The 56299-nt window shown below is 71.0% G+C and carries 53 protein-coding genes and 1 pseudogene (2 of these 54 only partly in view); 21 read left to right on the top strand and 33 right to left on the bottom strand.

The genetic code is table 11. The annotated features are described in order from the left end of the window. A protein-coding gene (locus AS594_RS20960; RefSeq protein WP_069928500.1) for an LCP family protein crosses the window boundary here: on the top strand, positions 1 to 362 show its final stretch. The gene continues 1342 nt to the left of window position 1, outside the view; only the last 362 of its 1704 coding nucleotides appear in the window; its start codon lies off the left edge, out of view; it ends in the stop codon at positions 360 to 362. A gap of 69 nt (positions 363 to 431) precedes the next feature. On the opposite strand, the gene AS594_RS20955 is transcribed toward AS594_RS20960, so the two are convergent. Continuing rightward, positions 432 to 1469 carry a glycosyltransferase family 2 protein gene (locus AS594_RS20955; RefSeq protein WP_069928499.1) on the bottom strand — a complete coding sequence of 346 codons (1038 nt, stop codon included), beginning with the start codon at positions 1467 to 1469 and terminating at the stop codon, positions 432 to 434. A gap of 126 nt (positions 1470 to 1595) precedes the next feature. Here AS594_RS20955 and AS594_RS20950 point away from each other — a divergent pair, with 126 nt between their 5' ends. Continuing rightward, positions 1596 to 3023, top strand: coding sequence for an LCP family protein (locus tag AS594_RS20950; RefSeq protein ID WP_240509062.1), 1428 nt, complete (start codon positions 1596 to 1598; stop codon positions 3021 to 3023). A gap of 65 nt (positions 3024 to 3088) precedes the next feature. Here AS594_RS20950 and AS594_RS20945 read toward each other — a convergent pair whose 3' ends face one another. Then, positions 3089 to 3643: an acyl-CoA thioesterase gene (locus AS594_RS20945; protein WP_069928497.1), complete on the bottom strand. Its 555-nt coding sequence runs from the start codon at positions 3641 to 3643 to the stop codon at positions 3089 to 3091. 108 nt (positions 3644 to 3751) lie between these two features. On the opposite strand from AS594_RS20945, the gene AS594_RS20940 reads away from it, so the two are divergent. Beyond that, positions 3752 to 5008, top strand: coding sequence for an LCP family protein (locus AS594_RS20940; RefSeq protein WP_069928496.1), 1257 nt, complete (start codon positions 3752 to 3754; stop codon positions 5006 to 5008). A 129-nt stretch (positions 5009 to 5137) separates the two neighbouring features. Here the strand turns inward: AS594_RS20940 and AS594_RS20935 are convergent, their stop codons facing one another. The 5 genes from AS594_RS20935 to AS594_RS20915 are packed head-to-tail and all read right to left on the bottom strand — an operon-like array spanning position 5138 to position 9679. Then, complete coding sequence (locus AS594_RS20935; RefSeq protein WP_069928495.1) at positions 5138 to 6091, bottom strand: hypothetical protein; 954 nt, start codon at positions 6089 to 6091, stop codon at positions 5138 to 5140. Next, the gene (locus AS594_RS20930; protein WP_069935214.1) at positions 6088 to 7227 is read right to left on the bottom strand and encodes a protein phosphatase 2C domain-containing protein; all 1140 of its coding nucleotides are present in this window, start codon (positions 7225 to 7227) and stop codon (positions 6088 to 6090) included. The genes AS594_RS20935 and AS594_RS20930 overlap by 4 nt, the downstream gene beginning before the upstream one ends. An 8-nt stretch (positions 7228 to 7235) precedes the next feature. Continuing rightward, positions 7236 to 7901, bottom strand: a complete 666-nt coding sequence (locus AS594_RS20925) for a vWA domain-containing protein (RefSeq protein ID WP_069928493.1) — start codon at positions 7899 to 7901, stop codon at positions 7236 to 7238. 24 nt (positions 7902 to 7925) lie between these two features. Next, positions 7926 to 8414 carry a hypothetical protein gene (locus AS594_RS20920; protein ID WP_069928492.1) on the bottom strand — a complete coding sequence of 163 codons (489 nt, stop codon included), beginning with the start codon at positions 8412 to 8414 and terminating at the stop codon, positions 7926 to 7928. Continuing rightward, positions 8411 to 9679 carry a methyl-accepting chemotaxis protein gene (locus tag AS594_RS20915; RefSeq protein ID WP_240509061.1) on the bottom strand — a complete coding sequence of 423 codons (1269 nt, stop codon included), beginning with the start codon at positions 9677 to 9679 and terminating at the stop codon, positions 8411 to 8413. The genes AS594_RS20920 and AS594_RS20915 overlap by 4 nt, the downstream gene beginning before the upstream one ends. A 200-nt stretch (positions 9680 to 9879) precedes the next feature. Between AS594_RS20915 and AS594_RS20910 the strand changes: the two genes are divergently transcribed. After that, entirely contained in the window at positions 9880 to 10533 is a 654-nt protein-coding gene (locus AS594_RS20910) for a tellurium resistance protein (RefSeq protein WP_176733105.1), read from the top strand. 63 nt (positions 10534 to 10596) lie between these two features. Here AS594_RS20910 and AS594_RS20905 read toward each other — a convergent pair whose 3' ends face one another. Continuing rightward, positions 10597 to 11754: an acyl-CoA dehydrogenase family protein gene (locus tag AS594_RS20905; RefSeq protein ID WP_069928490.1), complete on the bottom strand. Its 1158-nt coding sequence runs from the start codon at positions 11752 to 11754 to the stop codon at positions 10597 to 10599. 176 nt (positions 11755 to 11930) lie between these two features. Here AS594_RS20905 and AS594_RS20900 point away from each other — a divergent pair, with 176 nt between their 5' ends. Continuing rightward, the gene (locus AS594_RS20900; RefSeq protein WP_069928489.1) at positions 11931 to 13277 is read left to right on the top strand and encodes a UDP-glucose dehydrogenase family protein; all 1347 of its coding nucleotides are present in this window, start codon (positions 11931 to 11933) and stop codon (positions 13275 to 13277) included. 115 nt (positions 13278 to 13392) lie between these two features. Here the strand turns inward: AS594_RS20900 and AS594_RS20895 are convergent, their stop codons facing one another. Continuing rightward, entirely contained in the window at positions 13393 to 13899 is a 507-nt protein-coding gene (locus AS594_RS20895) for a CGNR zinc finger domain-containing protein (protein WP_069928488.1), read from the bottom strand. 104 nt (positions 13900 to 14003) lie between these two features. On the opposite strand from AS594_RS20895, the gene AS594_RS20890 reads away from it, so the two are divergent. Continuing rightward, positions 14004 to 14375 (top strand): VOC family protein, encoded by a 372-nt coding sequence (locus AS594_RS20890; RefSeq protein WP_069928487.1) that lies wholly within the window; start codon positions 14004 to 14006, stop codon positions 14373 to 14375. 13 nt (positions 14376 to 14388) lie between these two features. Here AS594_RS20890 and AS594_RS20885 read toward each other — a convergent pair whose 3' ends face one another. The 4 genes and pseudogenes from AS594_RS20885 to AS594_RS20870 all read right to left on the bottom strand — a co-directional run bounded on the left by AS594_RS20885 (position 14389) and on the right by AS594_RS20870 (position 18642). After that, on the bottom strand, positions 14389 to 15657 hold the full coding sequence (locus AS594_RS20885) for a dipeptidase (protein ID WP_079144489.1): 1269 nt from the start codon (positions 15655 to 15657) through the stop codon (positions 14389 to 14391). 136 nt (positions 15658 to 15793) lie between these two features. Further along, positions 15794 to 16982: pseudogene (locus AS594_RS20880) on the bottom strand (dipeptidase). A gap of 5 nt (positions 16983 to 16987) precedes the next feature. Further along, entirely contained in the window at positions 16988 to 17527 is a 540-nt protein-coding gene (gene purE, locus AS594_RS20875) for a 5-(carboxyamino)imidazole ribonucleotide mutase (protein ID WP_069928485.1), read from the bottom strand. Further along, positions 17524 to 18642: a 5-(carboxyamino)imidazole ribonucleotide synthase gene (locus AS594_RS20870; protein ID WP_069935213.1), complete on the bottom strand. Its 1119-nt coding sequence runs from the start codon at positions 18640 to 18642 to the stop codon at positions 17524 to 17526. The genes purE and AS594_RS20870 overlap by 4 nt, the downstream gene beginning before the upstream one ends. Positions 18643 to 18824: 182 nt before the next feature. On the opposite strand from AS594_RS20870, the gene AS594_RS20865 reads away from it, so the two are divergent. Continuing rightward, a complete protein-coding gene (locus tag AS594_RS20865) occupies positions 18825 to 19349 on the top strand; it encodes a GtrA family protein (RefSeq protein WP_069928483.1) in 525 nt (174 codons plus the stop codon). A gap of 27 nt (positions 19350 to 19376) precedes the next feature. Here AS594_RS20865 and AS594_RS20860 read toward each other — a convergent pair whose 3' ends face one another. Together AS594_RS20860 and AS594_RS20855 are read right to left on the bottom strand one after the other, a co-directional pair. Continuing rightward, positions 19377 to 20648 (bottom strand): ATP-binding protein, encoded by a 1272-nt coding sequence (locus AS594_RS20860; RefSeq protein ID WP_069928482.1) that lies wholly within the window; start codon positions 20646 to 20648, stop codon positions 19377 to 19379. A gap of 15 nt (positions 20649 to 20663) precedes the next feature. Further along, entirely contained in the window at positions 20664 to 21341 is a 678-nt protein-coding gene (locus AS594_RS20855; protein WP_069928481.1) for a response regulator transcription factor, read from the bottom strand. Between the two features lie 420 nt (positions 21342 to 21761). Here AS594_RS20855 and AS594_RS20850 point away from each other — a divergent pair, with 420 nt between their 5' ends. Further along, positions 21762 to 23261 (top strand): peptide MFS transporter, encoded by a 1500-nt coding sequence (locus AS594_RS20850; protein WP_069928480.1) that lies wholly within the window; start codon positions 21762 to 21764, stop codon positions 23259 to 23261. A gap of 74 nt (positions 23262 to 23335) precedes the next feature. Here AS594_RS20850 and AS594_RS20845 read toward each other — a convergent pair whose 3' ends face one another. The 7 genes from AS594_RS20845 to AS594_RS20815 form a co-directional block, all read right to left on the bottom strand. Next, positions 23336 to 24718, bottom strand: a complete 1383-nt coding sequence (locus AS594_RS20845) for a hypothetical protein (RefSeq protein ID WP_069928479.1) — start codon at positions 24716 to 24718, stop codon at positions 23336 to 23338. A gap of 14 nt (positions 24719 to 24732) precedes the next feature. Then, positions 24733 to 25905 (bottom strand): hypothetical protein, encoded by a 1173-nt coding sequence (locus AS594_RS20840; protein WP_069932372.1) that lies wholly within the window; start codon positions 25903 to 25905, stop codon positions 24733 to 24735. Further along, the gene (locus tag AS594_RS20835; RefSeq protein WP_079148138.1) at positions 25902 to 26834 is read right to left on the bottom strand and encodes a COG1470 family protein; all 933 of its coding nucleotides are present in this window, start codon (positions 26832 to 26834) and stop codon (positions 25902 to 25904) included. The genes AS594_RS20840 and AS594_RS20835 overlap by 4 nt, the downstream gene beginning before the upstream one ends. Positions 26835 to 26843: 9 nt before the next feature. Further along, positions 26844 to 27554, bottom strand: a complete 711-nt coding sequence (locus AS594_RS20830) for a peptidase (RefSeq protein WP_069928477.1) — start codon at positions 27552 to 27554, stop codon at positions 26844 to 26846. A 156-nt stretch (positions 27555 to 27710) separates the two neighbouring features. Further along, complete coding sequence (locus AS594_RS20825) at positions 27711 to 28832, bottom strand: IS630 family transposase (protein WP_069774651.1); 1122 nt, start codon at positions 28830 to 28832, stop codon at positions 27711 to 27713. 34 nt (positions 28833 to 28866) lie between these two features. Then, the gene (locus AS594_RS20820; protein WP_069928476.1) at positions 28867 to 29358 is read right to left on the bottom strand and encodes an ATP-binding protein; all 492 of its coding nucleotides are present in this window, start codon (positions 29356 to 29358) and stop codon (positions 28867 to 28869) included. Between the two features lie 196 nt (positions 29359 to 29554). Next, positions 29555 to 29923 (bottom strand): STAS domain-containing protein, encoded by a 369-nt coding sequence (locus AS594_RS20815; RefSeq protein ID WP_069928475.1) that lies wholly within the window; start codon positions 29921 to 29923, stop codon positions 29555 to 29557. Positions 29924 to 30162: 239 nt separating this feature from the next. Between AS594_RS20815 and AS594_RS20810 the strand changes: the two genes are divergently transcribed. Next, positions 30163 to 31110 (top strand): RNA polymerase sigma factor SigF, encoded by a 948-nt coding sequence (locus AS594_RS20810; RefSeq protein ID WP_420877811.1) that lies wholly within the window; start codon positions 30163 to 30165, stop codon positions 31108 to 31110. 91 nt (positions 31111 to 31201) lie between these two features. On the opposite strand, the gene hutI is transcribed toward AS594_RS20810, so the two are convergent. From hutI to hutU, 4 genes are all read right to left on the bottom strand, one after another. Then, positions 31202 to 32395, bottom strand: coding sequence for an imidazolonepropionase (gene hutI / locus AS594_RS20805; RefSeq protein ID WP_069928474.1), 1194 nt, complete (start codon positions 32393 to 32395; stop codon positions 31202 to 31204). Positions 32396 to 32475: 80 nt separating this feature from the next. Next, on the bottom strand, positions 32476 to 33810 hold the full coding sequence (locus AS594_RS20800) for a formimidoylglutamate deiminase (protein ID WP_069932374.1): 1335 nt from the start codon (positions 33808 to 33810) through the stop codon (positions 32476 to 32478). Continuing rightward, complete coding sequence (locus AS594_RS20795) at positions 33801 to 35000, bottom strand: allantoate amidohydrolase (protein ID WP_079148869.1); 1200 nt, start codon at positions 34998 to 35000, stop codon at positions 33801 to 33803. The genes AS594_RS20800 and AS594_RS20795 overlap by 10 nt, the downstream gene beginning before the upstream one ends. 116 nt (positions 35001 to 35116) lie before the next feature. Further along, on the bottom strand, positions 35117 to 36790 hold the full coding sequence (gene hutU / locus AS594_RS20790) for a urocanate hydratase (protein WP_069928472.1): 1674 nt from the start codon (positions 36788 to 36790) through the stop codon (positions 35117 to 35119). A 287-nt stretch (positions 36791 to 37077) separates the two neighbouring features. Between hutU and AS594_RS20785 the strand changes: the two genes are divergently transcribed. The 7 genes from AS594_RS20785 (at position 37078) to AS594_RS20755 (ending at position 43031) form a co-directional block, all read left to right on the top strand. Then, positions 37078 to 38415, top strand: a complete 1338-nt coding sequence (locus tag AS594_RS20785; RefSeq protein ID WP_069930653.1) for a type III PLP-dependent enzyme domain-containing protein — start codon at positions 37078 to 37080, stop codon at positions 38413 to 38415. A gap of 114 nt (positions 38416 to 38529) precedes the next feature. Beyond that, a complete protein-coding gene (locus AS594_RS20780; protein WP_069928471.1) occupies positions 38530 to 39003 on the top strand; it encodes an SRPBCC family protein in 474 nt (157 codons plus the stop codon). 270 nt (positions 39004 to 39273) lie between these two features. Next, positions 39274 to 40680, top strand: a complete 1407-nt coding sequence (locus tag AS594_RS20775) for an APC family permease (protein ID WP_069932375.1) — start codon at positions 39274 to 39276, stop codon at positions 40678 to 40680. 138 nt (positions 40681 to 40818) lie between these two features. Further along, entirely contained in the window at positions 40819 to 41193 is a 375-nt protein-coding gene (locus tag AS594_RS20770; protein WP_069928469.1) for a hypothetical protein, read from the top strand. 89 nt (positions 41194 to 41282) lie between these two features. Next, complete coding sequence (locus tag AS594_RS20765; protein ID WP_069928468.1) at positions 41283 to 42023, top strand: hypothetical protein; 741 nt, start codon at positions 41283 to 41285, stop codon at positions 42021 to 42023. Positions 42024 to 42060: 37 nt separating this feature from the next. Beyond that, on the top strand, positions 42061 to 42486 hold the full coding sequence (locus AS594_RS20760) for a roadblock/LC7 domain-containing protein (protein ID WP_079144492.1): 426 nt from the start codon (positions 42061 to 42063) through the stop codon (positions 42484 to 42486). Positions 42487 to 42656: 170 nt separating this feature from the next. After that, positions 42657 to 43031 (top strand): hypothetical protein, encoded by a 375-nt coding sequence (locus tag AS594_RS20755; protein WP_069928466.1) that lies wholly within the window; start codon positions 42657 to 42659, stop codon positions 43029 to 43031. Here the strand turns inward: AS594_RS20755 and AS594_RS20750 are convergent. The 4 genes from AS594_RS20750 to AS594_RS20735 all read right to left on the bottom strand — a co-directional run bounded on the left by AS594_RS20750 (position 43000) and on the right by AS594_RS20735 (position 48979). After that, positions 43000 to 43653, bottom strand: a complete 654-nt coding sequence (locus AS594_RS20750; RefSeq protein WP_420877810.1) for a hypothetical protein — start codon at positions 43651 to 43653, stop codon at positions 43000 to 43002. The two genes, AS594_RS20755 and AS594_RS20750, sit on opposite strands and share 32 nt — an antisense overlap. Positions 43654 to 43901: 248 nt before the next feature. Next, the gene (locus tag AS594_RS20745; RefSeq protein WP_069928464.1) at positions 43902 to 44738 is read right to left on the bottom strand and encodes a MurR/RpiR family transcriptional regulator; all 837 of its coding nucleotides are present in this window, start codon (positions 44736 to 44738) and stop codon (positions 43902 to 43904) included. A gap of 130 nt (positions 44739 to 44868) precedes the next feature. Continuing rightward, on the bottom strand, positions 44869 to 47511 hold the full coding sequence (locus AS594_RS41185; protein WP_079148718.1) for a glycoside hydrolase family 95 protein: 2643 nt from the start codon (positions 47509 to 47511) through the stop codon (positions 44869 to 44871). Positions 47512 to 48340: 829 nt separating this feature from the next. Next, the gene (locus AS594_RS20735) at positions 48341 to 48979 is read right to left on the bottom strand and encodes a LysE family translocator (RefSeq protein ID WP_069928462.1); all 639 of its coding nucleotides are present in this window, start codon (positions 48977 to 48979) and stop codon (positions 48341 to 48343) included. 187 nt (positions 48980 to 49166) lie between these two features. Between AS594_RS20735 and AS594_RS20730 the strand changes: the two genes are divergently transcribed. Next, positions 49167 to 49583: a hypothetical protein gene (locus AS594_RS20730; RefSeq protein ID WP_069928461.1), complete on the top strand. Its 417-nt coding sequence runs from the start codon at positions 49167 to 49169 to the stop codon at positions 49581 to 49583. Positions 49584 to 49908: 325 nt separating this feature from the next. On the opposite strand, the gene AS594_RS20725 is transcribed toward AS594_RS20730, so the two are convergent. Beyond that, positions 49909 to 51303, bottom strand: coding sequence for a cystathionine beta-synthase (locus AS594_RS20725; RefSeq protein ID WP_069928460.1), 1395 nt, complete (start codon positions 51301 to 51303; stop codon positions 49909 to 49911). A 167-nt stretch (positions 51304 to 51470) separates the two neighbouring features. On the opposite strand from AS594_RS20725, the gene AS594_RS20720 reads away from it, so the two are divergent. The 3 genes from AS594_RS20720 to AS594_RS20710 all read left to right on the top strand — a co-directional run bounded on the left by AS594_RS20720 (position 51471) and on the right by AS594_RS20710 (position 55125). Further along, complete coding sequence (locus AS594_RS20720; protein ID WP_069932378.1) at positions 51471 to 52469, top strand: SGNH/GDSL hydrolase family protein; 999 nt, start codon at positions 51471 to 51473, stop codon at positions 52467 to 52469. 302 nt (positions 52470 to 52771) lie between these two features. Then, on the top strand, positions 52772 to 53992 hold the full coding sequence (locus AS594_RS20715; protein WP_069928458.1) for an acetyl-CoA C-acetyltransferase: 1221 nt from the start codon (positions 52772 to 52774) through the stop codon (positions 53990 to 53992). A gap of 287 nt (positions 53993 to 54279) precedes the next feature. Further along, positions 54280 to 55125, top strand: coding sequence for a hypothetical protein (locus AS594_RS20710; RefSeq protein WP_206281749.1), 846 nt, complete (start codon positions 54280 to 54282; stop codon positions 55123 to 55125). A gap of 5 nt (positions 55126 to 55130) precedes the next feature. On the opposite strand, the gene AS594_RS20705 is transcribed toward AS594_RS20710, so the two are convergent. Continuing rightward, a complete protein-coding gene (locus AS594_RS20705) occupies positions 55131 to 55514 on the bottom strand; it encodes a hypothetical protein (RefSeq protein ID WP_069935211.1) in 384 nt (127 codons plus the stop codon). A gap of 100 nt (positions 55515 to 55614) precedes the next feature. Here AS594_RS20705 and AS594_RS20700 point away from each other — a divergent pair, with 100 nt between their 5' ends. Next, complete coding sequence (locus AS594_RS20700) at positions 55615 to 55845, top strand: DUF4287 domain-containing protein (protein ID WP_069928456.1); 231 nt, start codon at positions 55615 to 55617, stop codon at positions 55843 to 55845. A 94-nt stretch (positions 55846 to 55939) separates the two neighbouring features. Here the strand turns inward: AS594_RS20700 and AS594_RS20695 are convergent, their stop codons facing one another. After that, on the bottom strand, positions 55940 to 56299 hold the 3' end of the coding sequence (locus AS594_RS20695; protein WP_069928455.1) for a Bax inhibitor-1/YccA family protein. Its footprint extends 513 nt past the window's final position; the window shows 360 of its 873 coding nt (coding positions 514-873); the start codon falls outside the window, past its right edge — the gene reads right to left on this strand; the stop codon is at positions 55940 to 55942.

The following is a 56299-nucleotide window of genomic DNA, read 5'->3' as shown; positions in this document are numbered from 1 at the left end:
CGACAGGGCGGGCCCGTGAAGTCGCGGGCGTGCTGGTGGAGAAGGGCTTCACCGAGGCCAAGGCGGACATTCAGCGCAGCCCGCAGGAGCGGACGACGGTCTACTACCCGAGCGTCGACCTGGAGGGTGACGCGCAGGCGGTCGCCAAGTCGCTCGGGCTGCCGCTGAGTTCGGCGAAGAAGTCCACCGAGGTCTCGGGCGTCACGCTGGTCGTCGGGGCGGACTGGCGTACGGGCAGTACGTACCCCAAGTCGGCGAAGGACGACGGCAAGGCGAAGGAAGACGCCCTCAAGTCGGCCCGCGCCCTCAAGGGCGACAACGACGAGGCATGCATGGACGTGCAGCCGGGCTTCACCTGGTAGCCGGTGCGGTGACGACGAAGCCCCGGGCGGCGCGGACACCGCGTGGCCCGGGGCTTCGTCTCGTACGTACTACGCCTGGGTCCGCGCCTCTTCGGCCCCGGCCGTCCGCACCGCCGGGCGGCGGCTCGCGATGACCTTCTTCGCGAGCGAGCGCGGGCTGGTCAGGAAGCCGAAGCCCCACGACATGTGCATGGTCCCCAGGGCGACGGGGATCTGCGCCCGCGCCTTCAGCGAAAGGCCCTTGCCCGCCGGGACCGAGCCCGCCACGATCGCGGCCAGGTAGCCGGCCGGGACGACGAAGCCCCACGGTGTGAGCGCGGCGCCGACGACGATGCCCGCGGCGATCGCGCAGACGGCGGTCGGCGGCGCGAGATAGCGCAGGTTGATGGAACCGGCGTGGTAGCGGGCGACGACGTGCCGCCAGCGGCCGTAGTCCTTGTACTGCTTGGCGAGGGCCTTGACGGAGGGCCTCGGGCGGTACTGGACGCGGAGTTCGGGCGAGAACCAGATGAGGCCGCCCGCCTCGCGGATCCGGAAGTTCAGCTCCCAGTCCTGGGCGCGGATGAACTCCTCGTTGTAGCCGCCCTGTTGTTCGAGGGCCTCGCGGCGGAAGACGCCCAGGTACACGGTTTCGGCGGGCGCGGCCTCGCCGCCCGTGTGGAACGCCGCGTTGCCGACGCCGATCTTCGACGTCATGGCGGCCGCGACCGCTTCCTCCCAGGCGTTCTCGCCCTCGGCGTGCATGATGCCGCCGACATTCTGCGCGCCGGTCTCCTCCAGGAGGCGGACGGCGGTCGCGATGTAGTTCGGCGAGAGCATCCCGTGGCCGTCGACCCGCACCACGACGGGGTGCCGGGACGCCTTGATGGCGGCGTTCAGCGCGGCCGGGGTGCGCCCGGTGGGGTTCGGGACGGTGCGGACGCGGGGATCCTCGCGTACCAGCTCGGCGGCGATCTCCTCGGTCCGGTCCGAGGACGGGCCGATCGCGATCACCACCTCCATCTCGCCGTCGTAATCCTGCTCCAGGATGTGGCGGACCGAGTTGCGCAGATGCCGCTCCTCGTTGAGGACCGGCATGATCACGGAGACTGCGGGTGTGGCGTTCATATCAGGGGTCACGTTACCGCGAACGGGGGACACGGTCGCGCGGCGGCCGCGTCGCTGCGCGGGGTCGTTGATCGTATGGGCTTACGTTGCTGCTGATCCCCCCTTGCCTTCGCGGAGGTTTCCCACGTGCCCAAGTCGCCCCGTCCGCAGAAGGGCCGCAGTCGGAGGCAGGACGAGCGCCCGCGGTGGTCGATGCGCCTGTTCACCACGATCTCCGTGCTGGTGCTGTGCGCGGGTGGCATCGGTCACGCGGTCGTCTCGGGGATGGACACCGGCATTGAGCGGGTCGATCCGTTCAAGGACATGAAGAACCGCCCGGCGGCCGGTCACGGCACGAACATCCTGCTCGTCGGCACCGACGGCCGCGACAGGATCACGCGGGAGGAGAAGCGGAAGTACCGGCTGGGCGGCGAACCGTGCCACTGCACCGACACGATCATGGTGGTGCACATCTCCGCCGACAGGAAGCGCGCCAGCATCGTGAGCCTGCCGCGCGACAGCTACGCGGAGGTGCCCGAGCACACCGACCAGGTCACGGGCAAGCACCACAACAAGCACCCCGCGAAGATCAACGCGGCGTACGCGGAGGGCGGTCCCGGCCTCACCGTACGGACCGTCGAGCACATGACGAAGGTGAAGATCGACCATTACGTGGAGGTCGACTTCACCAGCTTCATGCGGACGGTGGACGTGATCGGCGGCGTGGAGGTCTGCACCGTCCGCCCGCTCAAGGACGGCTACACCGGCCTCGACCTGCCCGCCGGCACCCACCGGCTCAACGGTGGCCAGGCCCTTCAGTACGTACGCTCGCGGCACATCGACGGCGCCTCCGACTTCGGCCGCATGCAGCGCCAGCAGCGCTTCCTCGCCGCCTTCATCGCCAAGGCCGGTACCCGCGGCGTCCTGCTGAACCCGGTGAAGTTCCGGGAGCTGACGTCCACGCTGCTCGGCTCGGTCCGGGCGGACAAGGGGTTCGGTACGGAGGAGATGCTCACCCTCGGTCAGGCGATGCGGGGCTTCACTCCCGCGTCCTCCGAGTTCACGTCCGTACCGGTCGCCGGAGCCGGTCCGGCCGTCGCGAGCATCGGCTCGACCGTGAAGTGGGACGAGGCGAAGGCCGGGAAGCTCTTCGAGTACCTGCGCGAGGACAAGCCGCTCGCCCCGCTGCGGCGGAAGAAGACGGCGACGCTCGTCGACGTCCCGCCGCAGCAGATCGCCGTACAGGTCTACAACGGGACGCTCACCCGGGGCCTGGGCAAGCGGGTGGACGACGGGCTGCGCTCCACCGGCTTCCGGACCACCCGCCTTCCCGAGGACGCCGACCGGCACGACGTGAGGCGCACGCTCGTCACGTACGACCCGCGCTGGGACCGCTCGGCGAAGTCGCTCCGGGCGGCGCTGCCCGGGTGCGAGCTGCGGGCGGTGGACGGGCAGGGGGCGCTCATGAAGGTGATGGCGGGCACGGACTTCAAGGGGGTGCGGGCGGTGCGGGCGGACGATCCGTACCAGGGCCGGTTCGGCACGGTCACCGGCGACCAGGTGGTCTGCCCGTGACGGGCACGGTCACCGCCACCGGCCACCGGGCCCCTAGGTCGATCGTCTGCCTGTGACAGGCCGTATCAGCTCTCCATGTCCAGTCCCTCGGCCGCGCGCTTGTCCCTCAGCTCCTTGATCGCGCGGCGCCGCGCGAGGCGGTGCGTGCGCCGGATCTGCGCCTCCTGGTAGCGGCGGCGGTCGCGCTCCGTCTCGGGTACGACGGGCGGGACGCGGCGGGGCTTGCCGTCGGCGTCGACGGCGGCGAACACGAGGTAGGCGCTGCCGACCTGGGTGGCGGGCGTCGACTCGTTCCACCGCTCGGCCAGGACGCGTACGCCGACCTCCATCGACGACCGGCCGGTCCAGTTGACCTGGGCCTTCACATGGACCAGGTCCCCGACCCTGACCGGCTCCAGGAAGACCATCTCGTCCATGGAGGCGGTGACGGCGGGTCCGCCGGAGTGGCGGCCCGCGACGGCGCCCGCGGCGTCGTCCACCAGCTTCATGATCACGCCGCCGTGCACCGTGCCGAGGAGGTTGGTGTCGCTGCCCGTCATGATGTGGCTGAGCGTGGTGCGGGAAGCCGCGGTGGGCTTGCCCGGAATGTGTTCTTCCGGGTGCTGGGGCTGATCTGTCATGCCCTCCACCTTATGCGCGGGGCGCATTGCATCAGCTCTGCAACAGCCCTGCCCCGTTTTCCCACCCACCCTGTAAGCGGCCCACCCCCAGCCTGCACACTGGTCCGCATGAGCGACTGGCCGGACGGATGGAACGACCGCAACGACCCGCACGGACGCGGCAGCGGCGGCACGCAGCCCGAGGGCGCGCGGGTGATGAGGCATGTCCAGCGCGGCCAGGTGCCGCCGCCTGCCGCCCCGGTGCCTCCGGTGCACCGCCCGGTGCCGTCGCAGCCGCAGGGTTACGACGACGGCTACGGCCAGGGCTCCCACGGTGACGGATACAACACCGGCCAGGTCTACGGCGGCGGCGGCCGGCCGCCGCGCGGACCGCGCGTGGGTCCGGCACCGGACTGGAGACGCCGGATCAAGGTCGGATCACTGACGCTGGTCGTCGTGCTCCTCGCCGTCTCCATCGGTACGTACTTCTGGGCCGACGGCAAGCTCAAGCGCGAGGTCGACCTGGCGAAGGTCATCGACCGCCCCGAGGCCGGTGACGGCACGAACTACCTGATCGTCGGCTCGGACAGCCGCGAGGGCATGAGCTCCGACGACAAGAAGAAGCTGCACACCGGGTCGGCCGAGGGCAAGCGGACCGACTCGATGATGATCCTGCACGACGGCTCCAACGGCCCGACCCTCATCTCGCTGCCCCGCGACTCCGACGTGGAGATCCCGTCCTTCGTCGGATCGGAGTCCGGCAAGAAGTTCCCGGGCCAGGGCCGGCGCGTGAAGCTGAACGCGGCGTACGCCGAGGACGGCCCCGAGCTCCTGGTCCGCACGGTCGAGCACAACACCAACCTGCGCATCGACCACTACGTCGAGATCGGTTTCGCCGGCTTCGCCAACATCGTGGACGCGATCGGCGGAGTGGAGATGGACATTCCGAAGGCGTTCAAGGACAAGAAGTCGGGCGCGGACTTCCAGGCCGGCAAGCAGACGCTGAACGGCGAGCAGTCGCTGGCCTTCGTCCGTACGCGCTCCGCCTTCGCGGGCAGCGACCTGGACCGTACGAAGAACCAGCAGAAGTTCCTGGCGGCGCTGGCGAGCCAGACGGCGACGCCGGGCACCATCGTGAACCCGTTCAAGCTCTACCCGACCATGGGCGCCGGCCTCGACACGCTCGTCGTCGACAAGGACATGAGCCTGTGGTCGCTGGGCCAGATGTTCTTCGCGATGAAGGGCGTCACGGGCGGCGAGGGTACGTCGATGAACATGCCGATCTCCGGGAGCAACGGCAGCAACCTGGTCTGGGACAAGGCGAAGGTCGAGCAGCTCATGAAGCAGCTCAAGAACGACGAGAAGGTCACGGTCACCGGCAACTAGCAGGACATGACGGAGGGGCCCGGACGGATCACCGTCCGGGCCCCTCCGCCGTACTGCCCGTGGTCCCGCCGGGCGTGCCGCCCCCGGTCCGGGCGGGCCGTACTGCCCCGACCCCCAGGCCGTTCCGCCTCAGTCCCGCAGGCTGATCGTGCCCCGTCGGCGCTGCCTGTCGCCGTCGAACTTCGACCGGTCGACGGCGGGACGCGGCGCGGGCCTGGCCGCGATGAGTTTGATCGTGTCGCGGCCGGCCAGGGCGGTGCGCCACTGCCCCAGGTCCGGGCGGCTCCCGCACGCTCCGGCCGCCTGCTCCCACAGGCGCGACACCGCCGCTTCCCGGCGGTCGTCCAGTACGCCCGGAACAAGCTTCAGCGCGCTGCCCGGAGTCGCGTAGGCGTCCTGGGCGAGTACGCGGCCGATCATCAGCGCGGCCTTGAAGCGGTCACTGTCGACGGACACGGTCCCCGGCGGGGCGAGGGGGTCGTGCCAGTCGGGGGTGTCCGCCTGGTCGAGCACCGGCCGCTGCCCCGCGAGCCGCACACCGTCGCAGTCCAGCAGGTACGCGGCGGGGGCCGGACGCAGGGTCCACAGCACGTTGGCGTGCGACACGTCCCCGATCACCAGCCCCATCGCGTGCAGCCACTGGAACAGCTCCACCAGCACGACGGCCAGGGTGTACCGCTCCGCCGGGGACGGCTGCGGGACCGACTGCCAGGCGGCCTTCGGCTGGTGCAGCAGGTATGTCAGCTCGACGAGCCTGCTGCTCCCCTTCGACGTCTGCCAGCTCATGGCGTCGGGAGCCCTGTGCATGAGGAAGCCGGTGACCCGGCCCCCGTCCGTGACCCTGCACAGCGGCCACGCCGTCTCGCGGTCCAGCCGGTCACGGTCGGCCGGCGCCAGTGCCTGGCGGAGGGCGACCAGGGCGCCGAGTGCGGCGCCGTCGACCTTGTGCGGCTCCCGGTACGCCTTGTAGAGCAGCCTGCCGGGACCGCCGACCGCGTGTACTTCTCCCTGCCCGCCGTCGCCCACCTTGGCCAGCAGCTTCAGGGACGTGTACGGCATGTCGGCACCGTCGTGAACGCTCACGCGCCGCCTTCCCACAGGACCACCGCGGTCCGGTCGTCGTCGTACGACTTGACCCGGAACTGCGCCTGCCAGAGGAAGTCGGCCGGACCGGGGACCGCGCCGCTCCCCCACGCCGCGCCGAGGAACTCCCGCATCCGCGGCTCCCCCGCCAGGGGCGTCGAGAGCCCGTCGGTGCAGAGCACGAGGACGTCGCCGGGGCGGACGGGGCCGACGAGGCGCGTCACGGCGGTGCGGGCGAGCGGCAGGGCGGCCGTACGCGTGTCGATCATCCCGGAGCCCTCGTCCTCCTCGCCGGTGATGTCCAGCTGCCACGCGCCGTCGCGGAGCAGCGACGTACCGCCGTCTCCGACCGCGAGGAAGCCGCGGGTGCGCACGGCCGGGTCGACGGGGACCAGGAGGACCCGCAGAGTCGTGGCGTACGCCCCGGGGTCGTGTCCGGCGCGTACGGCACGGTCCGTGAGCAGTACGGCGATCTGCCCCACCACGTGGTCGGCCAGTTCCGCGAACGCCGTACCGTCACCGGCCTCCAGCGCGGTGAACAGGTTGCCCGCCACCCGGTCCAGGTAGGCGGCGGCCAGGCGGCACGCCTCGTTGGAGCCGATGTGCGAGCGGAGCGCGGAGCCGACGCCGTCCGCGACGGCGAGCAGGAGCATCTCCCCCGCCCCGGGACCGCCGATCCGGGTCACGCACAGCGCGTCCTGCCGGGGTTCGCCGAGATACCGGTGGGAGTCGCCCCGCACCGAAACGGCCCGTACGGTCAGCGGGCCGTACTGCGCACCGTCGACGACGATGTCGGGCAGCACCGCGGCGTCCGGGTCGCCGCCGGCGGCCGGCAGACCCTGCGGGACGGGCGGATACATGGGCGGCTTGTTCCCGCTGTGCCAGGGGGCGTCGAGCACCGGCGGACGCGGGGCGTCGGGCACCGGCGGACGCGGGGCGTCGGGCACCGGCGGTCCCGTGGTGTCGGCCGGGTTGGGCTCCGAGCCGGGGGCCTGAACGAGGTCCACCGGGTCGAGGGCGGCTGCTGCCGACGGGGACACGACCGACTCGACCGACCGCCAGGTCTCGTGCAACGGATCGCCGGGCTCCTCGGCTCCCGCCCCGGCCCCGGCTCCGTCCACCCACTCCTGCTGCATCGTCGTCCTCAGAGCTTGTCGAGGGAAACGGTCGAGAAGCCGGGCACGGTCTCGTCCACGGCGAGGGAGAAGCCGGACCCTCCGTCGGCGGCGATGCTGCTCGCCGACCGCACGATGGAACGGGTCAGGCTGGACGCGAACTCGCGCAGCGCCTGCGCCGGTGACACTTTGGCCTCCTGCTGGATGAAGGCACGGAAGTTGGCCACCTGCCCGATGGTCGCCGCTTCCGCGTCACCGATCCCGAAGGCGATGATCTTGGGGCAGAAGCGGGACTGGGTCAGCTCCTTGTGCGCCTGCTCCCAGCCGTCGTCCGTGGGAATCCCGTCGGAGAGGAAGAAGGCGACCGGGCGGTAGACCTCGTGCCCCTGTGCCTTCAGCGCCGCCACATCCGCCTCGATGCACCGCAGCAGCGTACGGAACGCGTCCCCGTACGAGGTGAGCCCGCCGGCCGCCAGGGCCGGCACCTCGTCGATGTCGCTCAGGTCCACGAGCGGTTGCAGCACATTGGCGCTGCTGGAGAAGCCGATCAGACAGAACCTCGTCTTGTCCGCGACCGTCGGGTTGGTGCTGATCTCGTGATGCAGCTCGGGCAGAGCCTCGTTGATCGCTTCGATCGGGTCGCCCGACATCGAGCCCGACTCGTCACAGAGCAGGTAGAACGGAAGAATCTGCACGGTCTCGTACCTCCGGGGTGCCGGTCAGTAGGTGTAGAAGTAAATTTCGATGTCGGCGTGCCCTGCGGAGGTGCCGCCCTTCCAGAAGTCGCGCGTGGTGGCGCCTTCGAACATGCCCGGACGCGCCTTCTTCAGCAGGGAGTTGACCTCGTGGGCGTACTCGCCCCCCGGTCCCGGCTCGGCATGGTGTCCGAAGGTGAGGACGAACGCTGCCCGGCGGTCCTTGTGCGGCGCGGTCACCGCGCGCAGCCGCTGTTCGATGCGCCGCTTGTCGCCCGGGGCGGCGTCGATGGACACCTTCACGGGCTTGTTGACCACCGCGCGGGGACCCGTGTGCTTCGGGGCCTTCGGCGGCCTCTTCGGTTTCGCGGAGGCGGAGGCGGAGGGCTTCACCGCCGCCTCGGCCGCCAGGGGGTCGCCCTGGTCGCCCATCGCCACCAGGGCGAGGACCAGCAGCATGTCCGCGAAGAGCCAGCCGGCCAGGTGCAGCGGATTGAACCGCGGCGCCCTCACCGCGTGTCCGCCAGTGACGCAGGCGCGTCCTCCGGCAGCTTCTCCAGCACCACGCCGTTCCGGCGCGACGGCTCCGGAGCCGGAAGGGGTACGGCGCGCAGCGCGTCCACGAGCTGGGCGAACCGCTCGGCCAGGTCGCGCAACGAGCCGCTCTGTTCCGCCAGTTGACGCATGACGGCCTGCGATTCGGCAGCGCCTCGGGCGGACTCCTCGGTGACGTCACCGAGCCGCGCCAGCACCTGCGCGGTGACGTCGGAGGCCACCTCGATGCCCGTGGTGAACGAGCGCTGCGACGCGGCGAGGGTTGTGACCGAGTCCTCGACGCGGTCACCGGCCCGGTCGAGGACATCGCGTACGTCGCCGCTGGTGCTCCGCACATCTTCCAGCGCCTTGCACACCATGACGCCATTACCGCTGACGGCGGCCTCGATCTCCTTGCCGCTGCCGCGCACCGCCTCCTCGATGCGTCCCGCCGCGTCCTCCAGGGGCCGCACGGAGGTGTCGATACCGGCGAGACGGCGCTCGGCCTGCTGAACGGCGTCTCCCACGACCTCGGCCGCGGCGGACAGATCCTTCTGCGCCTTGGCCGACTTGGTACCGAGGCGGTTGAGCGTGGCCGCGGCGCCGGTGAGTTCGGCGGCGAACCGCTGCGGCGAGGCCATGCGGTGCACGTTCAGCACCAGTTGTGCCTGGGTCAGCACCGGCACGAGGCGACGCATCAGCCGGTCCGCCTCCCGCTGCGCGTGCTCCTCCCGGCGCGTCACGGCGGACCGCCGGAATCCGTGCACCAGTACGAGCGCGAACAGCAGCACGATCGCGACGGTCGCGCCCATCGCCACGTGACCGAAGGTGAACGCGCCGGTCAGGTGTCCCTCGAAGCCGGACTGCCACAACTGGAGGAACGGCCTGGCAGCCGCCTTGGGATCGGCTCCGGTCAGCGCCTCGTAGGCGCTGGACGCCTGGGTCAGCCCGTACCAGGTCAGCATCAGCGGCACGAAGACCAGCGCGCCGAGTACGGCCTCCAGCCACGACCAGGCCCGGTGTTCCTCCCCGGCTCCGGCCACCGGGGTGACGCTCTCGGGTCTGGCGTAGGCGTGGAGCAGGTCGAGGTCGGCCCACGGGTCGAGCCCGGCCGCGTCCGTCGAGTGCAACGCGTCGGCCAGAGCCGCGAGTTCGGTCCGCCGGGGGACGAGTCCCGGTTCCCCTGCGAGATCCTTGATCTGCCGGCCGACCGTATGACGGTCCGCCAAAGCCCCTACGGGCATGCCCACCCCCATGAGAGAACCCAGGGGGCGCCGACCGCGCGCCTCTCGCTCCCCAGCGATCACGAAGCGCCTTCGCCCCCTCACGGCGGTACACACGCAACGTGCTGCCGTGGGCGCAGAGCGTACCCCACGCCCCTCACGCCAGACATACAATCCTGTCCCGCGTTCCGATGGAACCTGCCGGCTGGGGGGCCTGCCCGATGAGCACCGACAACCGTCCGCGCGGAGTGATCCGGCTGCGGGAACCGCGTAATCCGGTCCGCCCCGACGGGCCACCGCCAACCCTGCTCACCAGGGCCGATCCGCAGGCGCGCATCGCCGGCCGGGGCGTGCTCCAGGCGAACCTGAACTGGCTGCCGGAGGCCGGGGCGGACTTGAACCTGTGCTGCCTGGTGTCGTCCACGGACGGCTCCGCGACGGTGGTGCAGTCCCTGGGGGACGACTACGGCTCGCTCACCTCACCGCCGTACGTCGCCCTCGACCACGACGACCGGACGGGAGAGTCCTCCGACGGCGAGACGCTGCGGGTCAGCATCGAGCACCGCGCCGCCTTCAAGCGGCTGCTGTTCTTCGTCTACATCTACGAGGGTGCGGCGGACTTCCGCGACCTCGGCGCCGTCGCGACCGTCACGGCGCCTTCCGGCGACGGCTGCCGCATCCTGCTCGACGACTCGCCCCCGGGGTCGACTGCCTGCGCCGTCGCCCTGGTCGCCCCGGACAACGGCGGACTCTCGGTGCGCCGGGAGGTCCGCTGGTTCACCGGCTGGCCGGTGATGGCTCCTCACCGGCAGATCAACGACGCGTACGGCTTCGGCATCGAGTCCTGGACCACGATGGAGAAGCGGCGCCGCTGACGGACGCGGAAACGCCCCTGCCGTATCCCCGGCAGGGGCGTTCCCTCGCCTGCGCGTCGCGCACTACGGCAGGTTGCGGGCCATGACGATCCGCTGGACCTGATTCGTGCCCTCGTAGATCTGGGTGATCTTCGCGTCGCGCATCATGCGCTCGACCGGGTAGTCGCGCGTGTAGCCGTAGCCGCCGAGAAGCTGGACCGCGTCCGTGGTGATCTCCATGGCGGCGTCGGAGGCGTAGCACTTGGCCGCGGCGCCGAAGAACGTCAGGTCGGCGTCGAGGCGCTCGGACTTGGCGGCGGCCGCGTACGTCAGCTGACGGGCGGCCTCCAGCTTCATGGCCATGTCGGCGAGCATGAACTGGACGCCCTGGAAGTCGCCGATCGGCTTGCCGAACTGCTTGCGCTCCTGGACGTAGCCCTTGGCGTAGTCGAGGGCTCCCTGGGCGATGCCGAGCGCCTGGGCCGCGATCGTGATGCGGGTGTGGTCCAGGGTCTTCATCGCCGTGGCGAAGCCGGTGCCCTCCTCGCCGATCATGCGGTCGGCGGGGATGCGGACGTTGTCGAGGTAGACCTCGCGGGTCGGCGAGCCCTTGATGCCGAGCTTCTTCTCCGGCGCGCCGAAGGAGACGCCCTCGTCCGACTTCTCGACGACGAAGGCGCTGATGCCCTTCGAGCGCTTGGTCGGGTCGGTGACGGCCATCACCGTGTAGTACTCGCTGACGCCCGCGTTGGTGATCCACCGCTTCACGCCGTTGAGGACCCAGTAGTCGCCGTCGCGGACCGCCTTGGTCTTCATGCCCGCCGCGTCGGAACCCGCGTCCGGCTCGGAGAGGCAGTACGAGAACATGCCCTCGCCCTTCGCGAGCGGCGTCATGTACTTCTTCTTCAGCTCTTCGCTGCCCGAGAGGATGACGGGGAGCGAGCCGAGCTTGTTGACCGCCGGGATCAGCGAGGAGGAGGCACAGGCGCGGGCGACCTCTTCGATGACGATGACGGTGGCCAGGGCGTCGGCGCCCGCGCCGCCGTAGGCCTCGGGGACGTGGATGGCCTGGAGGTCGTTGGCGACCAGGGCGTCCAGGGCCTCCTGCGGGAAGCGGGCCTCCTCGTCGACCGCCGCGGCGTACGGCGCGATCTTCGCCTCGGCGAGCGAGCGGACCGCGTCACGGAGCATGTCGTGCTCTTCGGACGGGCGGTACAGGTCGAAATCAGGCGAGCCTGCCAAGGTGTCTCACTCCCCAAAGATGCTAACTACCGTTAAGTAACCCAATTTTAGTGGGCCCGCCGCCCGAAGGGATACGTGAGCTTGCCGACAGGCGGGAATCCAGGGACGGGTTCCCGTGGGCCCGCCCGACTATGCTCGGTCGGCGAACGTCTGCCCGTCCCTCTCTGGAGCACTACATGGCCCTCAAGATCACCGTGATCGGCACCGGGTACCTCGGCGCCACCCACGCCGCGGCCATGGCTGAGCTGGGGTTCGACGTCCTCGGCCTGGACGTCGTGCCGGAGAAGATCGAGATGCTGGCGGCGGGCAGGGTCCCGATGTACGAACCGGGACTGGAGGAGCTGCTGCGCAAGCACGTGGCGGGCATCGAGGGCTCCAGCGGACGGCTGCGCTTCACGACCTCCTGGGAGGAGGTCGGCGCGTTCGGCGACATCCACTTCGTGTGCGTGAACACGCCGCAGAAGCACGGTGAGTACGCGTGCGACATGAGTTACGTCGAGTCCGCATTCGCCTCGCTCGCCCCCCAGCTCACCCGCCCGGCCCTCGTCGTCGGCAAGTCGACCGTCCCGGTCGGCAGCGCCGCCCGGCTCGCGGCGAAGCTCGCGGAGCTGGCGCCGGTGGGGGCGGACGCGGAGCTGGCGTGGAACCCGGAGTTCCTGCGCGAGGGGTTCGCCGTACAGGACACGCTGCACCCCGACCGGATCGTGGCGGGTGTGGAGAGCGAGCGCGCGGAGAAGCTGCTGCGCGAGGTGTACGCCGGTCCGATCGAGGAGGGCTCGCCCTTCGTCGTGACCGACTTCCCGACCGCCGAACTGGTCAAGACGTCCGCGAACTCGTTCCTGGCGACGAAGATCTCCTTCATCAACGCCATGGCCGAGGTGTGCGAGGCGGCCGACGGCGACGTGGTGAAGCTGGCCGAGGCGATCGGGTACGACGAGCGGATCGGCAAGAAGTTCCTGCGGGCGGGCATCGGCTTCGGCGGCGGCTGCCTGCCGAAGGACATCCGGGCCTTCATGGCGCGCGCCGGTGAGCTGGGCGCCGACCAGGCGCTCACCTTCCTGCGCGAGGTCGACTCGATCAACATGCGCCGGCGCGGGCACATGGTGGAGCTGGCGCGCGAGGCGGTGGGCGGCGCCGGCGGCTTCCTGGGCAAGCGGGTCGCGGTGCTGGGCGCGACGTTCAAGCCGGACTCGGACGACGTACGCGACTCCCCGGCGCTCAACGTGGCCGGGCAGATCCATCTCCAGGGCGGCCAGGTCACGGTCTACGACCCCAAGGGCATGGAGAACGCCCAGCGTCTCTTCCCGACCCTCGGCTACGCCCCGACCGCCGTCGACGCGGTGCGCGGCGCGGACGTGGTGCTGCACCTGACGGAGTGGCGCGAGTTCCGGGAGCTGGACCCGGAGGTGCTGGGCGAGGTGGCCGCCGAGCGGCTGATCCTGGACGGACGCAACGCGCTGGACCCGGAGCTGTGGCGCGGTGCGGGCTGGACGTACCGGGCGATGGGCCGGCCGAAGGCGTAACGCGGCTCGCGGGTGGGGCGCCCTTCGCGTACGGCCGATCACGGCCGGGGCGGGGGCGCCCTTCGCGTACCCGTGCGCAGATCGGGCTCGGTCACCCGCTCGGGGCGGGGGCCCTTCAGGACGAGCGCGCGCGGCCCGCGCGGTATTTGCGCATCTTGGCTCGGCTGCCGCAGACCGCCATCGTGCACCAGCGGCTGCGGCCCGCCGGGCTGCGGTCGTAGTACGCCCACAGGCAGTCCTGCGCCTCGCACGCCTTGAGCCGCAGCCAGGTCCCGTCTGCGGTCGCCGTGGCGATGGCGGCGGCGACACGGGAGACCAGTGCCTCGGGGTCCGCGGGCCGCAGGGCGGCCGCGCCCGCGCCGTCCACGGTGACCAGCAGCGGAGCCGCCGCGAGCAGCCGGTCGAGGGACTCGGTGGGTACGTCGTGTCCCGCGTGGGCCAGGCACGCTGCGCGCAGGGCCTCGCGGAGTTCACGCGCCGCCGGTACGTCGGCCTCGGCGAGGCCGAAGGCCGTGCGGCCGTCCTCCGTGTCGAGGGAATCGGCGCCCTTCTCCACGTCCAGCGTGTTCACCAGGGCTTCCACCAGGGCGAGCTCTCCGGGTGCGGGTGCCCTGTCGTTCATGGTTGCGAGGTTACCTCCTTTGCTGGGAGCATGCAGTAACGGTTACCGGTTTAGCGGTTCAACCGGTAACACCACGGCAGCACGCCCAGGAGAGAGGCATCAGCATGAGCAGCACAGCAGTGGCCAAGCTGGGAACCGTCGTACTGGACTGTCCGGACCCGGATGCCCTCGCGCGCTTCTACGCCGGGCTGCTGGGAGGTGAGCCCAAGGCGGACGGCCCGGACTGGGTGAATCTCGCGGGGTACGAGGGGACGCCGCTGGCGTTCCAGGCGGCGCCCGGGTTCGTACCGCCGCGGTGGCCCGCGCCGGAGGGCTCGCAGCAGTTCCATCTCGACCTGACCGTCGACGACCTGGACGCGGCGGAAGAACGGGTGCTCGGCCTCGGCGCGAAGCCGCTGGACACGGCCGACCGCGACCGGTCCTGGCGGGTCTACGCCGACCCGGCCGGGCACCCGTTCTGCCTCTGCGCCTGCTGAGCGGGCGCTGCCGTCAGGTGACGACGGGGGCGGGGCGGCGGCGGGCGGCGCGGGACGTGAACTCGGTGTCCCGTACCACTCGTGCCGCGTTGCCCCACGTCAGCAGGGCGAGGTCCGCCTCGTCCCAGCCGCGGTCGAGCAGCTCCGCGATGAGATGCGGGTAGCACGAGACGTCCCGGAGGTCGTCCCCGTGCGGTACGTCGGCCGCGTCGGCCCCGTACATCCCGCTGAGCCCCACGCACTCGCGTCCCGCGACCTCACGTACGTGATCGAGGTGGTCGGCCACCCGGCTCACGGTCTGTTCGGGCGCGAAGCCGACCATGCAGACGCCCTTGTCGGGGGTGAGGGCGTGCAGTACCTCGTCGGAGGCGTTCGCCGGGGCGTCGGTGAGCGCGCGGGCGCCCGAGTGGGAGAGGAGGACCGGGGCGCGGCTCACGGACAGGACACCGCGCACGGTCTCGGCCGGGACGCCGGTGAGGTCGATGACCACGCCGAGGCGGTTCATCTCCCGTACGACCTCGTGGCCGAAGGGGGTCAGCCCCTCCCCCTTGGCGCCCGCCCAGCGCGTGCCGGCGAACGCGAGGCTGCGTACACCGAGTGCGTGGTAGGCGCGGAGGGTGCCGAGGGAGTCGCCCAGGGCGTGGCCCGAGACGGGGCCGAGGAGGGAGGCGATGCGTCCGCAGTTGCGGGCGTCGGCCATGTCACCGGCGGTGAGGGCCAGGCGCAGGCCCTCGGGGTAGGCCGCCACGACCTTCTTGATCAGGTCGATCTGTTCGAGCGTGGCGCTGATGGCCCGGTCGCCGGCGTACTCGGCCGGGACGAGGAGGGACCAGAACTGGGCCCCCACGCCGCCGGTGCGCAGGCGGGGGATGTCGGTGTCGAGCGTGCTCTCGCCGAGTTCGAGGTCGTGCCACTGGCGCTGCCCGAGGATCTGGGCGAGCCGGTTGAACCCGTCGGCGACGGGATGCTCGACGAGGAGCGCGCGGGCACGGCCGAGGCTGTCCTCGGGCGCGGACGGCTCGGCGGGTTCGGGTTCGGGTTCGGCTCCGGGTTCGGGTTCGGCTCCGGCTTCGTGTTCGGCTCCGGGTTCGGGTTCGCCGTACGCGAGGTCGTCGAAGACGAGGCCGTCGAGCTCCGCCGGTGGCTCGGGTGGTGCTGCCTCGGGCACGTGCTCGGGTCGCGCGGGTTCGGTGCGCTCCGGATCGGCCGTCGGCGGTATTCGGTCGAGCTCGCCGACGGCGGCGGTGGACGAGGTGTGCGGGTCGTCCTGCAAATCTGCCATGACGGGACTCCGAATTCATGGACGCAGTACGGCCACGGTGCCATGGGAGCGGCGAGGGTTCGCGGCGGATGGTCCGTTCGGGCTACGGCCCGCGCGGGCGGCCCTTGCCAGGGCGGGCCGCTCGCGGTCCGGTCGCCTATCCGTCCAGTTCGGCCAGTGTCGCGTTCGACGGCGGGCGGTGGCGGAGGGACCCGGCGACCGACTCCGCGTCGCGCAGTGCCCGTACCGCGTTGTTCCAGGTCAGTTTGGCCACGTCCGGCTCCGACCAGCCCCGCCGCAGCAGCTCCGCGATCAGGTTCGGGTAGCCGGCCACGTCCTCCAGGCCCGCCGGGGTGAACGCCGTGCCGTCGAAGTCGCCGCCGATGCCGACGTGGTCCACGCCCGCGACCTCGCGCATGTGGTCGAGGTGGTCGGCGACCGTGGCCACCGTCGCGACCGGACGCGGGTTCGCTTCCTCGAAGGCGCGGTGGATCTTCATCGCGTCCGGCGTTGTCGCCAGGTGGTGGAGGCCGTGCGCCCGCATGTTCTCGTCCGCCCGCCGTGTCCACTCCACCGCTTCCGGCAGCACGAACTTCGGCACGAAGGTCGCCATGGCGACTCCGCCGTTGGCGGGGAGGAGTGCCAGCACGTCGTCCGGGATGTTGCGCGGGTGGTCGCACACCGCCCGCGCCGACGAGTGCGAGAAGATCACCGGGGCCACGGAGACCGCCAGGGCGTCCCGCATCGTCGTGGCCGCCACGTGGGAAAGGTCCACGAGCATGCCGACGCGGTTCATCTCGCGGACCACCTCGTGGCCGAACGGCGACAGGCCGCCCACCCCCGGCTCGTCCGTCGCCGAGTCCGCCCAGGCGATGTTGTCGTTGTGCGTGAGGGTCATGTAGCGGACGCCCAGCGTGTGCAGCGCGCGCAGGGTGGCAAGGGAGTTGTTGATGGAGTGGCCGCCTTCGGCGCCCATCAGGGAGGCGATCCGCCCCTCGGCACGAGCCGACTCCATGCCGTCCGCCGTCGTCGCCCGCGCCAAGTCGCCCGGGTAGCGCGCCAGCAGCTGTCCGACGACGTCGATCTGCTCCAGCGTCGCGCTGACCGCCTCGTCCCCGGCGAGGTCGGAACGTACGTACACGGACCAGAACTGCGCGCCCACACCCCCGCCCGCAGGCGGGGATGTCGGTGTGGAGGCAGGCCGACTGGTCGGCGGCGATGTCGCGCCGGTCCAGGTCGTACCGGACCTGCTCGCGCAGCGCCCACGGCAAGTCGTTGTGGCCGTCGACCACCGGGTGCGCGGCGAGCAGCTCGCGCGCCCGGAGCACCAGCCGGTCGTTCTCCACGGGCGTCACTTGCCGAAGCCGAACGCGTCCGCGCCCTGCGCCTTGGCGCGCAGCCGCTTGCCCTTCTCCGTGGCCTGGTCGTTCAGCTCCTGCTGGAACTCCCTCATGCGGGCCAGGAGTTCGGGGTCGTGCGCCGCAAGCATGCGGGTCGCCAGGAGTCCCGCGTTGCGCGCGCCCGCGACCGACACGGTGGCGACCGGCACGCCGGCCGGCATCTGCACGATCGACAGGAGCGAGTCCATGCCGTCGAGGTACTTGAGCGGGACCGGTACGCCGATCACCGGCAGCGGCGTCACCGACGCCAGCATGCCGGGCAGGTGCGCCGCGCCGCCCGCGCCCGCGATGATCACCTTGAGGCCGCGGCCGTCCGCGTCCTCGCCGTACGCGATCATCTCGCGCGGCATCCGGTGCGCCGAGACGACGTCGACCTCGTACGGGATCGAGAACTCGTCCAGCGCCTTGGCCGCCGCCTCCATGACGGGCCAGTCGGAGTCCGATCCCATCACGATGCCGACTACGGGAGCGGAAGCAGCAGGGGTCGTCATTCGGTGATCGTTCCTCGCAGGTAGCCGGCGGCGTGACGGGCGCGCTCCAGCGCGTCGTCGAGGTCGTCGCCATAGGTGTTGACGTGGCCGACCTTGCGGCCGGGCTTCACGTCCTTGCCGTACATGTGGATCTTGAGCTGCGGGTCGCGCGCCATGCAGTGCAGGTACGCCTGGTACATGTCGGGATAGTCGCCGCCGAGGACGTTCGCCATGACCGTCCACTGCGCGCGCGGGCGCGGGTCGCCGAGCGGCAGGTCCAGGACCGCGCGGACGTGGTTCGCGAACTGCGACGTGATCGCGCCGTCCTGCGTCCAGTGGCCGGAGTTGTGCGGGCGCATCGCCAGCTCGTTGACCAGGATTCGGCCGTCCGTCGTCTCGAAGAGTTCGACGGCGAGGTGGCCGACGACCCCGAGCTCCTTCGCTATGCGCAGCGCCAGCGCCTGGGCCTGGCCGCCGAGCTCCTCGGAGAGGCCGGGAGCCGGGGCGATCACGGTGTCGCAGACGCCGTCGACCTGCCGCGACTCGACGACGGGGTAGGCGACGGCCTGGCCGTGCGGGGAGCGGACGATGTTCGCCGCCAGTTCCCGTACGAAGTCGACCTTCTCCTCCGCGAGGACCGGGACGCCGGCCTTGAAGGGCTCCTCGGCGCCCTTCTCGTCGCGTACGAACCAGACGCCTTTGCCGTCGTATCCGCCGCGCACGGTCTTGAGGATCACCGGGAAGCCGCCGGTCTCGGCGGCGAACGCTGCCGCGTCCGCCGGGTCGCTCACGATGCGGTGGCGCGGGCAAGGCGCTCCGATGTCCGTGAGCTTCGCTCGCATCACGCCCTTGTCCTGGGCGTGCACCAGTGCGTCGGGCCCCGGCCGGACGGGGATGCCGTCCGCTTCCAGGGCCCGCAGGTGCTCGGTCGGGACGTGCTCGTGATCGAAGGTGATCACGTCGCAGCCGCGCGCGAAGGCGCGCAGGGTGTCCAGATCGCGGTAGTCGCCGATGACGACGTCGCTGACGACCTGGGCCGCCGAGTCCTGGGGGGTGTCACTGAGGAGCTTGAATCTGATGCCGAGGGGGATGCCCGCCTCGTGGGTCATACGGGCGAGCTGACCGCCACCGACCATGCCGACTACGGGGAACGTCACTCCTCCAGGGTATCCGCAGGCCCGCGGCGCCCTGTCCGCGCCGTCGCCGCCACTCCTCGATGGCGCCCACAAGCATCCGTGGAGGCCGCTGGTTAGCATGGCTGGGTTGACGACATGACCGAACGTCGACGACACCGACCGGAACGGGGCTGGCGAACACCATGAGTGGACGGGACGGCGGCCCCATGCGCAGGCGTCTGGAGCGGCTGGCGCGCGAGTTCGCGAAGTTCGGGGCCGTCGGCGGCGTGGGGCTCCTGGTGGACCTCGGGGTCTTCAACCTGCTGTGCCACTTCATGGACGTGCCCGTGGTCCCCGGCGGCATCATCGCCACGGTCGTCGCGATCGGTTTCAACTACCTGGGGTTCCGCTACTTCACGTACCGCGAGCGCGACAAGAACCGCAGGAGCCGGGAGCTGACGCTGTTCCTGCTGTTCAGCGCGTTCGGACTGGTCATCCAGAGCGGTGTGCTGTACGTGGCGACGTCCGGCTTCGGCTGGGACAGCCCGCTCCAGTCCAACGCCTTCAAGTTCCTCGGCATCGGCATCGCGACGGTGTTCCGGTTCTGGTCGTACCGCACGTGGGTGTTCCAGAAGCTGCCGCTGCCGCGCGAGGCCGAGGAGGCGGCCGCGCCGTTCCTGGACGACCCGCGGGTCGTCCAGGGCGCCCGGGGCGACCGCGTCACCTGACGGACCGCGTGCCCCGCGCCGGGCGCCTCACCTGACCGTGGGCTCGGCCGGCTCTTCCTCCCTGGGGCGCGTCACCCGGCTCAGGAACAGCGCGAACACCGGCGGCTGCTGCTGGAGCATTTCCAGGCGCCCGCCGTCCGCCTCCGCGAGGTCGCGCGCGACGGCAAGTCCGATGCCGGTGGAGTTGCGGCCGCTGATGCTCCGCTCGAAGATCCGCGCGCCGAGCTCCGCCGGTACGCCGGGGCCCTCGTCGGTCACCTCGATGACGGCCTGGTTGCCGGTGACGCGGGTACGCAGGGCGACCGTACCGCCACCGTGCATGAGGGAGTTCTCGATCAGCGCGGCCAGCACCTGGGCGACCGCGCCCGGCGTGCCGACGGCCCGCATGCCGTGCTTGCCCGAGTGGACGATGGCGCGGCCCGCGCTGCGGTAGGCCGGGCGCCATTCCTCGATCTGCTGCTTGACGACCTCGTCGAGGTCGAAGACGACGGCGGAGCCCGTGCGCGGGTCGCGGGAATTGGTGAGCAGGCGCTGTACGACGTCGGTGAGCCGCTCGACCTGCGTCAGCGCGATCGTCGCCTCCTCCTTCACGGTGTCCAGGTCCTCGGTGAGGGTGATCTCCTCCAGCCGCATGGACAGGGCGGTCAGCGGCGTACGGAGCTGGTGGGAGGCGTCGGCGGCGAGCCTGCGCTCGGCGGTGAGCATCCGGCCGATGCGCTCGGCGCTGGAGTCGAGCACGTCGGCGACCCGGTCGAGCTCCGGCACGCCGTACCGCTTGTGGCGGGGCCGCTGGTCGCCCGAGCCGAGCCGCTCGGCGGTCTCGGCGAGGTCCGTGAGCGGGGAGGCGAGCCGGTTCGCCTGGCGTACGGCGAGCAGGACGGCGGCGATGACGGCGAGCAGCGCCACCGCTCCGATGATCATGAGCGTACGGCCGACTTCGTCGGTGACGGTGGAGCGGGACTCCTGGACGGTGACGACCTCGCCGGAGTCACCCCGCTCGACGCCCGTGATGACGCTGCCCCGGGGGCGTTCGCCGATCTCGATGGGGGCGCGGCCCGGGATCTCGATGCGGGCGTACCGCTCCGGGTGGATCTGGTCGCCCAGCACACCGGGATTGACGCCCTCGTCGCCGAGGATGCGGCTCTCCACGACGCTGATCAGGCGCAGCGCCTCGGATTCGACGCTCTCCTGGGCGCTGTTGCTGATGGTGCGCGTCTCGACGATGACGAGGGAGACGCCGAAGACGGCGATGACGACGAGCACCACGGCGAGCGTGGAGTTGATCAGGCGGCGGCGCATGGCTGTGTGTGTACGTCAGCTCTTCTCGAAGCGGAAGCCGACGCCCCGCACGGTGGCGATGTAGCGCGGATTGGCGGCGTCGTCGCCCAGCTTCTTGCGGAGCCAGGAGATGTGCATGTCGAGCGTCTTGGTCGACGACCACCAGGTGGTGTCCCAGACCTCGCGCATGAGCTGGTCGCGGGTGACGACCCGGCCGGCATCCCGGACGAGGACCCGCAGCAGGTCGAACTCCTTCGCCGTGAGCTGGAGTTCCTCCTCGCCCATCCACGCGCGGTGCGACTCGACGTCGATCCGTACGCCGTGGGTGGCGGGCGCGGGGGCGGGCTCGCTGGCGCCGCGCCGCAGGAGGGCCCGTACGCGGGCGAGCAGCTCGGCGAGGCGGAACGGCTTGGTGACGTAGTCGTCGGCGCCGGCGTCGAGACCGACCACGGTGTCCACCTCGTCGGCGCGGGCCGTCAGCACCAGGATCGGGATGGCGTGGCCCTCGGCGCGCAGCCGGCGGGCGACCTCCAGGCCGTCCATGCCGGGCAGGCCCAGGTCGAGCACGACCAGGTCGACGCCGCCCTGGAGGCCGGCGTCGAGCGCGGACGGGCCGTCCTCGCGCACCTCGACCTCGTACCCCTCCCGCCGCAGGGCGCGGGCCAGCGGCTCCGAGATGGATGCGTCGTCCTCGGCGAGCAGTACACGGGTCATGGAGTGATGGTAGTCCGCGAGTACGACAGGCCGTGGCCGGTCGGCGAGTGATCGTTCCGCCCTGCGGCTCTGGGATGCGATCCTGGTATCGACCTTCGAATTACGCCTGTTGGTTCCGGCGCAACCTGTGATCCATCTCTCAAGTCCTTCCATATGGGGCGGTCTCGTGTCGTATGGTGGCGAGACTGCTTTAGCACGACACAGAGTCCTTTGGCCTGTCAACACGCCAAAGGTCTCTTTTCTGTGCGGGGTTGGCACCGCCGGCCCGGACAGGGAACGACCTATGGGCCGGGTCCTCCGCGCGGTACGCGCGGAGGGTGTGGATCCCGGTGCGGAGTGTTCCGCGCCGGTGCCGGCCGCCCCCCACCGGGCGCGTACCGCTCACGAGGCGGACGCGTCCCGAGCAAGCAAGGATCGACCATGGCGTCCAGCCTGACGAAGGACTCCGCCAGCACTCCTGGCGTCGAGAAGACCTTCCTCGGCCACCCCCGCGGCTTGGCCAACCTGTTCATGACCGAGATGTGGGAGCGCTACAGCTATTACGGCATGCGCGCCCTGCTCGTGCTCTACCTGTCGGCCGCGGTCGCCGACGGCGGTCTCGGCTTCGACGCGGGCACCGCCATCGCCATCTACTCGGTGTACAACGCGATGGTCTACCTGCTCGCCCTGCCGGGCGGCTGGTTCGGCGACCGCGTGTGGGGTGCCCGCAAGACCGTGGCGGTCTCCGGCACGATCATCATGATCGGCCACTTCCTGCTCGCCCTGCCGACCGTGGTGTCCTTCTTCATCGGCCTGGCGTTCATCGCCGCCGGTTCCGGTCTGCTGAAGGCCAACATCTCGACGATGGTCGGCCACCTGTACCGGGACAAGAACGACCCGCGCCGTGACGGTGGCTTCACGATCTTCTACATGGGCATCAATCTCGGTGCCTTCGTCGCCCCGCTGACCATCGGCTGGGTCGGCCAGAAGGTGAACTGGCACTACGGCTTCGCCATGGCCGGCGTCGGCATGGCCATCGGCCTCGCCTTCTACTTCCTCGGCTTCCGCAACCTCGCGCCGGAGTCCAGCCACGTACCGGCCCCGCTGTCGGACGCGGACCGCGCCGGTGTCATCCGCAAGGCCCTGATCTGGCTGGCCGTCGCGGGCGTCGCGTACACCCTGGTCGGTCTCAGCGGCCAGTTCACCATCGACTGGGTCCTGTGGCCGCTGACCGTCCTGGGTCTGGTCCTGCCCGCGTACTACATCATCCGCATCAAGCGCGACCCCGACCTGACCGCGGTCGAGCGCTCCCGCGTGTCCGCGTACGTCTGGTTCTTCGTGGCCGCCGCCGCCTTCTGGGGCATCTACGACCAGACCGGCTCGACGCTGACCCTGTTCGCCAAGGACAACACCGCCAGCTCGATGCTCGGCTTCGCCTTCCCGGAGAGCTGGTTCCAGTCGCTGAACCCGCTGTACGTGATGGCACTCGCCCCGGTCTTCGCCTGGCTGTGGGTGGCGCTCTCCCGCCGCTCCAAGGAGCCGAGCACGCTCAGCAAGTTCGCCTTCGGCCTGGTGATGATCGGCGCCTCGTTCTTCGTGATGATGCTGGCGCAGACGGCGTCCGCGAGCGGCGTCAAGGTCACCCCGCTGTGGCTGTGCGCGGTCTACCTGATCCAGACCGTCGGTGAGCTCACCCTCTCCCCGGTCGGCCTGTCGCTGACGACGAAGCTGGCCCCGGCCAAGTACGCGTCCCAGATGATGGGTGTCTGGTTCCTCGCGGTGACCGCCGGGTCCTCGGTGATCGCCCTGCTCCAGCTGGTCGGAGCGCCGACCGACACCGAGTGGTGGTTCGCCAGCCAGGGCGCCATCGCGATGCTCGGCGGGTTCGCGATCTTCATGTACCGCAGGAAGGTGCAGCCGCTCATGGGCGGCGTGCACTGACCCGTACGCCACGCGCACGAAGGGCCGCCGCACCGGATTCGGTGCGGCGGCCCTTCGCCGTCGTACGCCGCAGGTCAGCGCCTCAGCCGGCGCCACGGGGTGAACGTGAACACCGCGCCGCCGAGCAGGATCACCGTGCCGGCGACCAGGCCCAGTGCGCGCAGGCCGCCGTTGTCGCCGGCACCCGTGTCGGCGAGGCCGCCACCGGAGTCGGTGCCGCCTCCGCCGCCGGACGCACCACCGCCGGACGCGGAGCCGCCCGCCGCGCCGCCCGCCGAACCGCCGGACGCCGAACCGCCGCCGGACGCGCCGCCCGGCTGGGCGACGGTGTCGAGCTCCAGGGAGACCTCCGCCTTGCCCTTGACGGTGCAGGGGATGGTGATCTTCTGCCCGCCCAGGGTCACGTCGATGGTGAGCGTGCCGGGGCTGAGTGTGGTCTTGCCGCCGGCGCCCGGCTTGTACGTACCGGCCATGTCGGGCAGGTCCACCGGCTTGCCCTGTTCGAGCGGATCCTTGTTGGGAGGCCCTGTCACCGGGACGACGCCCTTGTCGGCTCCGCCCAGCAGGATGTCCATCGTGGGCTTGAGCGCGCCCGCCGGGAGGGCGGCCGGGCTGTCCATGACGCCCTTGGCCGTCCTGACGACCAGGTCGTAGCCGCCGCCGTTCTTCTTGGCGTTGACCGTGACCTTGGAGTTGATGGCCGCCGGGCCCGGCGACTTGCAGGCGAAGGCGACGGTCACCTCCTTGCCGGGGAAGTCGGACTGCCCGCCGCCGCCACCGGAGGCCGAACCGCCGGACGTGGTGCCGCCGGAGGTCGTACCACCCGTCGTGGTGCCGCCGGACGTCGTACCACCCGTCGTGGTGCCGCCGGACGTCGTGCCGCCCGACGTCGTACCACCGGACGTCGTACCGCCCGACGTGCCGCCAGCGCCGTCCGTGACCTTGATGGTCGCGGCGGCCTTGACCGCCTCCTTTGGCGTGCACTTGGTGTCCGTGGACAACGGCTTGCTGACGTTGATGGTGTACGCGTCGGGCGTCAGCGTGATCTCGCCGGCCTTCTCCAGCTTCAGCTTGCCCTTCATGTCGGGCAGCACCATCGGGCTGTTCTTGGGGATCGGCGGGTTCTGCCGGGGCCCCTCCATCCTGAGGTCGCCGGTCACCGCGCCGCCCACCTTGACCGTGCCGGTCGGCTTGACCGTGTCCTTGTCCAGGTCGAGGACGTCGGGGTTCTTGGAAGCGGCCTCGACCGTCTTCCACACCACCTCCACCTCGTCGCCCACCTTGGCCTCGGCGGGCGCCGTGATCTGCACCTTCGTCGTGCCCTGTACGGGCGGCAGGCCGGAGATGGCCGGGGGTACGCACTCGGTCTTGTACGAGACTTCGGCTGCTTGCGCGGGACTCGCCGCGAGCAGGATTCCCGCGCCGCCGAGCATCAGCGCGACGCCGGCCGCACTCATCCTCCGTTGCGTGGTCACGAATTTCCCTTCGTCGTCGGACTGTTCTCGGACTGGTGCGGTGCGGAGAGCGGGGTGTGCGGACCCGGCGCGCTGTCCGGGGTGAACCACGGCAGGGCTGTGGCGTCGGAGGGAGGCGTCGCGGCCGGCGCCGCCTGTTCGCCCGGCGTACAGGTACGGGCCGCAAGGCGCGCCGGGCGGTGACGGCCGCCGGGCCCACGCGGCCGGAGGGGGCGGCCCCGGCGTACCGGCCGGACCCTGTCGACGACCGCCATGCCGATGCGGAACACCGCCGCCGGGACGACCACGCACAGCAGGACCCAGAAGAGCGTGACGCCCCACGGCCGCCCCACGCCCCACGGCTGCTCGGCCAGCACCTTCTGCCCGTACTTGAGCGAGACGAGGTAGTCGCCGTGCGCACCGGCCGGCAGCTGTACGTCCAGCTCCACCCGGGCCTTCCCGCCGGGCCGGATCGTGCCGCGCCACTGGCGTTCCTCCCACTGGGGCGCGAAGACGCCGTGCGAGGTGCCGATCTCGAAGACGGGGTCCCTGACCGGGTCGGAGCCGAGATTTCCGACGGTGACGACGAGCCTGCGGACCTCCGGTGCGCCGAACCACGTCAGTACGGAGCCCGAGCCGTCGAGCCGGGCGGCCGCGAGCACCGCGAGCCTGCCGTCCCGGCCGGGCTCCGGCAGTGGTGCGACCGGGTGGCCGGCGACCTTGAACTCGGCGTCGGCGGACACCGGTTCGTTTCCGGTGACCGTGGCGACGTGCACGACGCACGGACACGGGCGGGGCGGCTCGGACACCGGCATCCGCTTCCGGAAGGCGCCCTCGGCGTCGGTGGTGACGGCGCGGCCGTCGGCGTTCGCGCAGGAGTTGGTACCGCCGATCACGCCTCTGCCGGGCGCGGACTGTCCGCAGACCAGCATCATGAGCAGGGTCCTGGGCCGCCATCCCTTCCCGCTGACCGTGATGGCGCCGCCCTTGCCGGCCTCCCGCTCGGAGAGCGTGACGCCGGGCGTCCTGTCCTCGGCATCCGCTCCCGCCCGGCCGGCGGGGAGCAGGACGAGGGCGGCGAGGAGGCCCAGCAGCGTGGCGACCGCCCACGGCGCACGTGCCGGGGCCCTTCTCCGGCCCGCTGCCTCCCCCCGGCCGCGGTGGGTCCGGTCGGGGGCGACGGGGCTCATGAGCCGGCTCCTGACCGCGCCAAATGCCGTTCGGCGGGCAGGGGTTCCCCCGGCGACGGCGGTGGTGTCCCGCGGCGGCGTACGTACCACAGCGCCCCTCCCGCGCCCGCCGCCACCAGGAGAGCCGCGCCTGCCACCGTGCCCCACGGCACGAACGACGCGGACGCCGTCGCCCCGGCCGGGGCGGCGCCCGCCGCCGTCGCGGTGAGGTGGACGTCCACCGCGTCGAGGGCGGGGGCGCCCGGCCAGGGTTCGGTACGTTCCACGCGGTCGCCGGGGGCCAGCCGCACCGGCAGCGTGCGCGGCGCCCGGCGCAGCAGCTCACCGCCCAGCAGGCCGTCGGCGCGGACGGCGAGGCGCGGGGTGAGTGGGGTGTTCCCCCGGTTGACCAGGGCGTACTCGACGACGGCGCCGCCGCCCCGCTCCCGTACCACCACGTCCTCCACCGTGAGCGCCGCCAGCGTCGGGCCGCTGACGCGCAGATGGACGCGTATCCGGCTCGCGTCGCCGCCGCCCGAGACGGCGATCGCGCCGGGGTGGTCGCCGGGCGCCGTGTCCGGCGGCACGGTCACCGTGAAGGGGACGTCCGCACGGGTACGCGGCGGGATCCTCACCTCGGCCGAAGCGAACACGATCCAGCTCCCGCCGTCCGGGCCCGTGCCGCGCAGCCGGACCGTGCGCGGCTCGGCACCCGGGTTGGTCAGCGCCAGCTCGTCCTCGAAGACGGTGCCGGCCACGCCCTCCAGGTAGAAGTACGGTCTGCCGCCGCCCTCGCGCCCCTCGTTGCCGCTCGGAGCCGCCGTCCAGGAGGGCCTCCCGTCCGCCGCGGCGGCGGTCGGCGGCAGCACGGCGAGCGCGCACAGCGGCACCAGTGACGCCGCTGCGGCGCGGAGGCGGCCGGTGCGACGGGCCCGGCGCGGCGACTGCACGGGCGGCCGTCAGCCCGTGGGCCGCTGGCCGCGCCGGGTCAGCCACAGCGCTCCGGCCGCCCCGGTCAGCAGGACCGTGCCGCCGAGCGTGCCGAGCGCCAGGGCGGAGTCCAGCGGTCCCGTCTTCGGCAGCTCGGACGGGCCGCCGCCCGAGCCGCCGCCGGACGGGTTCTGCGACGTACCGCCCGAGGAATCGCCCGACGAGCCGCCGCCCGCGCCCTTGACGTCGAGTTCGAGCGACGGCTCGGGGTTGTTGGACGGGGTGCAGGTGGTGGTCGTACCGAGCGCCTTGATGGTCAGGACCGACGCCGTGAAGGTGACCTTGCCGCTCTTGCGGGGTGTGTACGTACCGGTCAAGTCGGTTATTTTGATGGGGGTGTTGGCGGGGACGGCGGCCGGGTTGGGCGGGCCGGAAACCGCCACCGTGCCGCTGTCCGCGCCGCCCAGCCTGATGACGGCGCTCGGGTTCATCGCACCCTTGCCCAGCTCCACCGGGCTGGACGAGACGCCCTTCTGGAACGACATGGTGAGCTTGTACGCGCTGCCGCTCCTGACGGCCTTGATGTCGATCGGGGAGACCGCCGCCTTGTTCCCGATCGGGGTCTTGCACTGGTAGTTGACGTCCACGACGTCGGCATGGGCCACGGGGGCGGCGAGCAGCACCACCGAGCCCGCAACCGCCGCCGCCAGCGCGAGAGTTGTCCGCTTCTGGTACGACACCTCGAGTCCCCTTATGCCGGAAGTCAAGTTACTGACGACACATCAGATTGGGCGTCAAGGTACGCCTGAGGTCCTGCCGAGGGAAGACAAAGTGCACGCCGGATCGGCGTGCACCAGAAGGACTGCGAACCGGCGGTAACCCCGGCCGGTCGGGGGCTAGTGTCCTGCGCCAGAGATCCGTTGGCAGAAGCGGGCGAGTGAGTCGAGGATTTCTTCGGCTGTCTTGGTCCAGGTGAACGGGGTCGGGTTCTCGTTCCACTGCTTGACCCAGGCCCGGATGTCGGCTTCCAGGGAGCGCACACTCTTGTGGGCGCCGCGGCGGATCTTCTGGTCGGCGAGGAAGCCGAACCACCGCTCCACCTGGTTGATCCAGGAGGAGCCGGTAGGTGTGAAGTGCAGGTGGAAACGTGGGTGTTTGGCCAGCCATGCTTTGATGGCTGGGGTCTTGTGGGTGCCATAGTTGTCACAGATCAAGTGGACCTGCAGGTGCCCAGGAACCTCTTTATCGATCTTGGCGAGGAACTTCTTGAACTCCGCTGCCCGGTGCCTGCGGTGCAGGGAGGTGATGACTTCTCCGGTCGCGACGTCGAAGGCTGCGAACAAGGTGGTCAGACCGTTGCGGACGTAGTCATGGGTGCGGCGCTCGGGCATGCCCGGCATCATCGGTAGTACCGGCTGGGAGCGGTCCAGCGCCTGGATCTGCGACTTCTCGTCCACCGACAGCACCACCGCGCCTTCGGGCGGGTTGAAATACAGCCCCACCACGTCGTAGACCTTCTCCACGAACAGCGGATCCGTCGACAGTTTGAAGGTGTCGGTCAGATGCGGCTTGAGCTGGAACTTCCGCCAGATCCGGCCCACGGTCGACTTCGACAGACCGCTGCGGTCGGCCATCGATGACCGCGACCAGTGAGTGGCGTTCTTCGGGATCTCCTCCAACGTGCTGACCACGACCGCCTCCACCTGGTCGACGCTGATGGTGGGCGGCCGGCCCGGCCGGGGCTCGTCCACCAACCCGTCCAGCCGGGCGGTCAGAAACCGGCGGCGCCACTTGCGGACCGTGTCCGCCGCGATACGTAACTCCCGCGCCACCACGACAATCGGTGGAACATCAGCGCCGGCACACGCCAGCACAATGCGGGCCCGCAACGCCACTGCCTGCGCGGACGACGCCCGCCGGGCCCAACGCTCCAACACCACACGCTCATCGGGCGACAATAACAACGGTTCCAACTTCGGGCCACGACGTGGCACCGGCACATCTGCAGAAGCAGTCATAGACAAACTAACGATCAACTACTGGCGCAGGACACTAGGCGGGAGCGGCCAGTTCCGCCCAGACCGTCTTGCCGCCGGACTCCGAGATCCGCTCGACCCCCCAGTCCAGACACAGGCGCTGCACGATGAACATGCCGTGCCCGCCGGGCCGCCCGGCGCGGTGCGGCGTGCGCGGGGCCGGCTGGCCCGTACCGCGGTCGACGACCTCCAGGCGCAGCACCTTGCCGTCGCAGGCGACGCGGAGCTCTTCGGGCCCCTCGGCGTGCAGGCAGGCGTTGGTGACCAGCTCGGAGACGACCAGCAGGACGTCCTCGGCGGCGGCCCGCCGGTCGGCGGACGAAGCGGGGAGCCAGCCCCAGTCGTACAGCGCCTGGCGGGTGAAGTCGCGAGCGAGCGGCACGATGCCGCTGGCACTGCTCAGCGCCAGGGAACGCGCCTGGCCGGCGGCGGACACGGCGGAGGCCGAGCCGTGGCCGGGAGACTCCGGGCCGGAGTCTCCCGGCCGAGGCTGCCGGGTGGTGCTCATCAGCGCTTCACCTCACCGATTCGCCAATTCATCAAATTTATCGCTGCAAGGACAACGGGGGCATTCCGAGCCCCCTGGGGCCGACAGGGTCAGAGACCTCCTGCCCGACCGAACGGTGAGAACACCCACTTTTTCGGTACGGATGCGTGACGCGGGTAACTGAACCGGTCACGAGGAGGTGCCAATGGGACGGAAGTCACTCTTCCATCGCGTCTTCGAGTGACTCGTGGATCGTGAAGACCGCCTCGGCCCCGGTGATCTCGAAGACTCTCGCCACCACCGGCTGCATCGCGGCCAGGTGCACCGCGCCCCCGGCCGCTTCCGCCTTCAGGCGGGCGCCGAGGAGCACGTTGAGCCCCGTGGAATCGCAGAAATCGAGCGCCGAGCAGTCAATGACCAACCGCGCACGCCCCGCTTCGAGGGCATTCTCCAGAGGCTCACGGAGCAGCTCGGCGGTGTGGTGATCGAGCTCACCCGCCGGCGTGACAATCTCGCTCTGGCCCTCGGTCCGAACTGCGACCCGGAGCCGACCCCGGTTCGCGCTGCCGACCGTCCCGCGCTCCATGTCCGTCTCGTCCCTCTTCGCAGTGGTGCCTGTCATTGACGTGCCAGAACACTACGCCTTCTGTGCGCCGATCGGTAGCCGAAGACCCCTGCAAGTACCGTCAATTTGGACATAAGGGACTTGCAAGTGCCGGTCCGGAGCGGGTAGGGCTAGTAAGGACACAACCAACACGACCGGCTTTGGAGGCGCCGCACATCGCACGCAGACGTATCGGCATCGGCAGCCATATGCCGAGAACGATGGAGGAGACCATGTCACCCCGGCTCGACGAACCGCGAACGCGCCCTGTGCAGCAGACCGCGCCGTCGACACCCCTGCCCGCCCTGGCCACCCTGCCCGAGCAGAACCAGACCAAACCGGAGGAACTCGACGGCCTTGAGGGCCTTGAGGGCCTTCCCGAGATTCCGCCGTACGACGAGGTGGGGGCGCTCGACGCCCGGGCCCTGTCGAAGACGCTCTTCGCGCGCCTGGAGACTCTCGAAGAGGGCACGCACGAGTACGCGTACGTTCGCAACACGCTCGTCGAACTGAACCTGGCCCTGGTCAAGTTCGCCGCTTCCCGGTTCCGCTCCCGCAGCGAACCGATGGAGGACATCATCCAGGTCGGCACCATCGGCCTGATCAAGTCGATCGACCGCTTCGAGCTCAGCAGAGGCGTCGAGTTCCCCACCTTCGCGATGCCGACCATCGTCGGCGAGATCAAGCGCTTCTTCCGTGACACGTCCTGGTCGGTCCGCGTCCCGCGCCGCCTCCAGGAACTGCGCCTGGACCTCGCGAAGGCAGGTGACGAGCTCGCCCAGCAGCTCGACCGCGCCCCGACGGTGGGCGAGCTCGCGAAGCGTCTCGACCTCACCAACGAGGAGGTCGTCGAGGGCATGGCCGCGAGCAACGCGTACACCGCGAGCTCGCTGGACGCCCAGCCCGAGGAGGACGACTCCGAGGGCGCGCTCGCCGACCGGATCGGCTACGAGGACCACGGCCTCGAAGGCATCGAGTACGTCGAGTCCCTGAAGCCGCTCATCGCCGAACTCCCCGCGCGGGACCGGAAGATCCTGTCACTGCGTTTCGTCGCGAACATGACGCAGTCGGAGATCGGCGACGAGCTCGGCATCTCGCAGATGCACGTGTCACGGCTGCTGTCGCGCACGCTGAACAAGCTGCGCAAGGGCCTGACCGTGGAGGAGTGACACCTCGGCGCTCTGTGAAGAGTGTGCGGAGTATGAGTGAGGGTCTGCCCCAGGCGCTATCCGGGGCAGACCCTCCTTCACTTCCCGGCGCCTACCCCGCGTGACCCGTCGTACGCACACCCCTTCGCCACACTTCGGACACGAGCGGGACTCCGGGGCGGTAGGCGAGGTGTACGTGGGACGGGGCGTCCAGCAGCACCAGGTCGGCGCGGGCGCCGGGCGTGACGCGGCCGATGTCCGTACGGCGCAGGGCCGCCGCGCCGCCCGCCGTGGCCGACCAGACGGCCTCGTCCGGGGTCATCCCCATGTCGCGCACGGCGAGTGCCACGCAGAACGGCATGGAACTGGTGAAGGACGAGCCCGGATTGCAGTCCGTGGACAGCGCGACGGTCGCGCCCGCGTCGAGGAGCCTGCGGGCGTCCGGCCAGGCGGCGCGGGTGGAGAACTCGGCGCCTGGGAGCAGCGTGGCGACGGTACGGCTGTTCGCGAGGGCGTCCACGTCCGCGTCCGTGAGGTGCGTGCAGTGGTCGGCGCTCGCCGCGTCGAGTTCGGCGGCGAGCTGGACGCCGGGGCCGTGGCTGAGCTGGTTGGCGTGGATGCGCGGGTGCAGGCCCTTGGCCTTGCCGGCGGTGAGGATGGCGCGGGCCTGGTCGCCGTCGAAGGCCCCCTTCTCGCAGAAGACGTCGATCCAGCGGGCGTGGGGTGCGCAGGCGTCGAGCATCTCGCCGGTGACGAGTTCGACGTACGCCGCCGGGTCGTCGGCGTAGTCGGGCGACACGATGTGCGCGCCGAGGTAGGTGACCTCGTCGGTGTGGCGTGCGGCGATGCGCAGGGCGCGGGCCTCGTCGTGGGTGGTCAGGCCGTAGCCCGACTTGGTCTCGAACGTGGTCGTCCCCTGGCGCAGGGCCTCGCGCAGGTAGCGGGTGACGTTCGCTTCGAGCGCCTCGTCGGTCGCGGCGCGGGTGGCGGCGACGGTGGTGCGGATGCCGCCGGCGGAGTAGGCGCGGCCCGACATGCGGGCGTTGAACTCCTGGGTGCGGTCGCCGGCGAACACGAGGTGCGAGTGCGAGTCGACGAAACCGGGGATCGCCGCACGGCCCCGCGCGTCGTACACGCTGTCGGCGGAGGGCGCGTCGGCGGCCCGGCCGGTCCAGGCGATGCGGTCGCCGTCGATGACGACGGCGGCGTCCTGGACGAGGCCGAGGGGCCCGGTGCCGGTGCTTTCGGCCCGGGCGGGGTCGTTGGTGACGAGGCTGCCGATGTTGGTGACGAGGGTGGTGCTCACGGGTTCCTTTCGGGGTCCTCTCGGGGTGCGGTGCCGTGCGCGGGCAGAGGAACAGGCCCGCGCGGGCGCGGGCGGGCGCTTTACCTGTAGACGGCGGCGATCGCTGTGGCCATGGCCCGGGGGACGTCCTCGATCATGGTGTGGACGCCGTCACGGACGATGTGGCGGCCCGCCACGACCATGTGGCGCACGTCGCACGCCGACGCCGCGAACACCGCCGTCTCACCGCCCAGCCGAGGAAGCGGTCCGGCCGTTCTCACCGAGTCCAGCGCGATGGTCGTGAGGTCCGCCAGCGCCCCGGCCTCGATCGACCCCGCGTCGCGCCAGCCCAGCGCCTCGTGCCCGTCGGCGGACGCGGCGCGGAGCAGGGAGGCCGCCGTCCAGTGGCCCCGCGTCCGCGAGCGCAGGCGTTCGTTAAGCTCCATCGCCCGCGCCTCCTCCATCATGTCGATCACCGCGTGGCTGTCACTGCCCAGCGAGAGCGTGGACCCCGCCTTTTGCAGACGCGTGGCCGGCCCGATGCCGTCGGCCAGGTCGCGTTCCGTCGTGGGGCACATGCAGGTACCGGTGGAGGTGGAGCCGAGGAGGGCGATGTCCTCGTCCGTCAGGTGGGTGTTGTGTACGCCCGTCGTACGCGGCCCCAGGACCCCGTGGTCCGCCAGGAGCCGCGTCGGCGTGCACCCGTGCGTGGCCAGGCACGCGTCGTTCTCGGCGGTCTGCTCGGAGAGGTGGACGTGCAGCGGCGTCACGCGGGCCTGCGCCCACGCCGCGACCGTCGCCAGCTGGTCGGCCGGGACGGCCCGTACCGAGTGGATGGCCGCCCCGATCCGCGCGTGGTCGCGGTCCTTCAGCAGCGACGCCCGCTCCGCCCACGCTTCGGCCGTGCCGTCCGAGAAGCGCTGCTGCTGGCGGTTGGGCGGCGTGCCGAAGCCCGACGCGAGGTACGCCGTGTCCAGCAGCGTGATGCGGATGCCGGCCTCGGCGGCGGCCGCGATGAGGGCCTCCCCCATCTCGTTGGGCTCGGCGTAGGGCGTGCCGCCCGGCGCGTGGTGCAGGTAGTGGAACTCCCCCACCGCGCTGACCCCGGCCATCGCCATCTCGGCGTACACCGCCTTGGCCAGGTCGAAGTACGTCTCGGGCGTCAGCCGGGAGGCGACGCTGTACATCACCTCCCGCCACGTCCAGAACGTGCCCGAGCCGACCTGCACCGTCGAGCGCAGCGCCCGGTGGAAGGCGTGGGAGTGGGCGTTGGCGAAGCCCGGCAGCGTCAGGCCCCGCAGGACCGTGGCGCCGGGCGGCGGGGTGGGGACGTCCTTGCGTACGGCCGTGATGCGGCCGTCGGTCACGTCCAGGGCCACGCCCGGCTCGACGAAGGTGTCGAGCCAGGCGTGCTCCAGCCAGTAGGTCACGTGCACGCGAGCCCCTCCAGTACGTCGGCGAGTGCGATGACCCCCGCGACGCAGTCGTCCTCGGCGGCGTACTCGGCCGGAGAGTGCGAGATACCCGTGGGGTTCCGTACGAACAGCATGGCGGTCGGGACCGAAGCGGACAAAATACCCGCGTCGTGTCCCGCGCCGGTGCCGAGGACCGGAACGTCGCCGCGATCGCCGTGCAGGAGTTTGGCCAGCTCGTCGCGCAGGGCGTGCTCGAACTCCACCACCGGGGTGAAGGACTCCTGCGTGATGCGCAGGTCGATGCCCGAGCGGGTGGCGCTCTCGCGTGCCGCCTGCTCGATGCCGGCGATGACCTGATCGAGAGTTGCCTGGTCAGCGGCGCGCGAGTCGAGCCAGCCGCGTACCAGGGAGGGGATCGCGTTGACGCCGTTCGGCTCGACGGACACCTTGGCGAAGGTGGCGAGGGCCCCGGCGAGCCGTGCCTCGCGGCGGGCCGCGACGACGGTCTCGGCGTACGTCAGCATCGGATCGCGGCGGTCCTCCAGGCGAGTGGTGCCCGCGTGGTTCGCCTCGCCGTGGAAGTCGAACCGCCAGCGGCCGTGCGGCCAGATGGCGGACGCGATGCCGACGGCGTCACCGGAGACGTCCAGCGCGCGGCCCTGTTCCACGTGCAGCTCGACGAACGCGCCGATACGGGCCAGGCGCTCCGGGTCCGGTCCCATGGCGGACGGGTCGTATCCGGCCGCCTCCATGGCCCGGGGGAGGCTGACGCCGTCCCCGTCCCGGAGCTCGTGGGCCTTGGCGACCGTGAGCTGACCGGCCGCCAGGCGGGAGCCCACACAGGCCAGGCCGAAGCGGGCGCCCTCCTCGTCGCCGAAGTTGGTCACGGCCAGCGGCTTGCTGAACTCCACTCCCCTGCGGCGGAGTTCGTCGAGCGCGGCGAAGGAGGACACGACGCCGAGCGGGCCGTCGAAGGCGCCGCCGTCCGGGACCGAGTCGAGGTGCGACCCGGTGACGACCGCGTCCCCGGCCAGCGGGTCGCCCTGCCAGGCCCACTGGTTGCCGTTGCGGTCCAGTTCGTACGTCAGGCCGCGCGACTCGGCCTGGGCCTTGAACCAGGCGCGGCAGTCCTGGTCGGCGGCCGTCCACGCGTAGCGGCGGTAGCCGCCGGAACCGGCGTCGCGCCCGATCGGCTTCAGGTCCGCCCACATCTCGTGGAAGGACGTTGCCGGGCCGGCAGTGGGCACGTGCGACGGACCGCCGGCGGACGCGGGCGGCAGGCCGCCGGCGGACGGGTGCGGCGGCCCGCCGGTGGCCGCGCCGGAGGTCACTCGCCCTCCCGCATCGGGATCCGTACGCCCTGCTCGTCCGCCGTCTTCTCCGCGATGTCGTAGCCCGCGTCGACGTGACGGATGACGCCCATGCCCGGGTCGTTCGTCAGTACGCGCCGGATCTTCTCGCCCGCGAGCTTCGTGCCGTCGGCCACCGACACCTGGCCCGCGTGGATCGAACGGCCCATGCCGACGCCGCCGCCGTGGTGGATGGAGACCCAGGACGCGCCGGACGCCACGTTGACCATCGCGTTCAGCAGCGGCCAGTCGGCGATCGCGTCGGAGCCGTCGAGCATGGCCTCGGTCTCGCGGTACGGGGACGCCACCGAGCCGCAGTCGAGGTGGTCGCGGCCGATCGCGAGCGGGGCCGCGAGGGTGCCGTCGGCGACCATGTCGTTGAACAGGGCGCCAGCCTTGTCCCGCTCGCCCTGGCCGAGCCAGCAGATGCGGGCCGGCAGGCCCTGGAAGTGGACGCGCTCGCCGGCCATCTTGATCCAGCGGTGGAGGGACGCGTTCTGAATGGAGTCGTCCGCCGGGAAGAGGTCGAGCAGCGCCTTGTCGGTCTTGTGGATGTCCGACGCCTCGCCGGACAGCGCCGCCCAGCGGAACGGGCCCCTGCCCTCGCAGAACAACGGACGGATGTACGCCGGGACGAAGCCGGGGAAGTCGAAGGCGCGCGCGTACCCGGCCAGCTGGGCCTCGCCGCGGATCGAGTTGCCGTAGTCGAAGACCTCGGCGCCCGCGTCCATGAAGCCGACCATCGCCTCGACGTGCTTGGCCATGGACTCGCGGGCGCGCAGCGTGAAGTCGGCGGGCTTCTCGGCGGCGTACGACGCCATGTCGTCGAACTCGACACCGATGGGGAGGTACGCGAGCGGGTCGTGGGCGCTGGTCTGGTCGGTGACGATGTCGATGGGCGCGCCCTCGGCGAGCATGCGCGGAAGCAGCTCTGCCGCGTTGCCGAGGAGGCCGATGGACAGCGGCCTGCGGGCGTCACGGGCCTCGACGGCGAGCTGGAGGGCGTGCTCCAGGCTGTTGGCCTTCACGTCGAGGTAGCGGTGCTCGATGCGGCGCTCGATGGCGCGCGGGTCGACGTCGATACAGATGGCGACGCCGTCGTTCATGGTCACGGCGAGGGGCTGGGCGCCGCCCATGCCGCCGAGGCCGGCGGTGAGGGTGATGGTGCCGGCGAGGGTGCCGTTGAACTTCTTCGCGGCGACGGCCGCGAAGGTCTCGTACGTGCCCTGGAGGATGCCCTGGGTGCCGATGTAGATCCACGACCCGGCGGTCATCTGGCCGTACATGGTCAGGCCGAGCGCCTCCAGGCGGCGGAACTCCTCCCAGTTCGCCCAGTCGCCGACCAGGTTGGAGTTGGCGATGAGGACGCGCGGGGCCCACTCGTGGGTCTGCATGACGCCGACCGGACGCCCGGACTGGACGAGCATCGTCTCGTCCTGCTTCAGGGTCTTGAGGGTGCGCACCATGGCATCGAACGAGCGCCAGTCCCGGGCCGCCTTGCCCGTGCCTCCGTAGACGACGAGCTTGTCCGGGTGCTCGGCGACCTCGGGGTCGAGGTTGTTCTGGAGCATGCGCAGGGCGGCTTCCTGCTGCCATCCCAGGGCGCTCAGCTCCGTACCGCGCGGCGCCCGTACGGGTCGGGGTCCTGACATGGTGTGCCTCCTCGCGAGTGACTGCTTGTGATGATCACTGCTGTTGCATTGCTGTCTATTCACATCCTGACCAGATGAATAGAGCTAGTCAATACGTACGGCCGCCTGCGGATGGTCCGAGCGGGTGGTTGGCTGGAACACATGCCTTCCGAACGAGCCCGGACATGAGCCCGGACGACCCGCGCCCGGAGACGGGTCCGGAGACGAGCGTCGGCATGGGACCCGGTGCGGGAACCGGTGCGGGAACCGACCGGGGTCCCGGCGCGCGTCCCGGCCTGGTCCCGGACATGGGACCCGGGCCGAGCGCCCCCGAGCGCCGGGCGCACGCCGTGCGCGCCGCCGTCGAGCAGGGCATCGTCGGCCCCGACGTGCCCCTCGTCGGCCTCCTCGACGTCACCGGCATCCGTGCCTCGGCCGCCGCCCTGCGCGCCGCGTTCGACCAGGTCACCCCGCCCGGCACGCCGGTCCTGCACGCCTTCGCCGTCAAGGCGACCCCGCTGGTCCCGGTCCTGCGGCTGCTGTACGAGCACGGCGGCATCGGCGCCGAGGTGGCGAGTCCCGGCGAGCTGGCGCTGGCCCGCACCGCCGGCGTACGCCCGGCGCACACTGTTCTGGACTCCCCGGCCAAGACCCCCGCCGAGCTGCGCGAGGCCCTCGCCCTCGGCATCGCGGTCAACGCCGACAACCCCCAGGAACTCGCCCGCATCGACGCCCTGGTCTCTTCGGCCCCCACCAGCTCGCCCATCGGCCTGCGCGTCAACGCCCAGATCGGCGGCGGCTCCATCGGCGCGCTCTCCACCGCCACCGCGACCTCGAAGTTCGGCGTGGCGCTGCGCGACCCCGGCGCCCGTGAATGGGTCGTACGCGCCTGCCTGGACCGGCCGTGGCTGACCCGGCTGCACACGCACTCCGGTTCGCAGGGCCTGCCCCTGGAACTGATGGCCCGGGGCGTGGCGGCGGCGTACGAACTCGCCGAGGAGATCAACGCGGCGGTGGGCCGGCGGCAGATCGACACCGTCGACATCGGCGGCGGCCTGCCCGTCAACTTCACCTCCGACTCCGAGACCCCGTCGTACGCCGACTACGCCCGCCTCCTCAAGCAGCACGTCCCCGGCCTGCTCGACGGGCGGTACGGCCTGGTCACCGAGTTCGGCCGTTCGCTGCTCGCCAAGCACGGCACGGTCCTCGCGCGCGTCGAGTACGCGAAGACCTCCGGCGACCGGCCGATCGCCATCACCCACGCGGGCGTCCAGATCGCCACGCGGACCGTGTACGCCCCCGAGTCCTGGCCGCTGCGCATCGCGGCGTACGACGCGAAGGGCCTGCCGAAGCCCGGCCCGCCCGTCGCACAGGACGTGGCGGGCCCCGCGTGCTTCGCGGGCGACCTGCTCGCCGAGAACCGGCTGCTGCCGCCGCTCGACCAGGGCGACTACGCGGCGGTGCTGGACACCGGCGCGTACTACATGGCCGCGCACTACGCCTACAACAGCCTTGCGAGGGCGGGGATCCACGGCTTCACGGCCGGCCCCGGCGGCGTCCGGTTCAGCGTCGTACGGCCACCGCAGACCGTCGACGAGATCGTCGCCGAGTCGGGCGGCGCGCACGCGGACGCCCTGCTGGCGTGATCGGCGTCGACGCCACGCCCGCCACAGGGGGCCGCCCCCTTCGGTCCGTCCGGGGGCGTTCCGTCCGGGGGCCGTCCGGGGGCGGTTGTCGGACCCGGCTGCTTCCATGGGTTCATGGCGAACAAGAGCGTGGCCGTCGAGCGGCGGATCCGGGCCGACGCGGACCGGGTCTGGCAGGCAATGACCGATCTGGAAGACATGCCGCGAGTGCTGAGCGGCGTGGACGAGGTGGAGGTCCTGGAGCGGTCACCGGCCGGCCCGTTCGGCGTCGGCACGCGCTGGCGGGAGACCCGGCGGATGCTGGGCAAACAGGCGACCGAGGAGATGTACGTGACGGCGAGCGAGCCGCCGGTGCGCTATGTGGTGGAGGCCGACTCGCACGGCGCGCATTACGTTTCGGAGTTCGTCCTGCGCGCCGAAGGGCCCGGCGTGACGGCCGTCCGGATGACGTTCACCGCCGTCCCGCCCTCGGGAGCCGCCGGGCTGCTGGCCAAGGTGCTGGGGGGGCTGGGCGCGCGAGCGGTGAGGAAGGCGATCGCCAAGGACCTGGACGACGTCGCGGCCGCCGTGGAGCAGGCGCGCGGCTGACCGGAGGAGGGGCGGGGCGCGACTCGGGGACGGGGCGGAGTGCCGGGAGGAGTGCGGGAAGGACGGGGAGGCGTACGGGGGAGGGTGCACCGGCCTGCGTACGGGCCCTCGTGCGTGCGTACCGGCCCTCGTACGGGCCTGCGCACCGGCCTGCGTGGATCGTGCGTACGGGCCTGCGTACGGGCCCCTGTTGGCGGTGGGCGGCCGCGTGGGCATCACTCGCGTGTCGCCGGGCAGAAAATCCCCCACACCGACATCGGGGGAGGTCCCATGACCAGCACGTCCGAAGCGCCGGGAGCAGCCGGGGAACCCGCAGGCGCCGGAGGACCGGGAGCTGCCGGAGAACCCGGAGCCGCCAACGGCACACCGCTCAAGCGGGCCCTCGGACCCAAGCTGCTGATCCTGTTCGTGATCGGCGACATCCTGGGCACCGGCATCTACGCCACCACCGGCAAAGTGGCGGGGAAGGTCGGCGGCGCGCTGTGGCTTCCGTTCGCGATCGGCTTCGTCGTGGCGCTGCTGACAGCGGCGTCGTACGTCGAGCTGGTCGGCAAGTATCCGAAGGCCGCCGGCGCCGCGCTCTACACGCAGAGGGCCTTCAAGGTCCCGTTCCTCACGTTCATCATCGCCTTCATGGTGATGTGCTCGGGCCTGTCGTCCGCCAGCGCGGCCGCCCGTGCCTTCAGCGGTGACTACCTGGCCGAGTTCACGGACGCCGTGCCGCCGACGCTCGTCGCGATCCTGTTCGTCGTCGCGCTCGCCGCGCTCAATCTGCGCGGGGTCTCGGAGTCCGTGAAGACCAACGTCGTGCTGACGCTCGTCGAACTGACCGGTCTGGCGATCATCCTCGCGATCGGTGCGTACGCCGTCTTCACGGGCGGCGGCGAACCCGCGCGGCTCGGCGAGTTCCAGGCGTCCGGCACCGGTTACGCCCTCCTCACGAGCGTGCTCGGCGCCACGGCGCTCGGCTTCTTCGCCTTCGTCGGTTTCGAGGACTCCGTCAACATGGCCGAGGAGACGAAGGACCCGGAGCGCACCTTCCCGAAGGCGATCTTCATCGGCGTCGCCGTCACCGGAACCGTCTACGTCCTGGTCGCCCTGGTCTCGTCCCTGCTCGTCGACTACACGACGCTGCGGGATTCGAGCGGGCCGCTGCTCGAAGTCGTGAAGGCGGGCGGCGTCGACTTCCCGCCCAAACTCTTCGCCCTCATCGCGCTGTTCGCGGTCACCAACTCCGCGCTGATCAACATCATGATGGCTTCGCGGCTCTGTTACGGGATGGCCAACGAACGCATCCTGCCGCGCGCCATGGGCCGGGTCCTGTCCGGCCGCCGCACGCCCGTCGTCGGCATCGTGTTCGTGTCGCTGCTCGCGATCGGCCTGGTGGCGACCGGCGAGATCGAGGGACTGGGCGACACGACGGCGTTCCTCCTGCTGTGCGTGTTCGCCGTGGTCAACATCGCCGTGCTGGTGCTCCGCAAGGACCGGGTGGCGCACCGTCATTTCCGTACACCGACGGCCCTGCCCGTACTCGGCGCGATCACCGCGCTCGTCCTCGCCAGCCCGCTGGCCGACCGGCCGGCGGACGTGTACATCCGCGCGGGCGTACTACTTCTGATCGGAATCGGTCTCTGGGCGATCAATAAAGCAGTAATGAGGGCACGAAACGAAAGCTAGCTGGCATGTGCACGTGGGAAATGCCGGAACCACCTGCCCGCCGACCTCTCTTTACGTAATCTCCTCGTCACTACCACTGCCACGGGACGTGTGTCCGGCAGTCCGCATCCATGTACCACGCCGGAAGGGGGGTTCCGTATGCCCGGAATCGACGAATGTCTGCGCGCGGCGATGGAGCTGCCCGGTGCACTCGGAGCCTCCCTGGTGGACTGGACGAGCGGGCTCGCGCTCGGCACGGAAGGGCAGTCGCCGAACGGCGACCACGAGACCACGGCGGCGGAGACCGCGGAACTGGCCCGGATGGCGGCCGAGCAGCGGGCGTTCTCCCCCAACGGGCTGCCCGTCGAGGACGTCATCATCACCACGCCGAGCGGCTACCACCTGCTGCGTTTCGTCGAGACCGCGTTCGACAGCAGCGTCTTCATGCACCTGTGGCTCGACCGCGAGCAAGGCAATCTGGCCCTGGCCCGATTACGCCTGAGCGCCCTGGCCGAGCAGCTGGTACTGGGGTGACTGGGGTGGGGGCGGAAAGCAGGGCAGGGGCCGGGGAACCGGCAGGCGTCGGTAACCCGGCGGGTGCCGGTACCGCGACCGTGTCGCCGATGCTCGTACGACTGGCCGCCGAGCGTGCCACCGGCGCCCTGCTGCGGGACCACGGGACGCTCTACCTCGTCGAGGGCCAGATCGTGCACGCCGAGAGCCCGGCCGCGCCCGGCATCGACGTACTGCTCACCTCGACCGGGCGGCTGCCCGCCGAGCACTGGCAGGAGGCCGTCGACCGGGCGGGCACCCGGGGCCGGGTCGGGCGCTTCCTGGTCGACAGCGGGCGGCTGGCCGGCGGCGAGCTGGAACTGTGCCACCTGAGCGCGCTGTTCGACGCCGCCTACTTCACGCTCGCCCCCGGCAGCGGCCCGACCCGTTTCCGGTACGGGGCGGCCCACTGGCTGGGCCGCATACGCCCGGTCTCCGCCGCGGTGGTCGAGCGGGAGTCGCGCCGGCGCAGGCAACTGCTGGACGAGCTCTGGCCGTACCCGGACACCGACACGGCGCCCGTCGTACGCCGCGCCGCCCCCTCGGGGCAGCCGGTCACCCGAAGACAGCGCGCCGTCCTCGATCTGGCGGACGGGGAACGCACCCCGGGGGACATCGCCCGGGCCCTGGGCCGGCCCGCCTTCCACACGCTCATCGACGTACGCAGGCTCGCGGCGGCCGGGACGGTCGCCACGCCACGCGACAGCCCGGCGCCCGCGCCGCCCGTGCCCGCCTGGGTCGCGCAGGTCGCCGACGACCCGGACACCGCCCTGCTGCGCCGGCTCCGCGACGCCCTGGAGGCACATCTGTGATGCACCGGACCGTTGGCGCGGCCCTCTCCCCCCCCTCATGAGGCGCGCCCTGAGACGTCGCGCGGAAAGGAAGAAGCTGATGGCCACCCAACCCGAAGTCCTCGACGAGCTGCGGCAGTTGAGGGCCCGGGTACCCCAGCTGACCGGAGCGCTGGCGGCGAGTGTCGACGGGCTCGTACTCGCCCAGGACACCACGACCGTGGAGCCCGAGGGGATCGCGGCGCTCACCGCTGCGGCACTCGGCGTCTCCGTCCGGCTGGCGGACGCCACCGGTCAGGGCGCCTTCCGCGAGCTGCTCGTACGCGGCGACCACGGCTATGTGGCCACCTACGCGGCGGGAACGTCCGCCGTCCTCACCCTCCTCGCCGAGCCGCGCATCAACGTCGGCCGGCTCCACCTGGAAGCCCGCCGGGCCAGTGTCCGCATCGGCGCCCTGGTCGACAGCTCCCGGGAGAACGCATGACCGCAACCGAACCCACGACAGCGGCAGCCCCCACCAGAACCCCAACCAGAGCCACCGCCGCCGCAACCAGAGCCACAGCCACAACCACAACCCCCACCAGAGCCACAGCCACAGCCACAGCCACAGCCACAGCCAGAAAAACCACCAGACGAAAAGGAAGTGCGACGCTCATGCCCAACACCGAAACCGCGCTCAAGGAAGCGATGACCAGCATTGAGGGGACCCTCGGTGTCGCACTGGTCGACTACACCAGCGGCATGGCCCTCGGCACCCTCGGCGGCAGCAAGGACCTCGACCTGACGGTGGCCGCAGCGGGCAACACCGACGTGGTGCGCGCGAAGGTGCGCACCATGGAACACCTGGGCCTCAAGGACGAGATCGAGGACATCCTGATCACCCTGGGCGGCCAGTACCACCTGATCCGGCTCCTCAAGGGTCGCGGCACCAGCGGGATGTTCCTCTACCTGGCGCTGGACAAGGCGCGGGCCAATCTCGCGATGGCCCGCCACCAGCTCAAGAGGATCGAGGCCGAACTCGATTTGTGACGACCGGTGCTGCCGCCACCGGGCGACGCCGCGCGCCGCCCGGCGCGGCGTCGCCCGCCGCGATCCCGGTGGTGCGGTACGTCGTGATCCGCTTGCCGGCGGGCCCGCTTCCCAGCCAGTCGGTACGTACCCACAGCAGGGTCTCTTCGCGGCGTTCCCTGGCGCCGAGCCACACCGCCTTCAGCCACAGACCGGCGCCCGCGCCCGCCATCAGCAGTCCTCCCGCTCCCGGCAGGACAAAGGCGGTGCCCAGGGCGGCGAGGAAGGCCCCGGCCACCCACCAGCGGCGGCTGCGGCGCCAGGCCCGTGCGGTCACCGACCGGTCCTGGAGGAAGTCACGGCGGCCGGCGCGGGTCGCCGCCGTGGCCAGTTCGGTGTAACGGCCCCGGCGGGCGAACGCGGTGGCGGCGGCCGCGACCACGAAGAGAGCGGCTCCGGCCAGGAGGCCGATCCTGCGCCCCGTGAGACCGGGGACGAACGCTCCGATCCCGGCGGCCGTCAGCCCCAGCCACCACAACGGAGCCGCCGCGGCCCGTACGACCACCGCCACCCGCGCCAATGACTGTGCCTGCGCCTGCGCCTGCGCCCTGGTTCTCGCTCTCGCCTGCTCTCCGCGCGCCACGACCGCCCCTTCTCTGCCGGCTCCGACTGTTTCCCGTACTGCGTGCAGTGTTGCCACTGTCTCCAGTGTTTCCAGTCGGGGAGGGTAACGCCGGATTCTGAGCAGCACGTGAAAAACCGCCGAGAACGCGCGAGGGGGCGGGGCGGACCGGCCTGTCCACGACCGGCTCTGGCCTGAAGCGCGGACGGTTGCTCGACGAACAGGCCGCGCGCCGACGGCTACTCGACGACAGGCCGCGCCCCAGACTGCTACTCGACGAACAGGCCGCGCGCCGCCGCCTTCGTGTCGAACTCCTCCAGCCGCGCCTGGGCGTCCGGCAGGTCGTCGCACATCGCTTCCAGCAGCACCCGCCCCAGCAGCATCGGCGCACACGCCGTGTCGAACGCGAGGCCCGTGCCGACCGCCGCCGGGATCAGCAGGTCGCTGTGGGCCGCCACCGGCGCGAAGGCGGAGTCGGCGACCGTCACCACCGTCAGGCCCTGCTCCCGCGCGTACGCCAGCGCGTCCACGACCTCACGCGGGTGGCGCGGCAGCGCGAAGCACAGGAGCGCGGTCGCACCCGCGCGGCGGGCACCGTCGATCCGGTCGGTGAGCATCGAGCCGCTCTCGTCGAGGAGGCGTACGTCGGGGTGCACCTTCGCGGCGAAGTAGGCGAAGCCGCGCGCCTGCGACGACGCGGCGCGCAGGCCGAGCACGGGCAGCGGACGGGAGGCGGCGAGGATGCGCCCCGCTTCCTCGACTGGGCCGGGATCTGCGAGCAGCTGGGAGAGGTGCTTGAGGTTCTCGATCTCGGCCTGGACCGCCTGCTGGTACTCGTTGTACTCGTCCTCGCCGCGCAAGGGCTCGGTGGGCGCGACGTCGCGCAGGTGCTTGCGCAGAGCCGGGTAGCCGTCGAAGCCGAGCGCGACCGCGAAGCGCGTGACGGACGGCTGGCTGACGCCGGCCAGCTCGGCCAGCTCGACGCTCGACAGAAACGGCACATCGGCGGCCTTGCGCACCATGCAGTGCGCGATACGCCGCTGGGTGGGCGTGAGCCGATGCCCGTCGAAGAGCTGCTGCAACCGTGCGGCAGGGCTGTCGCTCATGCCATCCCCCTCAGAGTTCTTGCGTACATCATCCGCGAGCAAACGGCATCTATTCAGACACCAACAACTCTGCATGACCATATACAGCCGCGGCAAGCGTCGGCCCGGCGATCAAGCATCGGCCCCGCGATCACCACGAGGACGTGGTGACGATCCGGTAGTGCTCGCCGGGGCGGGTGGGCAGGGTGAGGGTGCCGTCGGTGAGGGTGTGGTCGGCGGGCTCCCTGTCGTCGCGTACGACGCGGAACGGACCCGGGCGCGGACCCGCGAAGAGGGGACTGCGCAGCCTGGCCGTCACTCCACTGCCCGAGTGAAGCCGGATCTCCGTCGCGGCGCCCTGCCTCCAGTCCACCCCGACGGTGAAGTCGCCGCGGGCGCGAAGTCCGTCGTACGAACCCCGCTCGGCCCAGACGGAAGGCAGGGCGGGCAGCAGATCGACCAGGACCTCTCCGGCCGGACCGGCACCCGAGCCCGGAGCCGAGCCCGCACCCGCACCCGCACCCGCGACGCTGGCAGTGGCAGTGGCAGTGGCACCGGCGTGACGTCCCGAGCGGGAGTGGCTCTGGAGCAGCATCTCGGCGATACCGGACGTCGCCCCGAAGTTGCCGTCGATCTGGAACGGCGGGTGGGTGTCCCAGAGGTTCGGCAGTGTGGAGCACTTCAGCTGCTCGGCGAGCATCCGGGCGGCGTGGTCTCCGTCCCGCAGGCGCGCCCAGAAGTTCACCTTCCATGCCTTCGACCACCCGGTGCCGCCGTCGCCGCGCGCCGTGAGCGACACGCGCGCGGCGTCGGCGTACGCGGTACCTGCCTCGATCCGGCGCCCCGGGTGCAGGGCGAAGAGGTGGGAAGCGTGCCGGTGGGTGTCGGTGCGGCTGTCGATGTCGGCCTTCCACTCCTGGAGCTGTCCCCACGATCCGATGCGCAGCCCCGGGTCGAGGGCGGCGAGAGCACCGAGGATCTCCGCACGGAAGTCGTCGTCCGTGCCGAGGGCTTCACTCGCCTCGGCGGTGTTCGCGAGCAGGTCGTGCACGATCTGCTGCGGCATGGAGGCGCCTGCGGTGAAGTCGCCGTGCTCGGGCGAGTAGCTGGGTGAAACGACCAGCTTGCCGTCGCGCGGGTCGGTGTGGAGATTGGCCAGCCAGAACTGGGCGGCCTCCTTCATGACGGGATACGCCGTGTCGCGCAGAAATGCCTTGTCCCGGCCGAAGAGGTAGCGCTCGTAGAGCTGCTGCACGAGCCAGCCGTTGGCCTCCGGCATCCAGAAGGCGGTGGGCCAGTCGTGTACGCCGGTGTAACCGAAGGGGTTGGTGTTCTGATGCACCACCCACCCGGCCGCCGTACCGAACATCGAGTGGGCGGTGCGGCGTCCGGGTACGCGCAGGCGGTCGATGAAGTCGTGGTACGGCTCGGCGGTCTCGGGGAGGTTCGTGAGCTCGGCGGGCCAGTAGTTCATCTGGATGTTGATGTTGGTGTGGTAGTCGCCGCACCAGGGTGGCGTGTCGGAGTCGTTCCACACACCTTGGAGGTTGGCGGGGAGCGAGCCCGGACGTGAGGACGCGATGAGCAGGTACCGCCCGTACGCGAAGTAGAGCGCTTCCAGCGCACGGTCGGCGGGTGACGCGCCACGGCCTGTGTAGGAGCGGAGCAACTGGTCGGTCGGTACGTCGGGAACGGGGACGCCATCCGCATCCGTCACCGCGTGCTGTCCGATGTCCAGGCGTACGCGGTCGAACAGTGCGCGGTGGTCCGCGACATGGGCCCGCCGCAGGTCGCTGTACGTCTGCCCGGCGGCCCGGTCGACGGCGGCGGTGACGCGTGCGTGCGGGTCGTCGCCCCGGTAGCCGTGGCCGGGGCGGTCGCCGGCGTAGTCCGTTCCGGCGGAGAGCACGAACATGGCGCTGTCGGCGCCGGTGACGACGATACGGCTGCCGCTGTCGTTACTGCTGCTGCCGCTGTCTTCGCTGCTGCTGCCGCCGCCGCTGGCGTTGTCGCTGCGGTCAGCGCTGGTGCTGCGGTCAGCGCTGTTGCTGTCGGCGTGGGTGTCGGTACGGGTCCCGCCGGTGATGAGGACCTGCACCTGTGCCTCGTACTTCAGCCCGTTGTCGGCCAGCGCGCCACGGATGAGGAGCCGGCCGTCCTTGACGGTGACCGAGGTCCCGGCCTGCGCACTTCTGAAACTGAGCGTGAAGGACACCTTGCCGGGCCGGTCGGCGGACACCCGCCCGACGATGACGTTGCCGGGGTGGCTGGCGAAGTACTCGCGGGTGCAGCGGGTCTCGCCGTCGCTGTACGAGACGGTGGCGACGGCATCGGCGATGTCGAGGGCGCGACGGTAGGCGCCGGGTGTGCGGGGCGCTTCGGGCGCATCAGGAACGTGGGGCGCATCGGGTACGTCGAGGAAGAGGTCGCCGAGGTTCTGGTAGTTGCCGAAGCCGGGGACTGCCCCGACGGTCGCGTACGCCGGATTCCCCAGCCGCCGGGACACTTCACCGGGCTCCATCGACCCCTGCCGGTCGATGATCCTCTGCACGTCGGCTATCGCTCCGGGACGCGGTTCGGGCCAGTCACCGTGGTCGTAGCCCTCCGCGCTGCCGGGGCCTCCGGTCCACAAGGACTTCTCGTTCAGCTGGAGCTGTTCCCGCCCCACACCGCCGAAGACCATGGCGCCCATGGCGCCGTTACCGATGGGCAGCGCTTCGCGCTCCCACCCGGTCGCGGGCTTGTCGTACCGGAGGAGGGCGGGCCCGGACTCGCGGGTGGACCTACGGGACAACGAACCCACTCCTCGGCCGACAGCAGTACGAGAGATCGGACGACCCGCGTGCTGAACGTGCTGAACGTGTCGACGTGCTGAACCTGTTGTACGTGTTGAACGTGTTGAACGTAGGAGTGAAGTGGCAGTTGAGGCAATGGCTGGACGGCAGCCGGCGAGAGGTCAAGGCCACTCGGCGACGGCGCGCGGCGGCAAGCGGGCGGGCGGGGCGGGGGCGGGGGCGCTGGGTACCCCGGGGCGTTGGTTGCTTCTGGCGTGGGGGCCGCCTTGACCAAGGCTGGCGTCGGAGGCCCGGCCCTCAAGGGCGCTCCTGCGTCGCGTCGCCTGCGGCGATTGCGCTTCGCTCCACCCTTGACCGCCGAACCTCCGCCGCAATGCTTAAGGGGGGCGGCCCCCGGGGGAGCCCACGGGAACGGCTCGGGAAGTGGCCGCGCACTCGTTGCCGGGCGGCGGATGAGTGGGTGGGACGCGGCAGCTTCCGGGGGCGGCTCGGCCCCCTGGCTCAGCGACTGCGGCAACGGCCGCTGGTGCGACATCCCCAAACCGAACGCACACGCACACCCGGGCCGGTGGACGGCTGAAGCACCCTGGCGACCTGCGAGCTGCAACGTCTGCGGGTGGGACGCGCCAGTTGCATGGGGTGACTCGGGCCGGCTCGGCGTCCACCCCGGCCGGCGGTCGGCCGGGCCACAAGCCCGGTGCCGGCGTGAGTGGGAATGAGTACCCGGCAGTAGACGAACATCACGAGCCGTTATGTATCTTTTTGATGCATTTGGGCGGGCAAGGCGCTCGCCAAGTGGCGGGTTCGTCCCACTCCAGAGCTCGGGGGCTAGTCCTTGCGACCTGTCGCCGCCACTGTGACGCCGAGACCGATCATCGTCAGCCCGCCGACCCCTCCGATCACGGCGAGCCGCTGCGGGGAGCGGGCGAACCAGCTCCGCGTGGTGGCCGCCACCAATCCCCACACACTGTCGGACGCCACCGCGATGACGTTGAAGACCAAGCCGAGCACCAGCATTTGAAGCGGTACGTGCCCCTGGCTTCGGTCGACGAACTGAGGCAGTACGGCAGCGAAGAACACGATGGTTTTGGGGTTGGCCACGCCGACGGCGAACCCCTCCCACAGCGTGCGCAGGCCGCCGGACGCGGCACCGTCACCCGTCAGCGAAGCGTGCAACGCCCCACGCTGCCGCACCGCTTTTACGCCGAGGTACACCAAGTACGCGGCGCCCACGAGCTTGAGCGCCGTGAAGGCGAGTACCGAGCGCTCCACCACGGACCCGACGCCGAGCGCCACCGCCACGACGAGCACATACGCTCCGAGCGTGTTCCCCACGACCGTGGTCAGCGCGGCTCGGCGCCCCTGCGCCAGCGCCCTGCCGATCACGAACAGCACACTGGGGCCGGGAATGACGATCAGCAGGAATGACATGGCCGCGAATCCCAGCAGCCGGTCGGTGGACACCATGCGGACATGTAACCCGGAGGCCACCCCCGCCCGCATCCCCTTTCCGCGCGTGAGCGCCAAGACGGTCACCGCGACGAACCCGGCACATGACGCGCGTCGGTCGCACCCCCAGCCCCCTGTGCGGTCGGCGAGAAAGGGGGGTTAGCCCCACTGCGGCAGCGTGGCCCCGCTCCGTAGCGTGGGCGCCATGGAAGCCCGCGATCCTGAGCTGAAGAAGGAACTCGACGCCACCTTGCACGCGCGCAAGGAGCTCGGGGACGACTACGAGTCCGCGCTCGTCGAGTCGTTCCTGGAGAAGGTCGAGCAGCGTCTCGACGGTACGGTCGACCGCCGCGTCCGGCGCCAGCTCGCCGAGCAGCAGATGGTCGTCGCCAGAGGCAGCGCCAAGCCGCCGCACAACCAGTCGAGCTTCGGCGAGCGGTTCGGTTTCGGCGCGGTCTCCCTCGTCCTCGCCATCCCGCTCTCGGCGATCGGGGTGGCCAACGCGGGCCTCAAGGGCCTGATCGTCGCCTGGCTCGGCATCGTCGGCGTCAACGCCGTCCACGCGGCACACGGCATGCCCTGGTTGCGGGGCAAGCGCGAGAAGGCCCACTGGGACGACTGACCGAGAGCAAGCCGTAAAAAATATCGCGGGGACCGCCGCACCCCCGGTTGCCCGGGGGGCGGGACGACGGCGGTCCCCGCGAGGGACGTGATCCGGGTTCAGGACCGGCCTCGCGTCCAGGCGTCCATGGAGGTCCGGGAGCCGCTCCGGTTGTCCTTGACGCCGACAACGACCAATGTGTCGCACGCATGTTAAGCCGGTGCTGCGCGAACGTGTCGCCCCCGTACCACTTTTGCGAAGCCCCGGAGCCCCGAAGCCTCGGAGCCCCGGAGCCCCGGAGCAGCGAGGCCGCGAACCCGCAGCCCCGCCGCCGCCTCGGCCCTGCCTACACCTGCGGCTTCGCCAGGAACGCCAGCAGGTCCTGCCTGCTCACCACGCCCGTCGGCTTCCCCTCGACCAGCACAATCGCCGCGTCGTGCTGCCCCTTGCTGCCCAGTACGGCCATCAGGTCCTCCACCGGCTCTCCCGACCCGACCTGCGGCAGCGGCGCGCTCATGTGCTTCTCCAGCCGGTCTCCCAGCTGTGCACGCTGGGCGAACAGGGCGTCCAGCAGCTCGCGTTCGACGACCGAGCCGATGACCTCCGCCGCCATGACGTCCGGGTGTCCCGCGCCCGGCTTCACGATCGGCATCTGCGAGACGCCGTACTCACGCAGTACGTCGATCGCCTCGCCGACGGTCTCCTCCGGGTGCATGTGCACCAGCTTCGGGATGTCGCCCTCCTTGTGCTGAAGGACGTCACCGACGCTCGCGTGGGTACCCGACTCCTCCAGGAAGCCGTAGTCCGCCATCCACTCGTCGTTGAAGATCTTGCTGAGGTAGCCGCGGCCGCTGTCCGGCAGCAGCACGACCACGACGTCGTCCGGGCCGAGGCGCTCCGCGACGCGCAGCGCGCCGACGACCGCCATGCCGCAGGAGCCGCCGACCAGGAGGCCCTCCTCCTTGGCGAGGCGGCGCGTCATCTGGAACGAGTCCTTGTCCGACACCGCGACGATCTCGTCCGTCACGGTCGCGTCGTACGCCGACGGCCAGAAGTCCTCACCGACACCCTCGACCAGGTACGGCCGGCCCGAACCACCCGAGTACACCGAACCCTCGGGGTCCGCGCCGATGATCTTGACCTTCCCGTCGCTGACCTCCTTCAGGTAGCGGCCGGTACCGGAGATCGTGCCGCCGGTGCCGACACCCGCGACGAAGTGGGTGATCTTCCCGTCCGTCTGCGTCCACAGTTCGGGACCGGTCGTCTCGTAGTGCGAGCGCGGGTTGTTCGGGTTGCTGTACTGGTCCGGCTTCCAGGCACCCGGCGTCTCGGCGACCAGGCGGTCGGAGACGTTGTAGTACGAGTCCGGGTGCTCGGGGTCGACGGCCGTGGGGCACACGACGACCTCGGCGCCGTACGCGCGCAGCACATTGATCTTGTCCGTCGAGACCTTGTCGGGGCAGACGAAGATGCACTTGTAGCCCTTTTGCTGAGCCACGATGGCGAGGCCGACACCGGTGTTGCCGGACGTCGGTTCGACGATCGTGCCGCCGGGCTTGAGCGCGCCGCTCTCCTCCGCCGCCTCGATCATGCGCAGGGCGATCCGGTCCTTCACGGATCCGCCGGGATTGAAGTACTCGACCTTGGCCAGGACTGTTGCCTGGATTCCGGCCGTCACGCTGCCAAGCCTCACAAGCGGGGTGTTGCCGACGAGGGTGATCATCGAGTCGTGAAATTGCACGATGCGCTCCGGGGTCTCCGTGGTGGTATGCGGCCCAGCGTAAAGGGCTGACGACGGCGCGTTCACCTTCGGACGAGATTGAAGAGCGCCCACTACCGGGCAGTAAGCACTTGAGCGCGAGACTTCAAGGCCCGGAGGAGGTGGCTGCGACTGTGTCGAGGGCAAGGGTGGCACGGCGAATCGCCGCTGGCGCGGCATATGGAGGGGGCGGGATCGGTCTGGTCGGCGCGGCGGCGGTGGGGATCTTCCTTGCCGAGGTGCAGCTGGCCAAGCGGTCCGTGGGCGACGGGCGGGCGCCGGTCCCACCCCTGGCGGACGGGCTGTACGGAATGCCCCTGGCCGGGTACCCGATGGACGCCCCGCTGCGGCTCGCCATGCTCGGCGACTCGACGGCGGCGGGGCAGGGCGTACGCCGGGCCGGGCAGACCCCCGGGGCGCTCCTCGCGTCCGGTCTCGCGGCGGTGGCGGAGCGTCCGGTCGTACTGCGCAACGTGGCGCTGCCCGGGGCGCAGTCGGACGACCTGGAGCGGCAGGTCACGGTCGTACTGGCGGACCGGGAGCGACTGCCCGACGTCTGCGTGATCATGATCGGCGCGAACGACGTCACGCACCGGATGCCCCCCACGCAGTCGGTCCGTTACCTCGCTGCGGCGGTACGCCGCCTGCGTACGGCCGGGGCGGAGGTGGTCGTCGGCACCTGTCCCGACCTGGGCACGATCGAGCCGGTCTACCAGCCGCTGCGGTGGCTGGCCCGGCGCGTCTCGCGGCAGCTGGCGGCGGCGCAGACGATCGGCACGGTGGAGCAGGGAGGACGCACGGTGTCGCTGGGCGACCTGCTGGGGCCGGAGTTCCTGGCGAACCCCCGCGAGCTGTTCGGGCCGGACAACTACCACCCCTCGGCGGAGGGGTACGCGACGGCGGCGATGGCCGTGCTGCCGACGCTGTGCGCGGCGCTGGGGCTGTGGCCGGAGTCGGACCGGCTGGACGCGTCGCGGGACGAGGACATGCTGCCGGTCGCCAAGGCGGCGGCGGAGGCGGCTTCGGCCGCAGGTACGGAGGTCACGGGCGCCCGGGCGCCCTGGGCCCTGCTGAAGCACCGCCGGCGCCGGCGCCTGCCGGCCGCGACGGAACCGGCTCACCAGTCGGAGCCGCGCCGGGCGCTGTGAGGGCGCGGCGACGCGTGGGATGCGGGTGCGGTGGGATACGGGTGCGAGGTGCGGGGTGCGGTGGGATGCGGGTGCCGCTGCGCCGGGCTTTCCCCGAGCCGCCGTCCCGATTGGGGCTCCGCCCCGGACCCCGGTCCTCCAACGACGGACAGGCTGAAGCAACCCGGCACTCACCCCCCGACTGAGCGGGCGCTTAGAAAAGAGGCCCGCATCACAGCACCAGGTCGGTGACCGCAGCCGTACGTACGGGTAACTTCCCACTCAGCCGTGCCCATCCGCCTTCTCGCCCTCATGGAGCCGTCATGCCCGAAGCCGTGATCGTTTCCACCGCCCGTTCGCCCATCGGCCGCGCCTTCAAGGGCTCGCTGAAGGACCTGCGGCCCGACGACCTGACCGCCACCATCGTGCAGGCCGCCCTCGCCAAGGTGCCCGAGCTCGACCCCCGTGACATCGACGACCTCATGCTGGGCTGCGGCCTCCCGGGCGGCGAGCAGGGACACAACCTGGGCCGCATCGTCGCCGTCCAGATGGGCATGGACCACCTCCCCGGCTGCACCGTCACCCGGTACTGTTCCTCCTCGCTCCAGACCTCCCGCATGGCGCTGCACGCCATCAAGGCCGGCGAGGGCGACGTCTTCATCTCCGCCGGTGTCGAGATGGTGTCCCGCTCCGTCAAGGGCAATTCGGACAGCCTCCCGGACACCCACAACCCGCTGTTCGCCGAGGCGGAGGCCCGTACCGCCGCCGTCGCGCAGAGCGAGGGCGCGGACTGGCACGACCCGCGCGAGGACGGCCTCGTCCCCGACGCGTACATCGCGATGGGGCAGACCGCCGAGAACCTCGCCCGCCTCAAGGGCATCTCCCGCGCCGAGATGGACGAGTTCGGCGTACGGTCGCAGAACCTCGCCGAGCAGGCCATCAAGAACGGCTTCTGGGAGCGCGAGATCACCCCGGTCACGACCCCCGACGGGACCGTCGTGTCGCAGGACGACGGGCCGCGCGCCGGTGTCACCCTCGAAGGCGTCCAGGGCCTCAAGCCCGTCTTCCGCCCCGACGGCCGCGTCACCGCCGCGAACTGCTGCCCGCTGAACGACGGCGCCGCCGCCCTCGTCATCATGAGCGACACCAAGGCCCGTGAGCTGGGGCTGACGCCGCTGGCGCGGATCGTTTCGACCGGCGTCTCCGGCCTCTCGCCCGAGATCATGGGTTACGGCCCCGTCGAGGCCAGCAAGCAGGCGCTCAAGCGCGCCGGGCTGACCATCGGCGACATCGACCTCGCCGAGATCAACGAGGCGTTCGCCGCCCAGGTGATCCCGTCGTACCAGGACCTCGGTCTGGACCTGGACAAGCTGAACGTCAACGGTGGCGCCATCGCCGTCGGCCACCCCTTCGGCATGACGGGCGCCCGCATCACCGGCACGCTGATCAACAGCCTCCAGTTCCACGACAAGCAGTTCGGCCTGGAGACGATGTGCGTCGGTGGCGGCCAGGGCATGGCCATGGTCATCGAGCGCCTCAGCTGACCCTGCCGCACCACTGACCCCGCCCCGGGAGCCCCGGTCGCCTCCCCCGGCGCACCTGGTGCGTGAGCCGGTGCGTAACCCGGTTCGTGACCCAATCTCCCCCAGGATGTGATCTATCTCCTGGGGGAGAGGCATATCCCCAGGTCAACGATGGTTGCGGGCTGAACCACCAGACAAAAGACCTGTCCATTTCGTGACGTAATGCACTGACAGACGGCGCGCACTCCCCTCAAGCTGATGTAGGAAGTCGGGGGATCGATGAAACCGGGAGTAAGTCAGTGAGCGCCATGCCTCTTGCCCTGTTGCTGACCACAGCCGCCGCCACGGCCGTGGGCGCCGCTGCCCTGCACGCGGTCCACGGACTGCGCAAGCAGGTCCACGCCCTGCGCACCGAGCTGACGGCCGCCGCCGCGCTCGGCCGTTCCGGGGCCGCCGTCCCCCAGCAGACCCGCGCCGCGGAAGCGGACGGGATACGGGCCGCGGTGGCCGAAGCCCTCGCCGAGGAGCGGGAGCGCGAGCTCGCCGAGGCGCGTGCCTTCTGGGCCGCACAGGAAGCGCGTGACGCCGCCGACGCCCCGTCGCTGCTGGGTGGTCTGACCGGTCTCGGCGACGAGACGCCGCCGTTCTTCGTCCCGCGGCAGGCGGACTTCACGGGCCTGGAGTCGCTCGACGCGTACGAGGCGCTCGAAGCCCTCGACGGCGCCGACGCCCTGGAGGCCCTCGACGACTTGGAGCCGGCCGACGCGTTCCCCGAGGACTCCCCCGAGCTGGCCGCCGCGCGCCGCCGCCACCCCTCGCACCCCGACTTCGTACCGGTCCAGACACCGGTCGTGGCCGACCACGAGCGCACCGTGACCCGCCTGGAAGAGCTGGCGGCCGCCCGCACCGCGCTCGCCGACGTACGCCCGGGCCCCCTCGGCACCCTCGACGTCTACGTCTTCACGGACGGTACGACGCTCTGCATGACCCCCGGCCACCGCGAGACCGCCGAGCGCCTCGCCGAGTCGCTTCGCGGCGGCGATTCCCCGGTCCTGCTCGGCGGCTCCGGCATCTCCGGTGCGTACGCCCTGACCTTCTCCTGCGGTGAGGAAAGCGTCTACATCCTCGCCGACCGCGTCATCGCGTCGATCTAGCCCCGTCAGACCCCGGCGCGCGCCGCCGCCGCCTTCACCAGACGCACGGCCTCGTCCAGACCGGTCTCCAGACCGGTCTCCGCGGACGGGGCCGTTTCCCGTTCCCGCTCCGCTTGCCGCTCTCGTACGGGTGTGCACGACGTTTCCAGCGCCTTCGCCAAATCATGACCCGCCACCGCCAGTTGGTCGGCCACCGCGAACGCACCCGCGTCAGGCATGATCCGCGGCTCCCGTCCAGGCTCCTCGATCCGCTGGGCCCGTACGGACAATTCCCTGGCCAGAGCCAGTCCTTCGGCGGCGGCGCCGCGCTGGAGGCGGCTCTGCGGGGCGGCGCGCAGCCGGTCGGCGAATCGGTCCACGGCGGCCGTCAGGGGCGTTGTATCGAGCACGCCGCGACCCTACGCGCCCGTCCGGGACTGTTGCCAACGGGCGAACACTCAGGCACGGTGACATGAAGGAGCACTCGCGCAATGCGTCCGGAGGCGCCGAATGTCCCAAGTCTTCTCCGAAGAGACCCACCAGAACCTGCTCTCCCGAATCCCCCAGTGCACCGGTCGTGAAGTCTCCGACTGGTTGCGCACCGTCGATGACGGCCCCGCCCTCTTCCGTTTCGAGGAGAAGGTGAGCTGGCTTCGGAGCGAACACAATCTCGCCTACGGCCATGCGAAGGCGATCATCCACGAGTACGACCTGAGGCGCGCCGCCCGGCGATTGCTCTAGCCCCCGGCCCGCGTCGGCCGTCGACATGCGGAAGGGCCCGCCCGGCGATTGCCGGACGGGCCCTTCCGCATGTGCTCGCGGCACTCAGGGGCGACTAGTCGTCGCCGCTGAGGATGGAGACCAGTCGCAGCATCTCCAGGTAGATCCACACCAGGGTCAGGGTGAGGCCGAAGGCCGCCATCCACGACTCCTCGCGGGGAGCGCCGTACGCCACGCCGTCCTCGACCTGCTTGAAGTCCATGGCGAGGAAGAACGCGCCGAGCAGCACACCGACGACACCGAAGAGGATGCCCATTCCGCCGCTGCGGAAGCCGAGGCCGTCACCGCCGGCGAACACCATGAACAGCAGGTTCACGGAGGTCAGGACGATGAAGCTGATCGCGGCGATCATCAGGTAGCGCGTGAAGCGCTGGGTGACGCGGATGATCCGGGTCTTGTACAGGAAGAGCATGGT

Origin of the sequence: Streptomyces agglomeratus, from assembly GCF_001746415.1 — a bacterium.
Classification (GTDB): Bacteria; Actinomycetota; Actinomycetes; order Streptomycetales; family Streptomycetaceae; genus Streptomyces; species Streptomyces agglomeratus.
The sequence above is the reverse complement of the archived record's forward strand: the minus strand, read 5'-3'. Positions and strand labels throughout refer to the sequence as shown.

What these genes read in the sequence shown, in the direction of transcription:
- AS594_RS20955 (WP_069928499.1), bottom strand. Translation starts at nt 1,469, where the DNA reads ATGAACGCCACACCCGCAGTCTCCGTGATCATGCCGGTCCTCAACGAG.
- AS594_RS20945 (WP_069928497.1), bottom strand. Translation starts at nt 3,643, where the DNA reads ATGACAGATCAGCCCCAGCACCCGGAAGAACACATTCCGGGCAAGCCC.
- AS594_RS20940 (WP_069928496.1), top strand. Translation starts at nt 3,752, where the DNA reads ATGAGCGACTGGCCGGACGGATGGAACGACCGCAACGACCCGCACGGA.
- AS594_RS20930 (WP_069935214.1), bottom strand. Translation starts at nt 7,227, where the DNA reads ATGCAGCAGGAGTGGGTGGACGGAGCCGGGGCCGGGGCGGGAGCCGAG.
- AS594_RS20915 (WP_240509061.1), bottom strand. Translation starts at nt 9,679, where the DNA reads ATGCCCGTAGGGGCTTTGGCGGACCGTCATACGGTCGGCCGGCAGATC.
- AS594_RS20910 (WP_176733105.1), top strand. Translation starts at nt 9,880, where the DNA reads ATGAGCACCGACAACCGTCCGCGCGGAGTGATCCGGCTGCGGGAACCG.
- AS594_RS20900 (WP_069928489.1), top strand. Translation starts at nt 11,931, where the DNA reads ATGGCCCTCAAGATCACCGTGATCGGCACCGGGTACCTCGGCGCCACC.
- AS594_RS20895 (WP_069928488.1), bottom strand. Translation starts at nt 13,899, where the DNA reads ATGAACGACAGGGCACCCGCACCCGGAGAGCTCGCCCTGGTGGAAGCC.
- AS594_RS20890 (WP_069928487.1), top strand. Translation starts at nt 14,004, where the DNA reads ATGAGCAGCACAGCAGTGGCCAAGCTGGGAACCGTCGTACTGGACTGT.
- AS594_RS20885 (WP_079144489.1), bottom strand. Translation starts at nt 15,657, where the DNA reads ATGGCAGATTTGCAGGACGACCCGCACACCTCGTCCACCGCCGCCGTC.
- purE (WP_069928485.1), bottom strand. Translation starts at nt 17,527, where the DNA reads ATGACGACCCCTGCTGCTTCCGCTCCCGTAGTCGGCATCGTGATGGGA.
- AS594_RS20870 (WP_069935213.1), bottom strand. Translation starts at nt 18,642, where the DNA reads ATGGTCGGTGGCGGTCAGCTCGCCCGTATGACCCACGAGGCGGGCATC.
- AS594_RS20865 (WP_069928483.1), top strand. Translation starts at nt 18,825, where the DNA reads ATGAGTGGACGGGACGGCGGCCCCATGCGCAGGCGTCTGGAGCGGCTG.
- AS594_RS20860 (WP_069928482.1), bottom strand. Translation starts at nt 20,648, where the DNA reads ATGCGCCGCCGCCTGATCAACTCCACGCTCGCCGTGGTGCTCGTCGTC.
- AS594_RS20855 (WP_069928481.1), bottom strand. Translation starts at nt 21,341, where the DNA reads ATGACCCGTGTACTGCTCGCCGAGGACGACGCATCCATCTCGGAGCCG.
- AS594_RS20850 (WP_069928480.1), top strand. Translation starts at nt 21,762, where the DNA reads ATGGCGTCCAGCCTGACGAAGGACTCCGCCAGCACTCCTGGCGTCGAG.
- AS594_RS20845 (WP_069928479.1), bottom strand. Translation starts at nt 24,718, where the DNA reads ATGAGTGCGGCCGGCGTCGCGCTGATGCTCGGCGGCGCGGGAATCCTG.
- AS594_RS20840 (WP_069932372.1), bottom strand. Translation starts at nt 25,905, where the DNA reads ATGAGCCCCGTCGCCCCCGACCGGACCCACCGCGGCCGGGGGGAGGCA.
- AS594_RS20825 (WP_069774651.1), bottom strand. Translation starts at nt 28,832, where the DNA reads ATGACTGCTTCTGCAGATGTGCCGGTGCCACGTCGTGGCCCGAAGTTG.
- AS594_RS20820 (WP_069928476.1), bottom strand. Translation starts at nt 29,358, where the DNA reads ATGAGCACCACCCGGCAGCCTCGGCCGGGAGACTCCGGCCCGGAGTCT.
- AS594_RS20815 (WP_069928475.1), bottom strand. Translation starts at nt 29,923, where the DNA reads ATGGAGCGCGGGACGGTCGGCAGCGCGAACCGGGGTCGGCTCCGGGTC.
- AS594_RS20810 (WP_420877811.1), top strand. Translation starts at nt 30,163, where the DNA reads ATGGAGGAGACCATGTCACCCCGGCTCGACGAACCGCGAACGCGCCCT.
- AS594_RS20795 (WP_079148869.1), bottom strand. Translation starts at nt 35,000, where the DNA reads ATGTGGGCGGACCTGAAGCCGATCGGGCGCGACGCCGGTTCCGGCGGC.
- hutU (WP_069928472.1), bottom strand. Translation starts at nt 36,790, where the DNA reads ATGTCAGGACCCCGACCCGTACGGGCGCCGCGCGGTACGGAGCTGAGC.
- AS594_RS20785 (WP_069930653.1), top strand. Translation starts at nt 37,078, where the DNA reads ATGGGACCCGGGCCGAGCGCCCCCGAGCGCCGGGCGCACGCCGTGCGC.
- AS594_RS20780 (WP_069928471.1), top strand. Translation starts at nt 38,530, where the DNA reads ATGGCGAACAAGAGCGTGGCCGTCGAGCGGCGGATCCGGGCCGACGCG.
- AS594_RS20775 (WP_069932375.1), top strand. Translation starts at nt 39,274, where the DNA reads ATGACCAGCACGTCCGAAGCGCCGGGAGCAGCCGGGGAACCCGCAGGC.
- AS594_RS20770 (WP_069928469.1), top strand. Translation starts at nt 40,819, where the DNA reads ATGCCCGGAATCGACGAATGTCTGCGCGCGGCGATGGAGCTGCCCGGT.
- AS594_RS20765 (WP_069928468.1), top strand. Translation starts at nt 41,283, where the DNA reads ATGCTCGTACGACTGGCCGCCGAGCGTGCCACCGGCGCCCTGCTGCGG.
- AS594_RS20760 (WP_079144492.1), top strand. Translation starts at nt 42,061, where the DNA reads ATGAGGCGCGCCCTGAGACGTCGCGCGGAAAGGAAGAAGCTGATGGCC.
- AS594_RS20755 (WP_069928466.1), top strand. Translation starts at nt 42,657, where the DNA reads ATGCCCAACACCGAAACCGCGCTCAAGGAAGCGATGACCAGCATTGAG.
- AS594_RS20745 (WP_069928464.1), bottom strand. Translation starts at nt 44,738, where the DNA reads ATGAGCGACAGCCCTGCCGCACGGTTGCAGCAGCTCTTCGACGGGCAT.
- AS594_RS20735 (WP_069928462.1), bottom strand. Translation starts at nt 48,979, where the DNA reads ATGGTGTCCACCGACCGGCTGCTGGGATTCGCGGCCATGTCATTCCTG.
- AS594_RS20730 (WP_069928461.1), top strand. Translation starts at nt 49,167, where the DNA reads ATGGAAGCCCGCGATCCTGAGCTGAAGAAGGAACTCGACGCCACCTTG.
- AS594_RS20715 (WP_069928458.1), top strand. Translation starts at nt 52,772, where the DNA reads ATGCCCGAAGCCGTGATCGTTTCCACCGCCCGTTCGCCCATCGGCCGC.
- AS594_RS20710 (WP_206281749.1), top strand. Translation starts at nt 54,280, where the DNA reads ATGCCTCTTGCCCTGTTGCTGACCACAGCCGCCGCCACGGCCGTGGGC.
- AS594_RS20700 (WP_069928456.1), top strand. Translation starts at nt 55,615, where the DNA reads ATGTCCCAAGTCTTCTCCGAAGAGACCCACCAGAACCTGCTCTCCCGA.